Below are 57671 nucleotides of genomic sequence, written 5' to 3'. Positions count from 1 at the left end.
AATCTGATCTGCGTCTGGCGCGAGTCGCCAATCTACGACGCCCGCGAGCGCGCGGTGCTCGCCTGGACCGAGGCACTGACCAACCTTGCCCAGACCGGCGCGCCCGATGCGGATTTCGAGCCTCTGAAGGAGCATTTCGACGAAGCCGAGATCACCAAGATCACGATCGCCATCGGCGTCATCAATACCTGGAACCGGGTCGCCGTCGGCCTGCGTTCGCAGCATCCGGTCGACGCTCCGTCAAAGGCCGCCTGATACCTCTGAGGTAGACGGCACAGCCCCGCAGTCGATCCGCGGGGCTGTGCGCCAGTGACGTTCTAGAGTGCGATGTAACGATCGGCGCGGTGGTTGATGGCCACGAACAGGTTGAGGACGACCGCGCCGAGCACCGACCAGGCGACGACTTGAGGCGTCGTCACGCCGAAGGCAGCCACCAGTACGACCATGTCGATCGCAAGCTGCACCAGCCCGGCGCGAATGCCGAAACGCTCCTGCAGGTAGATGCCGAGAATGCCGACGCCGCCGAGGCTGGCGCGGTGGCGGTAAAGCGCCAGGAGACCGTAGCCGAGAAGCAAGCCGCCGATGAGGGCAGCCCAGGCCGGGTGGATATCGCCGATGTGGAACAGGCGCGACTGGATATCGGTGAGGAACGAGGTCACGCCGATGGCGATGAAGGTCTTGACCGTGAAGGCCGGCCCGAGCCTCTTCAGCGAGAGATAGAAGAACGGCAGGTTGAGCAGGAAGAAGGCGAGGCCGAAGTTCACGCCGGTCGCGTAATGCAGCAGGAAGGCGACGCCGGCGGTGCTGCCTGTGAGCAGGCCGGCGCTTGCGAGAAAATAAAGGCCGAGCGCGGCGATCAGGCTGCCGGAGAAGATGCCCTGCAGGTCCTCGATCGGCGTGTGCCGGGTCGGGCTGGTGTTCCAAAGACCGAAAACGCTGCTGCTCTGAGCCATGGCAAAACCTCGATTGTGATGTGCCCAGCAATGCTGCAACGCACAAAAACAATCAAGAAAATTATGTCAGCAATGCTGACGTAATTTTGCGAACCAGCCCTGCGTTTTTAAGCAGGCTTGCGCGCAAGAAACAGGATGCCCGAGACCGGCTTCCCGGCATCCATGCGGATGACGGTGCGCTCGACAGCCACCATATCAAGGCCGTGGGAAGCGAGAAGGTCGCGGATATAGGCCTCGCTATGGGCGTAGCGCAGCGATGGGCGCAGGACGAAACCGTCGTCCAGACCAGCATCCTCCACCGAGAAGGCAAACAGGCCCTGGCTCGAAAGCAATTCACCGACGATCTTGGCGACGCCATCGAGGTTGCCGAGATACATCAGCACGTCGGCGGCGCTGACGAGATCGGCGCGCGCCGCGGCAAAGTTGCCGAAGACATCAGATTGTTCAGGGGGCAGCGACAGGTCGGCCCGCGCCAGCCTGTCATAGACGGCCTTTGTCTCCGCCTTTACCAGCATGTTGGCGGAAATGTCGAAGCCTTCGAGAAAAGCCGCGCGCTCGCGGATGCGTTCGCCGAACAGGCCGGTGCCGCAACCGAGATCGACGACATGTTCGAAATGCGCCCCCGCCGTTGATCTTTCGATCAGTGCGGCGAGCTTTTCCGGGACGGTGTAATCGAGCTTCTCGACCAAGGCATGGTCGAAGCGGTCGGCGTAGTCGTCGAAAAGCCGCTCGACATAGAGGCTCGGCGGCTGTTCCGGCATCTCGGTGGCACCGAGCAGCGCCAGCTTCAGACCGGCGCCGAAAATGTCTTTCGGGTTGAGGCGCAAGGTTTTGCGCAGCGCGTCGATTGCCGCCTCTTTCCGGGCCGATTTTTCCTCATAGTCCGCCAGCCGGAACCAGCCGGCAGCCCATTCCGGAACACGTTCGAGCGCTTGCGCCATAAGATCGGCCGCGCTCGCGGGCTCGCCGGCCTCGGCAAGCATTTTTGCGTAGTCGGCGCGGCGATCGGCGATCAGGTCGCCGGAGGAGAGCTGGTTGAGCGTCATCAATGTGAGATGTTGGTTGCGATCAACGCTTCTGACGCCGGACCGGGCAAAACACAAGCGGAATCTGAAAGCCGGGCACATGCCTGCCTTTTCCGGTGACTTGCGGGCGCACGCATGGCGGCTTATGTGAAGGGAAACAGGAGTATTTCGCCGATGTCGGACGGAGTGAACAAATTCTTGGGGGATTCGCCGCTGCGCGTCCTCGTCAAGCTCGTCGTGGTGTCGATCCTCGTCGGGTTCGTCATGACCGTTTTCGGCTGGTATCCCGCCGACATCTATTTCGGCATCCGCAACTTCCTGCTCGACCTCTGGCACACGGGCTTCTCCGCTCTCGGTCGGGTCGGCGACTACTTGCTGCTCGGCGCTGCGATCGTCATTCCCGCCTTCTTGATCCTGCGTGTCATGAGCTACCGGCGTTGAGCATGACGGATCAGCTTTTCTTCATCGAGCGGCGCGGCTTTCTGCGCGCCGGCGCCGTCCTTTCGGTCGGCGTGCTCGCCGGCTGCACGACATCCAACGTGCTGACACCCGGAAGCGGCACTGGTAGCGACCAGACCGAGGCGAGCCTCGGCCATGTCAACGCCCTGCGCAAGAACAAGGGCCTGTCACCGCTGGTGGCGGACAAGGCGGCCTCTGTCGCCGCCATGAGCCAGGCGGCTAGAATGGCGAAGGTCGGCAAGATGCAGCACCTGATCGGTTGGCGCGACAGTTTCTACGACCGGATGAAGAGCCAGGGCGTCACACTGCCGGCGGCCGAAAACATCGCCATGGGCCAGGACGATGCCGAGCGTGCCTATGACGCCTGGTACAAATCGCCGAAGCACCTCGAAAACATGCTGGGCAAATATCGCGGTCTCGGCGTCGCCGTGGCGCAGAACACGGCTTCGGGGAACCGGCCCTTTTGGGCCATGGTGCTGGCGGGGTAAGCGCCCCTTTTCTCTGTCAATCGCAGTCAATGCGGCCCCTCATCCCCCTGCCGCGACCTTCTCCCCGCGAGCGGGGAGAAGGAAACCCGTGGTCATCGCTTGAGTCTACAATTGCCGTCTCGACGTCATCCTGTTCTGTGACCGCGGATACCACCTGATGTCTCCGCCGCCTGCGCACGTCCCCTCTCCCCGCAGGCGGGGAGAGGGCTAGGGTGAGGGGCTGTTGTTTCGAGACAGGCAGGAGAGGTCTGATTGCGATCTCTCAACCATTCATGGTGTCTTGCGCCCGCCTATGATCTTTCCCTAAAACGGTCGTCACGCACCCATCACGCCGGGACCGTTCGATGACCGCCGCTTCTCCCGCTTCGCCGAGCGATCCCGCCGGCCCCTTCCACGTCACGCATCGTCTGATCCTGGCGATCGCGCTTCCGATGACGCTCGGCTTTCTCACCACGCCGTTGCTCGGCCTCGTCGGTACGGCGGTCGTCGGTCGCATGGGCCAGGCGACGCTGCTGGCCGGGCTTGCGGTCGGCGCAGTGATGTTCGACCTGATCTTCACCACCTTCAATTTCTTGCGCGCCGCCACGACCGGCCTTGTCGCGCAGGCTTATGGAAGGGGGGAGCGGCGCGAACAGCAGGCCGTCTTCTGGCGCTCGCTGGTGATCGCGCTCACGGCCGGTGTCGCGCTCGTCGCCCTGTCGCCACTTCTTCTTGCCGGTGGTCTGTGGTTGATGGGCCCGCCAGCCGAAGTCGAGGCGGTCACCCGCACCTATTTTCTCTGTCGCATCCTGTCCGGTCCGGCTGCACTTGCCAATTACGCCATCCTCGGCTTCGTGCTCGGGCGTGGCGAAGGCACGATCGGTCTGATGCTGCAGACGCTGATCAACGGCATCAACATCGTGCTGTCGATCCTGCTCGGACTGGTCTTCGGCTGGGGTGTCGCCGGCGTCGCGATTGCAACCGTCACCGGCGAGGTGATCGGTGCGCTGGCCGGATTTGCCATCGTCTACGGTCGTTTCGACCGGAAAGACGCGCCAAGCTGGGCGATGATCTTCGATCGCGAACGGCTGAAGCCGCTGTTCGGGCTCAATCGCGATATCATGATCCGCTCCTTTGTACTGCTTGCGGCTTTCACGCTGATGACGCGTATCGGCACGGCCTTCGGCCCGGTGACATTGGCAGCAAACGCGGTGCTGATGACGATCTTTCTCGTGGCCGGCTACTATCTCGATGGTCTTGCCAATGCGGCCGAGCAGCTGATCGGCCGTTCGATCGGCGCGCATTACCGTCCGGCCTTCGATCGGGCGCTGAAGCTGACGGCCGCCTGGTCGTTCGGACTTGCCGCCCTGACGACCGCGGCGTTCCTGCTCTTCGGCAGCGGGCTTGTCGACCTGCTGACGACGGCGCCGGATGTCCGCACGGTGGCCTATGAGTATCTGCCCTGGGCGGCGCTGACGGCGATGACCGGCGCGCTCGCCTTCCTGATGGATGGGGTCTTCATCGGCGCCACTTGGTCGCGCGAGATGCGCAACATGATGCTGGCGGCCTTTGGCGGATATATCGCCGCGCTGGCGATCCTTGTCCCCGCCTTCGGCAATCACGGCCTATGGGCGGGGCTCAACCTGTTTCTCTTGATGCGTGGCCTGTTCCTGCTTGCCCGAATTCCGGCAAAGGCGGGTCAGACCTTCCGCTCGGCCCAGTAATCGAGGCGGCTGTCGCGCAGGTCGCGGATCGATGTCAGGCCTTCGCGATCGCAGAGCTCGGAAAGCCCGCGCACGATCCGGCCGGGCAGGGCAGGGCCCTCATAGACCATGCAGGAGTAGAGCTGCACCAGATCCGCGCCGGCACGGATCTTTTCTGCAGCCGTTTCGGCCGAGCTGACGCCGCCAACGCCGATGATCGGCAGATCTGGACCGACGCGCTTGCGCATCCGGGCAAGCACCGCCGTCGATTTCTCAAAAAGCGGTTTGCCGGAAAGGCCGCCCGCTTCCTTCGCCTGGGCCCGGTCCTTGAGGCCGTCGCGCGAAAGCGTCGTGTTTGACACGATGAGACCGTCGAGCTTATGCGCCAGAACCTCGGCCGCGATGTCGTCCATGCCTTCCTCGGTCAGATCGGGTGCGATCTTGAGGAACACGGGCACGACCCTGCCGCTACGCGATGCCTCTTCGTCGCGCGCGGCAAGCACGGCCGACAGCAGCGCGGCCAGGCTCTCGCGCGCCTGCAGGTCGCGAAGGCCGGGCGTGTTCGGCGAGGAGATGTTGGCGGTGAAGTATTTGGCGACGGCGTAGAAGGTGTGGATGCCGCTGACATAGTCGCCGATGCGGTCGGCGCTGTCCTTGTTGGCGCCGATATTGACGCCGATCAGCGCATCGCGCGCGCAGGCCTTCAGGCGCGCCAAGGCTGCGCCATGGCCCTCATTGTTGAAGCCGAGGCGGTTGATCACCGCTTCGTCTTCCACCAGGCGGAAGATGCGCGGCTTGTCGGTGCCCGATTGCGGACGCGGCGTCACGGTGCCGATTTCGGTAAAGCCGAAGCCGATCTTCAAAAGCGCTTCCGGCACTTCGGCATTCTTGTCGTAGCCGGCGGCCATGCCGAGCGGGTTGGGGAAGGCGAGGCCAGCGACGGTCTGGGCGAGCCGCTTGTCCTGCCTGGTCGGACAACTCGGCACGAGGCCGGTCTTCAAGGCCTTGATCGACAGGCCGTGGGCGGCTTCCGGATCGAAGAGGAAAAGCCCGCGGCGGGCGAGGTTGGCAAAAGGATTGTTCATGCGTCGAGTTCCGGGAAGACGTGAAGGCCATCCGCGCCAAGCGGCAGCGGCTTTTCCCACAAGACGGCCGAAAGGAACAGCGGCGCATAGAGATGCGGGAAGAGGGCACCGCCGCGTGACGGCTCATAAACCAGCTCTTCGCCGAGGGCATCGCCATCGATCGCCACCAGCAGCAGGCCTTCCTGCCCTTCGAAGTGGCGGGCGGCGGTTTCGACCGCCTGTTCGCCTGTCGAAAAATGGATGAAGCCGTCGGCAAGGTCGATGGGTGCGCCATCGAAACGGCCGGTGCGCTTGGCTTCCTGCCATAGTGCGGCCGGAACGATCTTGTATATGATTGAGCTCATGATGCCCGCTTATCCGTCGTGATGTTCTGTCGTGGCCTTGCCGCAAATATCGGCGATTGTCCATTGCTGAAGGTCGTTCACCGGCGGATTTCCGCCCGCATGTCCGCAACGGAGAGGAAATCATGAAAAGAGCAATCGCAGTTCTGCTGATCGGCGTGGGCCTTGGCCTTGCCGGAGGCGTGCGCGCCCAGGAACCGGCTCCGGGCCGCTACAGCATGCAGAAGTCCGAGACCGGCATTGCCCGGCTCGACACCCAGACCGGCGAGGTCTCGCTCTGCCAGGAGAGGGATGGCCAGCTCGTCTGCCGCATGGCCGCCGACGAGCGCACAGCCTTCGAGCTGGAGATCGATCTCCTGACCAAGCGGGTGGAAGCGCTGGAAAAGGCTGTCGAATCCGGTGGAGCCGTCGCAAAACCGGACCTTCCGACCGATGAAGAGATTGACCGGACAATGGGCATCATGGAAAGAATGATGCGCAAGTTCATGGATATCGTGAAGGATCTTGAAGGCAGCAGCGACGAAGCGTCGCCGCAGAAGACCTGAGGGGTCGGACGGACCGTGCGGCGACAACCGGCGTTTGGAGGCGTCGGTTGCGGCCGAAGCTCTTGGGAGGGAGCGACATGACGCCGGACATGACCATCATCATCGCAGACGATCACCCGCTGTTCCGTGGCGCGATGCGGCAAGCATTGAGCGGCATGGCCGGTGCGCCGGCCATCGTTGAAGCCGGCGATTTCGCCACCGCGCGCAAGGCCGCCGCCGATTATCCCGACGCCGACCTGATGCTGCTCGACCTGACCATGCCCGGTGTCAGCGGCCTGTCGGGCCTGATCGCGCTTCGTGCCGAATTTCCAAGCCTGCCGGTCATGGTGGTTTCCGCCCATGACGATCCGGCGACGATCCACCGCGCGCTCGATCTCGGCGCCTGCGGCTTCCTGTCGAAATCGGCGGGGATCGAGGAAATCCGCAACGGCATCGAAAAAGTCATGGCCGGCGAAGTCTTCGTGCCGGCCGGCTACGAACAGGGGCAGGAATACGAGCCGGAGGTCGCCGATCTCTTGCAGCGGCTGCAGACCTTGACGCCGCAGCAGTCGCGTGTGCTCAGCATGCTCGGCGAGGGCCTGCTCAACAAGCAGATCGCCTACGAGCTCGGAGTCTCCGAGGCCACCATCAAGGCGCATGTGTCGGCGATCCTGCTGAAACTCAACGTCGACAGCCGCACGCAGGCGGTGATCCAGCTATCGAAGATCGGCACGGTGGCTGCCGCCTGAAGCATGTCGCGCAAAAGTGTGCAGCGGTTTTGCGATAACGACATGCGAAAGAACAAGAGCTTAAAGTGCGGCACGCGAATCCCGGAGATCGCGACGTGCTTGAAGGCGCGGCACTGCATCAACGACTATTCCGCAGCCGTCTTTGCCACCGTCGAGAGCTGGGTAAGCCATGCCCGCATGGCGGCCGGCCGAACCGGCTTGTTCTGCAGGCCGACGCCGTCCCGCTCCGCTGCTCCGCGCACTTCCGGCGACCGGTCGGCGGTCACCAGCAATGCCGGTATGTTTTCACCAAACAGCGCCCGGATGCGCGCGATAGCGTCAATGCCGGTGCCGTCGTCGAGGTGGTAGTCGGCAATGATGGCGTGCGGCCGCTCCTGCGCGGACGTCGACATCTCGGTGCAGGCAGCCAGCGATTCCGCCGTCGTGACGATGCAGCCCCATCCCGACAGCAGCACCCGCATGCCTTCGATGATGCGCGGCTCGTTGTCGATGCACAGCACGCGCAGGCCGTTGAGCGCCTCGCTGGCCTTGGTCGTCGGCACCGGCCCTGCGGCCACGCGCGCGCCGGCATTCGCGTCGAGCGGCACCGTGACCTTGAAGCCGGTGCCCTTGCCGGGCCTCGACTGCAGGCTGACGGGATGATTGAGCACGCGGGAAATTCGATCGACGATGGAAAGCCCGAGACCGAGGCCCGACGCGGTGCGGACACCTTCGTCGAGCCGCGCGAATTCCTTGAAGACGGTGCGGAACTTCGATGCCGGGATGCCGATGCCGGAATCGAGCACCTCGATCGTCGCCATCTTGCCGCGCCGGCGCACGCCGACCAGCACCTTGCCTCTGAGCGTGTATTTGACGGCGTTCGACACAAGGTTCTGCACGACACGCCTGAGCAGGTTCGGGTCCGTGCGCACCACCAGCGACGTTGGCATGACCACAAGTTCGAGATCCTTCGCCCGTGCCATCGGTGCAAAGTCCGTCTCGACACGGCGCAGCAGGTCGTTGAGCGGCACGGACTGCAGGCGCGCCTTCATCGCCCCGGTATCGAGGCGGGAGATATCGAGCACGGCGCCGAGAATGGCTTCCACCGATTCAAGCGAGGAGTCGATGTTTTCCACCAGCGTGCTGTTGTCCGACTCCCCCAGCCGCTCGACCAGCGAGGAGGAGTAGAGGCGAGCGGCATTGAGCGGCTGCAGGATATCGTGGCCGGCGGCGGCGAAGAAGCGTGTCTTGCCGATATTGGCCTCTTCGGCGGCGGCGCGTGCCTCGGCCAGTTCGTGGTTGACGCGGGTCAGCTCGCCGGTGCGCTCGGCGACGCGCAACTCCAGCGTCTCGTTCGCTTGCTTCAGCGCCATGTCGGCGGCGACCCGCTGGGTGATGTCGGTATAGGTCGTGACGATGCCCTTGTCGGGCATGGCGTTGGTGCGCACTTCGATGATGTGCTGGCCGTTTCCAAGCTCCAGCAGGAACGGCTTGTCGAGCGTCAGGAAGTTGGCGATCAGCCGCTTCTCGTCCTCCTTGCGAATGTCGCCGCGCTTGGTCAGGATCGCAACGATATCGGCAAGCGGGAAACCCACCTGGCCGGCGGCCTCCGGCAGGTCAAGCAGTTGCCGGAAGCGCCTGTTCCAGATGATCAGGTTGTTGGCATTGTCGAAGACGGCAATGCCCTGGTCCATCTGCGAAAGCGCGGTCTGCAGCATGTCCTGATTGTATTGCAGCGCTTCGCTTGCCTGGTCGAGCAGCCAGGCGGTATCCGACGAGGTGTCGTCGACCCGCTGCAGCACCAGCGAAAAGACGAGACGGGCCGAGGACGACCCGATGGCGCTGCCGAGCAGCTGTTCGGAAAAATGCACCAGCGCCATGTCGGCCTGCGCGTTGTCGTCGAGCCAGCGGCCGGACTGGCGCTCATAGGTATGGAACGAACGCTGCATGCGCTCGTCGCCCATGTAGCGGGCGATCGTCGCCTTGAGGTCGCGAACGGTGACCTTGGTCTTGCGGCCGCGAAACGCCCTTTCGCTGCGTGATCGCCGTGTAATGAAGACACCCGCCTGGAAACGTTCCAGCGGCTTGGGCGCGCGCGTCAGCGAGGCGATCACGTACATGGTCAGGTTGACGAGCAGGCTGAGAGTGGTGGCGTTGACCAACGGGTCGGCATCGGCGCCGGAAAAGATGTCGGTGAAGGGCAACAGGAAGCTGAGGACGATCGTGGCGACATGAGAATTGTCCGGCCCACCGAGGCTCGGCAGGAACAAGAGATAGGCCCAGACGAAGAAGCCCGAGATCATGCCGCAGATTGCGCCGCGGGCATTGGCCTGCCGCCAGACAAGACCACCGAGCAGCGACGGCGCCATCTGCGATATGGCAACGAAGGAGAGAAGGCCGAGGGAGGCGAGCCCGGCGCTGATATCGGCCGAGCGGTAATAGGCGTAGCCGAGCAGCAGCACGACGAAGATTGCCGTGCGGCGAATGTTGAGCAGTGTGCCCGCGAGGTTTTCCTGCAGCCCGCCGCGCTGGCCGAGATTGCGGCGCAGGAAAACCGGCATGACGATGTCGTTGGAGATCATGATCGACAGTGCCACGGAGGCGACGATGACCATGGCGGTCGCCGCCGAAAAGCCGCCGATGAAGGTGATCAGCGTCAACAGCGGCAGGCCGTTGGCGAGCGGCAGCGTCAGCAGGTAGAGGTCGGCGTCGCCGGATCCCGAGAAGGTCAGGATGCCGGCAATCGCGATCGGCAGAACGAAGAGGTTGATGGCGACGAGATAGAGTGGGAAGAGAATGCCCGCGGTGCGCAACTCGCCTTCGGTACGGTTCTCGACGACGGTGACGTGAAACTGCCGCGGCAGCATGATGATCGCAAAGGCCGAGGTGACGATCAGCAGGATCCAGCGCGCGATCGGGGTTTCATAAGAGAGCGCCTGTTCGACCGCGGGGCTTTGCTGGGCGAGCGTCCACAGATGCGTCGGCCCGTCGAAGATCACGAAGACGATGTAGAGGCCGGCGGTGATCAGCGCTACCAGCTTGACCACCGATTCCATCGCGATCGCCAGGATCAGCCCGTCCTGGTGTTCGGTCGCGTCGGTATGGCGGGTACCGAAGACGATAGCGAAGCAGGCGAGGAACAGGGTGACGAGAAGCGGCAGGTCGATGAAGCTTTGGCCGGCACCGATGCCGTAATCGCTGGTGTTGATCATGGCCGCGACCGAGCTGGAGATCGCCTTCAGCTGCAGCGCGATATAGGGCACGGCGCCCACCAGCGAGATCAGCGCGACGATCGCCGCAACCGCCGGGTTCTTGCCGTAGCGCGCCGCGATGAAGTCGGCGACGGAGGTCAGCTTCTCGGTCTTGGCCAACCGAATGATCTTGCGGATCAAAGGCATGCCGAGCGTGAACATCAGGATCGGGCCGATGTAGATGCCGGTGAACTCGAGTCCGCGCTCGGCTGCAAGACCGATGCCGCCGAAATAGGTCCAGGACGTGCAATAGATCGCAAGGCTCAGCGCATAGACCAGCGGCCTGCCTTTGACCGCTGTACTTTTCCTCCTGGCCCGCCGGTCGCCGTAGCTTGCGACTGCGAAAAGCAGCAGCAGATAGGCAAAGGCCGAGGCGAAGATGACCGAACCCGAGAGCATGCCTCATTCCTCCGGCGGCAAGCATAAGCCAACTGCAAGAGGTTGAGAATTGCCTCGGGCATCAGTCTTAAGTCCAAGGCTGCGTTGCAGAAAGCCCGCGAGTTGTGGTTGCGGTCAGACGCCGCTCGCTGTCGGACAACTCGCTTGCATGCGATTTGATCAAAGGCAAAGAAAGGTTTCCTCGTTGCCCGCTTTGGTTTAGTTTCCGTAACGGTTGCAGCGCGGGACAGCGCCGGCGGTCGCTTTCAACGGGGATATACGGAGAGACGTATGCTGAATGAGTTCAAGGAGTTTATTGCCCGCGGGAACGTCATGGATCTCGCGGTCGGTGTGATCATCGGCGCCGCCTTCAGCAAGATCGTCACGTCGGTCGTCGAAGACCTGGTGATGCCCATCGTCGGTGCGCTGACCGGCGGCGGTTTCGATTTTTCCAACTACTTCCTGCCGCTGTCGGCGAACGTGACGGCGACGTCTCTCGCCGCTGCTCGCCAGCAGGGTGCTGTCTTTGCCTATGGCAACTTCATCACCGTGCTCATCAACTTCCTGATCCTCGCCTGGATCATCTTCCTGATGATCAAAGCGGTAAACCGCATGCGCAAATCGCTCGAAAAACAGAAGGAATCCGAACCGGCCGCGCCGCCGCCGGAAGATGTCCGGCTGCTTTCGGAAATTCGCGACCTGCTGAAGCAACGCGCCTGAGTTTTCCCTCCCGCAGGCTCCGGCGTTGGCCGGAACCTGCGAAACATCACAGAAATCAATAAACCGGTCAGATAAAGTCGCGTGATCGCCACTGCGAAAGCGGCTAGAAGCGACGGGCAATTTAGGAGCCTGTCGATGACCATCATGACCACCATCAGTCCTCGTGCACACTCGGCGCCGGAAAGCGGCATCGTCGAGGTCGTGAACTATGCCCGTGGGCGGGATGGTCTGATCCCGCTCTGGGTGGGCGAGGGCGATCTTTCGACGCCGACTTTCATTTCCGCGGCCGCCAGCGAAGCCCTTTTGGCCGGCGAGACCTTCTACACCTGGCAGCGCGGCATCCCGCCGCTGCGTGAGGCGCTGACCCGCTATTACCAGCGCCGGTTCCAGAAGGCTCTGTCGCCGGAACACTTCTATGTCACCGGCTCAGGCATGCAGGCAATCAAGCTTTCGATCGAGGCGATCACGTCGCCAGGCGACGAAATGGTGCTTTTGACCCCGGCCTGGCCGAATTTTGCCGCGGCCGCCGAATTGTCGGGCGTCAAGCCGGTCTCGGTGCAGTTGCGCTTCGAGAACGGCAAATGGCAGCTCGACCACGAGCGGCTCGAAGCGGCGATCGGGCCGAAGACCAAGGCCCTGTTCATCAACACGCCGTCGAACCCGACCGGCTGGACCGCGAGCCATGACGATCTCCGCGCGATCCTCGCGCTTGCGCGCAAGCATGGGCTCTGGATCGTCGCCGACGAGATCTATGCGCTCTATCATTATGCCGGCGGCCGGGCGCCGTCTTTCCTCGATGTGATGGACGACGACGAGCGCATCATCTTCGTCAATTCCTTCTCCAAGAACTGGTCGATGACCGGCTGGCGCGTCGGCTGGATCGTCGCTCCGCCGGCAATCGGCCAGGTGCTTGAAAACCTGGTGCAATATGCAACCTCGGGCGTGGCGCAGTTCATGCAGCGCGGCGCCGTCGTGGCGCTGGACGAGGGCGATGCTTTCGTCGACGCCAACATCGCCAAGGCGGCACAGAGCCGTGACCTCTTGTGCGACGCGCTGATTGCGACCAATCGGGTCGAAACGCTGAAGCCGGACGGCGCTCTCTACACGTTCCTCAAGATCGACGGTGTCACGGATTCGCGCGCTGCGGCCATCGACATCGTCGACAAGACAGGCGTCGGCCTTGCGCCGGGTACTGCCTTCGGCGATGGCGGCTCCCTGTTCATGCGCGCCTGCTTCCTGCGTGATCCGGCTCAGGTCGCAGAGGCGGCAAACCGCCTGCAGGGCTACATCCTCGGCCGCTGAAACACGACCGTCGCACATGTCGGCGCGCGCGAAATGCGCCGCCGGTCTTTGCCCGTGACCATTTCTTAACTCTACACCAAGGAATTGTGGTCCCGCTGCCCGCCAGACGTGTCGCCTTTACCTATTCCGAAAGCATCGGTGGGCTTTGCTGTCTCCGATGTTCCAGGGAACGGGAAGCAGCGAATGGCCGTGTTGGTAACGGGCGGTGCCGGCTATATCGGCAGCCACATGACGTGGGCGTTGCTCGACGCCCGTGAAGATGTGGTCGTGCTCGATCGGCTGTCGACCGGTTTCCGCTGGGCCGTGCCGTCCGAGGCGCGTTTCTACCGTGGTGACGTCGGCGACAAGGTTTTGCTGGCACGTATCTTCGACGAAAACAGCATCGATGCCGTCGTGCATTTCGCAGGTTCGGCGATCGTTCCTGAATCGGTTGCCAACCCGCTTGCCTATTACGAAAACAACACCGGCAATACGCGCACGCTGATCGAGGCTGGCGTCAAGGCGGGGGTCGGCCGTTTCGTTTTCTCGTCGACGGCCGCCGTCTACGGCAGCCAGGACGGCGAGGAACCGGTGCGCGAGACGGCAGCCCTCCACCCCGAAAGCCCCTATGGGCTGTCGAAGCTGATGGCCGAGTTGATCCTGCGGGATGCGGCTGCCGCCCACGATTTCAGCTATGTCGCGCTGCGCTATTTCAACGTCGCCGGGGCCGATCCGTTGGGCAGGACAGGTCAGTCGACGATGGGCGCGACGCATCTGGTCAAGGTCGCCTGCGAGGCGGCACTCGGCAAGCGGCCGAAGGTCGATATCTACGGCACCGATTATTCGACGCCTGATGGCACCGGCATTCGCGATTACATCCATGTGGCCGACCTTGTCGAAGCCCATATGCGCGCGCTTGCGTATCTCAGGGCCGGTGGGGAGCCGCTGGTCAGCAATTGCGGCTACGGCGAGGGTTTTTCCGTGTTGCAGGTCATCGACACCGTCCGGCGCGTCTCCGGTCGTGACATTGCGGTCGAGCACGGACCGCGGCGACCGGGCGATATCGCGCGCATCATCGCCGATCCCTCGATGGCGCGGCTGAAGCTGGATTGGGTGCCGACCCATGCAAGCCTTGACGAGATCGTCGAGAGCGCCTTGGCCTGGGAGCAGTATCTGGTACGCAAGAACAGCTACGACTTGCCGCGCCTGCAGATGCGGTTGGTCTGATACCAACGCAGGTTGGTATGAGGCCCTCGATCAGGGCGCATGATCGTCGTTCGTTTCGCCAAGTATCTTTTGCTCATGCGCGATCGCATGGTCGATCAGCCGCGCCCAGATTTCCTCGTAGAAATCCGGGTCCAGGTTCCGGCTTTCGGCATTCTTGCGGGCGTTCTCACGCACTTCCATGACCCGCGCCGGGATATCGGCCTTCAGCTTCAGCGGCCGTTTGATCTCCGCGGCGCGGTCGATATAGCCCCAGCGCTCGGCGAAAAGCGCCATCAGTGCCTGATCGAGCCGATCGATCTCGGCGCGCACATCGGCCATGGTCGTGCATTCGGCTGGGGTCTTTTGCATCTGTCTCGTCCGGTTGCGGCAGTGATGCCTTGCGCCCGCATGGGCACGCGGCGCTCTTGCGGCGCACTGCTAACAAACGGCGGGTGATCTGAGAAGAGGCAGCAGGGTCGCACGGTCCAGGTGCCATCCAGGGGATGGTCACCACGTGCCACCCGGCGGGTGGTCACCCGGTGCCACCGGGACGGTGGTCACCTCAGCAGGCGATCGCTTGGCGGGGGAGGAGGGTGCGGTCCTGTCTCCGTCCGCGGCGATCGCCTGCTGACGTGTTGGGAAAAGCTAACCCGCCAAGCTTGAGCGAGGCTTTTTGCCCTGTCACCGAACGATTACAGTCAAGTGCCGATCATCAGCTTGATCGCAAGCCCGACGACGGTGACGGTGGCCACTCCCGCACACCAGAGCCCAACGAACCAGAGAAGCTTTCGGCCGGTTCCCGTTTCGCTCTTCAATGGTAGCCCTCCTCCGGATCGACCTTGCCGCGGAAAACCCAATAGGCATAACCGGTATAGGCAAGGATAATCGGTATCAGCACCAGCGCGCCGGCAAGCAGGAACGACAGGCTTTCGTCGGGCGCCGCCGCATCCCAGATCGTCAGCGATGGCGGCACCATGTAGGGATAGAAGCTGATGCCGATGCCGGCATAACCGAGCACGAACAGCCCGAGCGCGGCAAGGAACGGCCGGCTGTCATGCCGGGTCCTGATGCCCGAAATCAAAAGGTAGAGGCAGGCAAGCACCAAGAGCGGCACGATGATGCTGAAGATCGCCGTCGGCCAGCCGAACCAGCGCTGCAGATAGAGTGGTTCGAGGAACGGCGTCCACAGGCTGACGATGCCCATGGCGGCGACCGTGCCGAACGAGCATTTGAGGGCAAGGTTGCGAGCGCGATCCGCCAGGTCGCCATGGGTCTTCATGACCAGCCAGGTGGCGCCGAGCAGCGCATAGCCGACAACGACGGCGATGCCGGTCATGATCGAGAACGGCGTCAGCCAGTCCCACCAGCCGCCGGTATAGGCGCGATTTTCGACCGGAATGCCCTGGACCAGTGCCCCGAGCGTGATCCCTTGCGCGAAGGCGGCGAGCATCGAGCCGCCGGCGAAAGCCCAGTTCCAGAGATACTCGGCCCGCCGTGTGCGCCAGCGATATTCGAAGGCGACGCCCCGGAAGATGAGGCCGATGACCATGGCGATGATAGGCGCGTAAAGGGCCGGCAGGATCGTGGCATAGGCCAGCGGGAACACCGCCATCAGGCCGCCGCCGCCGAGCACCAGCCAGGTCTCGTTGCCGTCCCAGACGGGTGCGACCGAGTTCATCATCACGTCGCGGTCGTGCTTCTCGGGAAAGAACGGGAAGAGGATGCCGATACCGAGGTCGAACCCGTCGAGGATGACATAGGCGAGCACCGCAAAGGCGATAATGCCGGCCCAGATCAGCGGCAGATCAATGTCCATGATGACCTCCATGGGGGTTGGCAATGGCAACACCGGCCGTGCGGATCGGTCCCTCGTCGAGATCCGGCATCGGATCGCGCGGCAGCCGCGCCATCAGCCGCAGGATGTAGAAGGTGCCAGCGCCGAAAACGAAGAAATAGACAATGATGAAGGCAAGCAGCGAAGCGCCGACGGCGGGGGCCGCAATCGGTGCGACCGAGTTTGCCGTCAGCAGATGGCCGTAGACCGTATAGGGTTGACGGCCGACCTCCGTGGTGACCCAGCCGGCGAGCACGGCGACGAAGCCGGCCGGCCCCATCACGACCGCGGCGCGATGCAGCCAGGCATTGCTGTCCAGCGTACCGCGATACCGACACCACAGGCTCCACAGCCCGATGCCGAGCATGGCGAAGCCGAGGCCGACCATGATGCGGAACGACCAGAAGACGATGCTGACGGGCGGATGCAGCTCCTCGGCAATGGTGTCGAGGCCGGCAAGCGGCGCGTTCAGATCATGCTTGAGGATGAGGCTCGACAGCTTCGGCACCTCGATGGCGTAGTCGACGCGCTTCTCGGCGGAATTGGGAATGCCGAAGAGAATGAGCGGCGCGCCGTCGGGGTGGCTCTGATAATGACCTTCCATCGCCATCACCTTCGCCGGTTGATGTTCCAGCGTGTTGAGGCCGTGCATGTCGCCGGCAAAGATCTGGATCGGTGCGACGATCGCCGCCATCCACATCGCCATCGAGAACATTTTTCGCGCGCGCCGCGGCGCCGTCTTGCGGATCAGATGCCAGGCGCCGCAGGCGCCGACGACGAAGGCCGTCGTCAGATAGGCGGCAAGCACCATATGCACCAGGCGATAGGGGAAGGACGGGTTGAAGACGATCGCCCACCAGTCGACCGGCACGAACTGCCCGACCTCGTTGATGGCAAAGCCTCTGGGTGTCTGCATCCACGAATTTGCCGAAAGGATCCAGGTGGCCGAGATCAGCGTGCCGATCGCGACCATCGCCGTTGCCAGAAAATGCAGCTTCGGGCCGACGCGGTTGAGGCCGAAGAGCATGACGCCGAGGAAGCCTGCCTCGAGGAAGAAGGCGGTCAGCACCTCGTAGCCCATCAGCGGCCCGATGATCGGCCCGGCCTTGTCGGAAAAGACGCTCCAGTTCGTGCCGAACTGATAGGACATGACGATGCCGGAGACGACGCCCATGCCGAAGGCGACGGCAAAGATCGTCTTCCAGAAATTGAAGAGCTCGAGATAGACCTCGTCCTTCTTCCAGAGCCACAGCGCTTCAAGCACCGCAAGGTAGCTGGCGAGCCCGATCGAAAAGGCCGGGAAGATGATGTGGAACGAGACGGTGAAGGCGAACTGGATGCGGGCAAGTATCGTCGCATCGAAATTTTCAAACACGGCACAATCCTTTCAGACGTGCAGCGCCGCGCGTCCGTTTGGACACGCAAAGGTCACTGCAGCTCTCCGGTCTGCTGCACACTTCGAGCCTTGCACCGTTTCCGATCTCAGGCGTTACGCAGGGTCTTTCAGGTCGGGCCAATCCTGTGGTTGCGCCCGAGTTTCAGCATGTGATTGAATCTGAGCCAAAATTGCCAAAGGTCAATGACGGGCCGGCCGCCACGTTGTCACACTGCGGCAATGTCGCGCTTGCGGCAAAAGGGAGCGGGCGCGCCGGTCATCGACGGCACGAGAAATTAGGATGCGCTTTATCCCGAGGGTCGGCCTTCAGCGCGTCGGCAGATAGGCTTCGGCAAGCTCGGTCCAGAAGGCGGCGCCGATCGGCAGCAGGTCGTCGTTGAAGTTGTAGGCGGGATGATGGAGCGGCTTCTCCTCGCCGCTGACCTTAGAGCCGAGGAAGAAATAGGTCCCGGGCCGCTCCTGCAGCATATAGGCGAAATCCTCGCTGCCCATGAACGGACGTTCGAGATCGACCACCTTGTCGGCGCCGGCAAAACGGACGGCGAGATCGCGGACGAAATCCGTCTCTGCCTTGTGGTTGATGGTCGCGTCGTAGCTGCGTTGATAGTCGACCGTTGCGCGCATGCCGAAGCTCGTCGCCTGAGCCTCTGCGATCATGCGGATGCGACGCTCCAGCTCGTCGCGCACGCCGGGATCGAAGGAGCGGATGCCGACGACGATCTCGGCCCGTTCCGGGATGATGTTGCTGGCCGAGCCCGCATGGAAGGCGCCGACGGTGACGACGGACGGGTCCATCGGGTGAATGTTGCGCGAGACGATCGACTGCAACGCCATGATGATCGAAGCGCCGCAGACGATCGGGTCGGCGGTCTCCTGTGGCTCGGCGCCATGGCCGCCGCGGCCGTGCACGGTGATGCGCGCCTCGTCGACCGCCGCCATGATCGGTCCTTCACGCAGGGCGAACTGACCGAAGGGCAGGCCCGGTTCGTTGTGAAGCGCGAAGACCGCGTCGCAGGGGAATTTTTCAAACAGCCCTTCGTCCATCATGATCTTGGCGCCGCCGAAGTTCTCCTCGGCCGGCTGAAAGATCAGATGAATGGTGCCATCGAAATTGCGGCGTTCGGCAAGCGCGCGGGCCGCGCCGAGCAGCATGGTCGTATGGCCGTCATGGCCGCAGGCATGCATCAGCCCGGATGTCTTGCTGGCGTAGTCGAGACCGGTTTCCTCCAGGATCGGCAGCGCGTCGATATCGGCGCGGATGCCGATCGAGCGTGATCCGCTGCCGTTGCGCAACGTCCCGACGACACCGGTCTTTGCAAGCCCCGTCGTCACCTCGTAGCCGAGTTCGGTGAGGTGCCGGGCGATGAAAGCCGAGGTTCGCGTCTCCTCCAGACCCAGTTCCGGATGGGCATGCAGGTCGTGGCGGATGGCCACGAGTTCCGGCATGGCGTTGTCGATGGAGGAGGAAAGCTTCATGTCATGCACCACGGGTTGGAATGCGATTTTCGAACGTGCGGAAGGCCACCACCAGAATGCCGGTGAGGCACATATAGATGAGCGCGAGCAAGAGCAGCGGCTCATAGGTCAGGAACGTTTCCTGGCGGACTTTTGAAATCACCGCGTAGACGTCGACGACGGTGATCGTCGCCACCAGCGGCGTCGACTTCAATTGCAGCACCGTCTCGCCGTTGAGCGTCGGCAGGGCGCGGTGGATGGCGCGCGGCAGCCAGATGCGGCGGAACATCGTCCAACGGCTCATGCCATAGGCCTTGGCCGCCTCCAGTTCGCCGGCGGGAACGCCGGCAAAGGCGCCGCGCATCACTTCGCCCTCGTAAGCTGCGAAGGATATCGTCAGCGCCGCAACGCCATAGGGCCACGCCTCACGCAGATAGGGCCAGAGGAAGGATTGGCGGATCGCCGGGAACTGCGGGAACAGCGAGCCGAGCCCGTAATAGAGCAGCCAGAGCTGCAGCAGCAGCGGCGTGCCGCGGATGACGGTGCAGAACACCTTTGCCGGCAGCTTGAAGAACCAGGGGCCCGCCACCTGCGCCAGGCCGATCGGCACGGCGAGCAGAAAACCGAGGATCGACGTGCTGAACAGCATCACCAGGCTGATGAGAATGCCCCAGCCGAGCCGCGGCAGGTAGCGCGGCAACCAGTCCCAGCGCATGAAGACTGCGACGCCGATGACGAAGCCGGCAAAGACCAGCATCATCACGATGCGATGGGGCTGGAAGAAGCTGCGCGCGGTCGGCAGGTCCTCGGGCGTGAAGGCGACGGCGTGTGTGGTTTGATCCGTCATCGCTGCTCCGCGAAACCGCGCCTCGCATGTCGTTCCAGCATGCCGATGAAGATGTTGGAGACGAGCGTCAGTGTGAGATAGAGCGCGCCGGCGGCGAGGAAGAACAAGAGATAGGCCTTGGTCGTGCCGGCCGCCTGGCGCGTGACGAGCGTCAGCTCGCTGAAGCCGACGACGGCAAGAAGGGCCGTGTCCTTGGTGGCGATCAGCCAGAGATTGGAGAGACCCGGTATGGCGTAGGGCAGCATCGCCGGCAAGGTGACGCGTCGCAGTACCTTTAAGGGCGACATGCCATAGGCGCGCGCGGCTTCGATCTGCCCGGCGGGAACCGCCTTGATCGCGCCGCGGAGCACCTCGGTGGAGTAGGCGCCCTGGACCACGCCGATGACGAAGATGCCGGCCATCAGGCCGCTGATGTCGACCGGACCGATGCTGAACAGCGCCAGCAATTGGTTCAAAAGATCAGTGCCGGCGTAATAGAGCAGGAGGATGAGCACCAGCTCGGGCACGGCTCTGACGACCGTGGTGTAGCATTCGAGCAGGTCACGCAGGATCGGGCCGCCATAGAGCTTGCCGAAGGCGCCACCGACGCCGAGCGTCAGGCCAAGTGCATAACCGCCAATGGCGATCTGGATCGAGTTGACGAAGCCCTGCAGCAGCACGCCGCCCCAGCCGGGCGAGGAAAGTGCGAGCAGGCTCCAGTTGACGATAGAATCCGATGCCATGCGTCTTCGACCTCCGAAGGCAGCGGCCGGCAGCCTGAGGACTGCCGGCCGCTTGCGCCTTATTTACCGTAGATGTCGAAGTCGAAATACTTCTTCGAGAACGTGTCGTAGGTGCCGTTGTCGCGGATCGCCTTGATCGCGGTATTGAGCTTGTCCTTGAGCTCCGTCTCGCCCTTGCGCAGGCCGACGCCGACGCCCGGGCCGATCACGGCGACGTCTTCGGCCACGTCACCCTTGTAGTCGCAGCATTCCTTACCCTGGTCGGTCGCAAGGAAGGCCTTGAGCGCGATGGCGTCGGCCTGGACGGCGTCCACGCGCCCGGCGGCCAGATCGTTGTTGGCCTCGTCCTGCGTCTGGTATTCCTTGACCTCGATGCCGGCAGAGGCGAAATGCTTGGCGGCATAGGCCTGGTGCACGGTCGAGACCTGGACGCCGATCGTCTTGCCGGCAAGGCCTTCCGGCGTCGGCTTGAAATCGACGCCCTTCGTGCCGATGACGCCGGTCGGCGTGTTGTAGTACTTGTCGGAGAAGTCGATCGTCTTCAGCCGCTCGTCGGTGATCGACATCGAACTCATGATCAAGTCGATCTTCTTCGACGTCAGCGCCGGGATGATGCCGTCCCAGGCGACGGGGGTCAGCACGCATTCAAGCTTCGCCTCGGCACAGACGGCCTTCATCAGTTCGACTTCCCAGCCTTCCCAGTTGCCGCTCGCATCCGGCGCGGTGAAGGGCGGGTAAGGCTCGGCGGCGACGCCGACCTTCAATGCTTCCGCCGAGGCGGCGATGCCGCCGCTGACGGCGATGGCGGCCGCGACCGCCAGGACTTTCAATGTCTTCTTCATGCTGTTCCCCTTTTTTGGTTGTTGAGCATTCTTGAATTCAGTGAATGGAGCTGATGAACTTCTTGAGCCTTTCGGATCTGGGCGCGCCGAAGATGGCCTCAGGCGGGCCCTGTTCCTCGATGACGCCGTTGTGCAGAAAGATGATGTGATTGGCGACGTCGCGCGCGAACTTCATCTCGTGGGTGACGAGGATCATCGTGCGCTTCTCGCGGGCGAGATCGCCGATCACCGAAAGCACTTCGCCGACCAGCTCAGGATCGAGCGCCGAGGTCGGCTCATCGAAGAGCATGACCAGCGGCTGGATGGCAAGTGCGCGGGCAATGGCCGCACGCTGCTGCTGGCCGCCTGAGAGGAAGGCCGGGTAGGCATCGCGCTTTTCAAAGAGCCCGACGCGCTTGAGCAGCGTTTCGGCCGTGGCGATGGCTTCAGCCTTCTGTTTGCCGAGCACATGGATCGGCGCCTCGATGACGTTTTCGAGGATCGTCATGTGCTGCCAGAGGTTGAAGCTTTGGAACACCATGCCGAGCTGACTGCGGATGCGCTGCACTTGGCGGCGATCTTCGGGCACGAGGCCGCCGCGGCCGTCCGGCTTCATCCGGATCTTTTCGCCATGCACGCTGACAGTGCCGGCGGACGGCAGCTCCAGCATGTTGATACAGCGCAGGAAGGTGGATTTGCCGGAGCCGCTGCCGCCGATGATGGCGATGACGTCGCCCTGTTTCGCGGTGAGCGAAACCCCCTTCAGCACTTCCAATGGCCCGAAACGCTTGTGCAGGTCAGTGACCGCGATTGCCTGGGCCGCATCCGTCATCGACGCGCCGCTCCGATGGCTCTGCGAGCTTTTTCTGAAGGCATGAAACAGTTCCCCTGTCGTCTTTCCGTGCAGCATCTTTGGCTTGTCACGGTCTTTGTTGGTAGGCATGGTTGCACTTGTGCCGCTATTGTTCAAGCGTATAATAATGCGTATCGTCGTTTTTTTATCGCAGCCCGCCGACCGAATTTTCCCTGAAGGAGCCACCCATGCGCCCGTTCCGCTCGAAGGATTTGACGAACTTGTTCGGCTGCCCTCGTGCGCGGATGCCGGCATGAATCGCCGCACGTTTCATCGGGCCCCAGAAGGAGAGCGCCGGCAGGAACTGATCGAAGCGACGCTCGATTGCATAGCGGAATTCGGCCTGAAGGGCGCGACGGTCCGCCAGATCGCCATCCGCGCCGGGGTGACGGCCGGGCTGGTTCGGCATTATTTCGAATCGAAGGATCAGATGGTCGCCGAGGCCTACCGCGCGGTGATCGCTTCCCTGACCGACAAGGCGGCTCATGTCGAAGGCGATCCGGAAACGCGGCTGAGGGACTTCATCGCCATCAACCTGACCGAGCCGGTCGCCGACAGCCGCAGTATCTCGCTCTGGGCGGCTTTCATCAGCCAGGTGCGTGTCGACCCGATCCTCGCTGAAATCCACCGGGACGGCTACGTGACCTTTCGCAATACGCTGCAGGACCTGCTGGCCGATTTCCTGGCGGTGAAGAACAAACCGGCCGACGCAGAAACCTGCCGCGCCTACGCGATCGCCATCAACGGTCTTGTCGATGGCCTCTGGATCGAAGGGTGCCTGGCGGGAGACCTGTTCCGCGAAGGCGAACTGGTCGCCATCGCCATGGCCTCGGTCGAGGCGCTGCTCGGCACGTCGATCGGCAGTGAAAAACAATGAAAACGGGAGAAAACACCATGCGCTATGCGTCGATCACCGAACGTCTCGCAGATCTCGGTTCGGGAAAATGGTCGCTGCACATCCGTGCGCGCCAGTTGAAAGCGGGTGGTGCCGATATCATCGAGTTGACCATCGGCGAGCCCGACGTGCCGCCAGACCGCGCTCTGCTCGACGAATGCCAGCGCGCCATGAACGCCGGCCGTTATCGTTATTCCAACGGTCGCGGTGAGCATGCGGTCGTGGCAGCGCTCGTCGAGAAGTACCGCCGTCGCCGCGCCGACGTGACCACCGAAAATGTCATGTGCTTTCCCGGCACACAGACGGCGCTTTTCGGCGTCATGCTGGGCCTTGTCGAGGCCGGCGATGCCGTTCTCGTCGGCGATCCGCTCTACGCCACCTATGAGGGCGTCATCCAGTCGACAGGTGCCCATCACGTGCTGGTGCCGCTGAAGCCGGAGTTCGGTTTTCATATGCAGGCCGCTGATATCGAAAAGGCGATCACGCCGGAATGCCGGGTGCTGCTGCTGAATACGCCGCACAATCCGACCGGCGCCGTACTCACGGCGGCCGAGATCGCCGAGATCGGCGAGGTTGCACGCCGCCACGACCTCTGGATCATTTGCGACGAGGTCTATGAAGAACTGGTGTTCGACGCCGTGTTCGCCTCGCCGTTCGACAATCCGGATCTGGCCGAGCGCACCATCGTCGTCTCGTCGATCTCCAAGTCGCATGCCGCACCGGGTTTCCGCAGCGGCTGGGCCGTCGGGCCGGCGGAATTCACCAGCCGGCTGCTGCCGGTGTCTGAAACCATGCTTTTCGGCGTACAGCCGTTCATCGCCGACATGACGGCTTACGCGCTGACGCACGAGATCGATACGGCGCGGCGGATGCGTGAGAGCTATAAGTCCCGCTCGCGCCGCGTCGTCGATGGCCTCGCCGATGCGCCCGGCATTTTGGTCTTGCCGCCGGAGGCGGGCATGTTCACGCTGATCGACGTGTCGGCAACGGGCATGAGCGGCGAAGCCTTCGCCTGGGCCTTGCTGGAAGAGGAAGGGGTTGCGGTGATGCCCGGATCTTCCTTCGGCGGTGAGGCGCAGAACTTCCTGCGCGTCAGCCTGACCGTGCCCGACAAGGACATCGATGAGGCTTGCCGTCGCATTACCGCCCTTGCCGAGCGCGCCACACTGCGTCAGGAGCGCCGCGCATGACGACGACGAAAACGGTAGGCGAAGCCCTGGTCGATCTGCTCGAGGCCAATGGCGTCGAGGTGGTCTTCGGTATTCCGGGCGTTCATACGGTCGAGCTCTATCGCGGCCTGGCCGCGTCGAAGATCCGCCACGTCACCCCCCGGCATGAACAGGGCGCCGGCTTCATGGCCGATGGCTATGCCCGCGTCAGCGGCAAGCCAGGCGTCGCCCTTGTCATTACCGGACCGGGTTTGACCAACACCATCACCGCTATGGCGCAAGCCCGGCAGGATTCGATCCCGATGCTGGTGATTTCGGGCGTCAATCGTCGCGATTCGCTCGGCCACGGCCGCGGGCTGCTGCATGAGCTTCCCGACCAGCACGGCATGATTAAAACGCTGGCGCTTTATTCGCATACCTTGCTCAATCCGGACGATCTGCCCTTTGTCGTCGACCGGGCCTTCTCGGTGCTGTTGTCCGGTCGGCCGGGGCCGGTGCATATCGAAATCCCGACGGATGTCATGGCGGCGCGGATCGAGCCGAAGACGATTCGCTCGGCCGCCGCGACGCGTCCGCGCTCCGACAGCGAGACGCTACAACGCGCAGCCATCCTGTGCGCCGATGCGACCCGTCCCGTCATCATCTGCGGTGGCGGCGCGCTCACCGCCGAGGCGGAGGTCAGGGCGCTTGCCGAACAGATCGGCGCACCTGTTGTCACCACGGTCAATGCGCGCGGCATGCTGGCCGGCAGTCCGCTGCGCGTTCCCGCAAGCCCGAGCCTCAAGGCGGTGCGATCGTTGCTCAAGGAGGCGGACCTCGTGCTGGCGCTCGGCACGGAGATGGGGCAGACCGACTACGACATGTATGCCGATGGCGGGTTTCCGGCGCTGCGCAACCTGATCCGTACCGATATCGATGCGGCGCAGCTGGCCCGCGGTCCGCATGCGTCGCTTTCGATCCTGTCCGGTGCCAAGACGGCAACAGCTGGCATTCTGGCTTTCCTGCCGGGACATGCGCCAAAGGATGGGGCAGCCCGCGCCGAGGTGGCACGGAAAGCGGCGCTGAAGGAACTGACGGCCAAGATCCGGGCCGAGATTGCCGTGGTCGATGCGGTCTACAAGGCGCTGCCGGACTGCACGATCGTCGGCGATTCCACCCAGGCCGTCTATGCCGGCAACCTCTATTGCGACGCGCCGCGCCAGCGCAGCTGGTTCAATTCGGCGACCGGCTATGGGGCGTTGGGTTACGCGCCGCCGGCCGCCGTCGGTGCTGCCGTGGCCGACCCGTCGCGACCCGTCGTCTGCCTTGTCGGCGACGGTGGCTTCCAGTTCTCGCTTGCCGAAATCGGTTCGGCCGTCGACGTTCAGGCTCGGGTGATTTTTCTCGTGTGGAACAATGACGGCTACCAGGAAATCGAGTCCTACATGATCGATTCCGGTGTGACGCCCGAGGGTGTCAGACCCTCGGCGCCGGACTTCATCCTCGCCGCCAAGGCCTATGGCATCGAGGCGGAAAGGCTGGCGTCGGTCGCAGACCTCCCGCGGGCGCTGGCGGATGCCGGTGCGCGGAACGGACCGTCTTTGATCGAGATTCACCAGATCAGAACCAACGGCGCAACCGCGTAGACTACAGACCATGACACCCTTCGAGCGGCGCGGAATTTGACATTTCGCGCCCGCAATGGTGTTAAGAGCGCCTCGTGCTCGATTCCGGCCATGTTCTTCGGCTAGATTTGTTGCATTCCGGCTGAATTGAACTTTCAGGCGCCAAGCGCCGAGGAAGGGGCGGCGTCCCGAATGGACCCAGTGTGTGGTGGCAACAGAGGCAGGTTTGCCGGCCGGCTATTCGCCGTGCTGTGGCTGTTCTGTGCCTCCCTGGCCATGCAGCTGATCGTCGTCGGGCAGGGCTTTTCCTCGCGTCTTTCAGCCGAACAGCAGGCGGGCAACTTCTCCTCGACCGATACCGCTCCTTCAGACCACCCCGCCGCGCGCCAGATATCGCGTGCCACGCCGGTGTCGGATCTGCGCTTCACCGCCGAACGCAAGGATGCCAAATCCGCGACCGGTGACGGCGCGGCGCCGATGCTGCTTTCGTCAGCCCTATTGCTGCCCTTCGAGCCATCCGGCGAAGACCTTGCTTCCGGCCATACCCCCTTCGCCGTCGGTTTGTCGAACCGCGGCCTGCAAATCCGCGCACCCCCGCGCGCCTGAGCGATTGCCGATATTCGGGCATGATGATCGCTGCAATCGCGTTCATGCCCTTGATGAAACAAAGTCCTGACGACGCGCCTTGCGCCCGCACAGGCTCTCTTGGAACCACAACATGCGTACATCAAAATGGGCGATTTTCGCCTATGTCGCCGTCATCCTCTTCGGATGCATAGCGGCGCTACCAAACGCGCTCTCGCCGGCGCAACGCGAACAAATCGGGGCCTGGCTGCCGGTTAAGCCCGTCACCCTCGGTCTCGACCTGCGCGGCGGCTCGCATCTCGTCCTGGAAGTCGACGGGGATGGGCTGCGCAAGGCCAGACTGAACTCGCTCCTCGACGACGTCCGCCGGGTCCTTCGCACCGAACGCGTATCTGCCTCATCGGCGCGCGTCAGCGGCGACGCCATCACCGTGACGCTTACGGATCCGGCCGATCGGGAAAAGGCCCAGCCGAAACTGCAGGAGCTGGCAACGCCGGTCAGCGCGATCGGTTTCGGCGGTTCCGCTCCTGAGATCGAGGTCGCGACGAACGGCGATGTCATCACGGTCGCACTGACGGAGGCAGGCATCGCCGACCGCATGACCAAGGCGGTCGAGCAGAGCCTCGAGATCATCCGCCGGCGCGTCGATACCGTCGGCGTTGCCGAACCGTTGATCCAGCGCATCGGCGCAAACCGCATCCTCGTCCAGCTCCCGGGTCTCCAGGATCCGACACATCTGCGCCAACTTCTCGGCTCGACGGCCCAGATGAGCTTCCACATGCTCGATCAGACCGTGGACGTGACCCAGCCCCCGCCGCGCGGCGTTGATATCCTGCCTGGCGCCAACGACAACAACCGCTATCCGGTGGAAAGCCGTGTCGCGCTTTCCGGCGAACGACTTCAGGACGCCAAGGTTGGTTTCGACCAACGGACGAACCAGCCAATCGTGGATTTTACCTTCGATTCGCTCGGCGCCCGACAGTTTGCCGAGATTACCCGCGACAACGTCGGCCGACCCTTCGCCATCGTGCTCGACGGCAAGGTGTTGACTGCCCCAGTCATCAACGAACCGATCATTGGCGGCCGCGGCCAGATCAGTGGCAACTTCACGGCCGAATCGGCAACCGTCCTTTCGGCACTGCTTCGCTCGGGCGCTCTGCCGGCCCCGCTGACCGTGATCGAAGAACGCTCGGTTGGCCCGAATCTCGGTAGCGATTCGATCCGCATGGGCATCTTCACCGGCCTTGCCGGCTTCGGCCTCGTCGTCGCCCTCATGGTCGTGCTCTACGGCGCCTGGGGTATGATCGCCAATGTCGGCCTTGTGCTGCACACGATCATGACGATCGGTGTGCTTGGCATGATCGGCTCCACGCTGACGCTTCCCGGCATCGCCGGTATCATTCTCGGCATCGGCATGGCGGTGGACGCCAACATTCTGATCAATGCCCGTATTCGTGAAGAAACCGAGGGCGGTGCCGGCGCCATGAAGGCGCTCGATATCGGCTTCAACAAAGCCTATGCGACGATCATCGACTCCAACGTCACCACGCTCTCGGGCACCGTGCTCCTGTTCGCGTTCGGCTCCGGACCGGTCAAGGGCTTCGCGGTCACGATGATGCTCGGCATCATCATCTCGATGTTCACGTCGGTTACCGTCGTGCGCCTGATCATGCGCGAAGTCGTCATCCGCCGGAAGATGAAGAAGCTCGAGATACCCTCGCTCTTCGGACGTGTCCCGCACCTGCCGTCCTTCTCCTTCATGAAGGGGCGTTTCGTTGCCATCGGCATGTCTGCCTTCCTGTCGATCGGCTCGGTCGTGTTGTTCTTCACGCCCGGCCTCAACTACGGCATCGACTTCGTCGGCGGTATCCAGGTGGAAGCGACGTCCAAGCAGACGCTCGATCTGCCGGCTCTGCGCCATGGCCTGGAGTCGCTCAATATCGGTGAAGTGGCCCTGCAGGAATTCGGCCAGGACAAGTCGGTCCTGATCCGCGTTCAGCGCCAGCCCGGCGGTGAACAGGAGCAGACGGTTGCCCTGAACAAGATCAAGGATGCAGCCGTTCAGACCATTCCTGACGTGACCTTCGAGCGGACGGAAGTCGTCGGCCCGACGATCAGCACGGAACTGGCGCGTTCGGGCTTCCTCGCTGTCGGCCTCGCGATGGTGGCGATCCTGCTCTACATCTGGTTCCGCTTCGAATGGCACTTCGCCGTCGGTGCGATCGCGGTCCTGCTGCTCGACATCACCAAGACGATCGGCTTCTTCGCGCTCACCGGCATCGACTTCAACTTGACGGCCATCGCCGCGCTGCTGACGATGATCGGTTATTCGGTCAACGACAAGGTCGTGGTCTACGACCGCATGCGAGAGAACCTGCGCAAGTACAAGTCGATGCCGTTCTCCGATCTCATCGACATGAGCATCAACCAGGTGATCGCGCGATGCATCTTCACCTCGATGGCCACCGCGCTGTCGCTGGTGCCGATGGCGATCTGGGGCGGCGATGCCGTCAAGAGCTTCGCCTGGCCGATGATCTTCGGCGTTATCGTCGCGACGACGTCGTCGATCTACATCGGCGGCCCGATCCTGCTGTTCCTCAATCGCTGGTGGAAGGATCGCGAGGCGACCCGCACCGGCACCACGCAGCCGGGCGCGCCCGCTGCCTGACATCCGGGCCCGATCACGATAATTCTGGGTCGAACCGACCCAGAATTATACAAGTGATCGATCCTTAAAAGTTAAAGCGGGATGTGGGCGGAAAACGCGCACACTTTCCTCATCCCGCTCAGAGGATACAAAACGTGAAGGGGCGGTCCGGCGGGCCGCCCCTTTTTTGTCCGAAAGTGCTGTCTTTATCTCACCCGTACCTTGCAGGTTGATTCTTCGCTTCCTAGATAGTGAGGGCCTCCGGTTTCGGATCGGGAAAACGGATTTTGCATTCGGACCCCTAAAATTTGGTGGGTGAAGAAATATTTTTCGCCTCATCATCTTTTTAATTGACGGAATTGGTAGATTATTCTAGTTTGCAGCTCTGTGACGCGGACGAGTCCGCCTCACGGTTGTTCATGAACCGCTCCGGCATTGCGATGCCGGACCTAGCCAAAGGAGTGTGACATGTCCGAAACCGTCTCGACCGCCGCCTTCTTCGGCACGCGTTCCCATTGTCGTGCAACAGTGAAGAAACGTCTCATTCGCCTCTGCCGAATGTGATCCTCGAACTCTCGAAATTCATCCTTTGCCGAAATTGAAATGTCCGCGCCTCCGGGTGTGGAAGGAGCGTTATTTGCATGAGCAAGCAGGTTATCGAATATGGCGGCGAAGCCGTCGGGGTCGTCGTCCCGGACGAAGGCCGTTTCAAGTTCCTGGCAGTCAAGTACCATGTCTGGGATCTGGACGCGCAGCGGTTCCGGTCGGCTGACGAAGCGCGCGCGGCAATTCGCCATCTGCTCGCGCGCCAGGCAGTGCCCGCGGAACGCCATGGTGGTGCGGCCGCGGCATAATGCCGAGCGCGGCCGTCCCCCGCATTCAGAGCATACCCAAAGACCAAGTTTTGCGCTGATTCCGCGCGACAATTGTGTATTGGCCGCACGTTTCTTGTGCTATGCCAAACTAAGATTGCGTTTGCGCGGATGATTCCCGTTCTTCAAGGGAACCGCAGGGAAAGCTTGCCGGGATGCTGACGAAGAAGGGAAAGTACGGATTGAAGGCTCTCGTCGACCTCGCTCGACTGGAGCCGGGAGAGACGGCTTTCATCACCGAGATCGCGCAGCGCAACAATATCCCGAAAAAATTCCTGGACACGATCCTGCTCGAATTGCGCAATGCCGGCATGCTGCGCTCGAAAAAGGGACCGGGCGGCGGCTACTCGCTGTCGCGCCCGGCAGCCGAGATCCGCATCGGCCATGTCATCCGCACGCTTGACGGTCCGCTCGCGCCGATCCGCTGCGCCAGCCGCACGGCCTACGAGGTCTGTGAGGACTGCAATGATCCCGAGACCTGTCAGGTCCGCGTGTCGATGACCACCGTGCGCGATGCGGTTGCCTCGATACTGGACTCCATGACGCTCGAAGAGTTTGCGGCCGACAAGTCGATGCCGCTCGAAGCGCCGGAAGAAAAGCGCGTCGGCTGACGAAAACGTCGTCTTTGCGGGATTTCCTGCCGAAACTCGATGGCTTTGGCTTGGTTTGCCAACAAAAAGCGCCTATCTGCCTGCAATGGGTCAGAGCAACGCCGCTTCTAGCCGGCGCAAACGTCTTCGCGGGAATGGAAACACTATGGGTTTGAGACACGCATCAGCAGATGAGCGTCGCGGTTTTGCCGCATTGGAGTCGGTCGGCAGAACGCTGACGACGGCGATGGCAGGCATCAAGGCTCTGGCCGATCATCTCGGTGCCGATGCGGCGTTTGCGCAAAGCATGGTCGAGGCGATCGAACTCATCGGTGACAGCCAGGGACGCGTTGTCGTTTCCGGTATCGGCAAGAGCGGCCATATCGGTCGCAAGATGGCCGCGACGATGGCATCGACAGGGACGTCGGCCTATTTTGTCCATCCGACCGAGGCGAGCCACGGCGATCTCGGCATGGTCACGTCGCAGGATGTGCTGATCCTCTTGTCCTGGTCGGGCGAGACGGCGGAACTCGCCAACATGCTCACCTATGCCAAGCGCTTCAAGGTGCCGGTCGTTTCGATCTCGTCCAACCGCGACAGCGTGCTTGCGCGCAACTCAGAAGTGCCGATCGTTCTGCCGAAGGTTCAGGAAGCCTGTCCGCATGGGTTGGCACCAACGACGTCGGCGATGCTGCAGCTTGCGGTCGGCGACGCGCTTGCCATTGCCCTGCTCGAGCGCCGCGGCTTCTCCGCCGAAGATTTCAAGACGTTCCACCCCGGCGGCAAGCTCGGCGCACAGTTGCGTCTCGTGCGAGAGCTGGCGCATGCCGGCGAACAGGTTCCGCTCTTGAGCGTCGGTCGCCCGATGAGCGAAGCTGTCATCGAAATGTCCTCCAAGGGGTTTGGCGTCGTCGGCATCGTCGATGGGGACGGCAAGCTTGCCGGCGTCATCACCGACGGCGACCTTCGTCGTCACATGTCGGGCGACCTGCTTGCGCAGACGGTCGAGGCGGTGATGTCATGCAATCCCCGCGTTATCAGAGGCGATGTCTTGGCAAGCGGTGCGATGGAGTTCATGCAGGATCACAAGGTGACAGTGCTGTTCCTCGTCGACGACGACGGGCTTCCCGTCGGCATCCTGCACATTCACGACCTGCTTCGCGCCGGTGTCGCCTGATCCCTGTGTACTTCCCGCACTCCGACGGCCGGCTTAAGCGGATAGCGAGGCTGGCCGTTGTCTTTTCTGCGGCTTCCGGCGTGGCGGTGGATCGACGAAGCCGCCGGGCTGATTGACGGTGTTTTCGTGCAGACGCTCGGCGATTGCGAGCGCGCCTGCATCGGTCCCCGCTTTTGAATAGAGATTGCCGCGCACCTGGATCGAAGCGGCAAGCAGCCGGAACATGGCGGTGCTCACCTCGGCGTCGGGCGCTGTTGGCCTTTGCCAGAAATCCTCCAGCGGCTGTGGGTCCGTCAAACCGGCTATATCGAACACAGCCGTACCGAGCACCTTGACTGGCCGCCCCTGTTTCAGCGCATGCAGACCGGCGGTCGAGTTGACTGTGACCATGCCCGCGCTGGCATCTGCCAGCACATCCAGATTACCGCCATCGAGATAAAAGACGCGCCCGGTCAGCCCAAGCGCCGTCGCCTTCTCATCGATGAACTTGCGCCAGGCGATGAGGTCGTTGTCGAGCGGGTGAACCTTGAAAACCAGTCTGTGGTCCTCAGCCGCATGGGCTGCAAACGAGCGCATGACCTCGTCGATTGCGTCCTTCTGGCTGTGGAACGGCGAGTGGGCCCGCAACTGGAAATCGGTTTCGAGCTGCAGCGGATAGACGAAATAGGGCGTGTGCTCCGAAAGCAGAGCACGCACAGTTTTCTCGGCTTCGGCACTGCGCCGCTTGTCGGTGAGAAGGCGGCGGATCCAGCCGGCATATTCGGCAAGCGGATGAAAGATCGCGTGACGGCGATAGTGCGGAAAGAGGAACCACAGAAAGACGTTGGGTAGGTTGTAGAGAAGATCGTAGCTGGCGTCGGCCAGAAAGGTCTGGCTGTAATGCTTGCGCCAATCCGGTTCCGGCAAGTTCCTTGCTGCTTCGACGATGTGGACGGCATTGGCGGGAAAGTGCGAATTCGACGACATGCCGTCGCGCTCCAGCGTCAACCAGTCGGGTCTGAGATAGCCCATCTCGACGATGGCGATTGCGACGCCGGCGCGCCGTGCGGCAGCGGTGGCGGCCTGGTGATAGGGGCGCTCTTCTCCAAGCAGGATCATATCGGTGACCTGGTGGACGCCGATAAAGCGTTCCAGGTATACCGACCAATCTTCCGATTTTCCGCGGTAGTTGTAGGCACCCTTGCGTCGCCAGAAGATCTGGTCGCCGACGTTGAGGTTTATCCGCAGGCAGGCGTGGCCGTAGCCTTCGAGCAGATCGGCGATCTTGCGGAAGATCGGCGATGAGGGGCCTTGCAGGAACAGGAATACCCGCCGGCTTGGCCGATCGGCTGACACGCGAGTGTTAAACGCAGCGTTCTCCATCGTCTCGCCGCCGCTAACGCAGCGTGTCCTTCTTGAGGTTGGCGTGGTTGAGCAGCGCCTCGATCAGATCCCACGCCGCCACGTCCCGTGGTTCGGTCGGTCGATGATGCGTCGATTTCGCCTTGGCGAGCGGCACGATGAGATAGTCCGTGCGCGGATCCGGGAAGGGGTCGGCGAACGATTTCAAAAGCGGCGCATGATCACCATAAAAGACGAACCAGACGGGCCGGTCGAGCTTGTCGAGCCGGTCGGTCAGTTGCTTCAGCGCCGCATCCGATTGCTCCAGGATCGCCAGATAGATGTCCACCGGATTGGTGAGGTCGCCAACGCGGCCCGGTTCCCAGGGGCCGTGGTTTGCCATCGAAGCGACGAAAACGAAACCGCTCTTGTCTTCCGGCAGTTGCTCGCAGGCGTCGATGACCTTGGTGGCGAGCTTCTCGTCGGAGACGTATGGCCCGTCGCGAGCAGGCACATGGTCGAAGCCATCGAGCATCGTGAGCTCGGCGAAGCCGAGCTGCGGCATGGCCTTGTGGCGCAGGAAGAACGTGCGGTCATAGGGATGCATGAAATGGGTGTGCCAGCCGGCGCGCTTCATCTTGCCCGGCCAGACCACGTCGGAATAGTGTGATGCGCGCAAATAGGGGTAGCTCGCATCCACGTGGATATCGTCGGGCACAAGGCCGCTGATGACGGCAAATTCCGTGCGCAGCGTATAGCCGCCTTCGAAGACACTGCTGAGACGCCCCCATTGGGCAGCCTGGCGCCGCAATCGGTCGAGTGTCGGCATCTTCAGCGTGTCGACGCCGAAATGCCGCATGTCGATGAAGGACTCCGATTGCCAGACGACGATCAGTGGCGAGCCGTCGTCACCGATCAGGTCCTGGACGGCGGCCCTGACGATTTCCGACAGTTCGGCGACGATCTTCTCCCGCTTGACGCCGAGCCAGATGATGAAGCGGAAGATCACCGATCCGAAGGTACCGAAGCGCACCGTGTTCATCTTGACGTCGAGCACCTTGACGAGCCTCTGGACGAGCGCCGCCGTCGGTCGGTTCACCGGGCCGTAGAACAAGAGAAGCCACGGTCCGGCAGCGACTGCCACCATCACCAGGATCCAGAAAGCCTTGCCGCTGTTGGGCAAAACCGTTGGCTCGAAATAGAGGTAGAGCCCGGAAACGCCGAAGACATAGAGAAAGGCGACGGTCCAGAACACGATGTTCAGCGAGCTGGCGTAGAAGATCGTCTTGTATTTGAAGACGTCGACGACGAGGGCGATGTCGGAGAAAATCAGCGGTTCGCGGATGAACTTGAACTTGGCCCGGGAAATCCCGGTGAAGATGATGAAGAAGCTCATCGTGCCGGCGGCGGCATAGAGCGGCCGCCAGGAGCCTGCGAAGAAGCCGGCAAACACCAGCGCGATGACCGGCAGGCGGGCGATCACGTCGATCATGTCCTGCCTGCGCCCAAAAGGAGAGGGGTTTGCCCGGCGCTCACGCTTTGGCAGTGCGAAGCGGTCGGTGAAGAAGATCACCGCGCAGGACAAGATGAAACAACAGACCGTCAGCGTTATCGGATAGTCGTGCAATTGAAAGGGGAGCAACGCCAAGCGGAAACCTTCATGCTTTCTTGCACGCCAACGCCGCCTCATGCAGCACGGCGTCCGCCTGACACTTAGATCCTATCGTTGGCGCGCACAAGCGCTGTCACCGACCGCCCTTTGATACTCCACCGCTACTGCGGCCGATTGCTCGATCGAACCACCAATTGAGAAGCGGTCTGACAGCCGGGCCGAACCGGCCGAGAAGAAAAAGTGTCGGGCCGAAATAGACTTCGAACCGCCCGCGCTCGATGCCGGCAACGACCTTTCGGGCAACCGCTTCTGCGGGCCAGGGGCTGACCGTGCCCATGACGGCCGCAGCCTCGGGGGGCCTAAAGGCAAGCTCACGCTGGAACTGCGGTGTCTGAGTGTCGGGCGGAAAGCAGATGGAGACATCTATCCCATGCGCGCGCGCCTCGGAGCGAAGCGCCTGGGCAAAGCCGTGGAGTGCGAACTTCGAGGCGCAATAGGCCGAGTAGCCATAGACGCCGAGAAGGCCGGCGCCTGAAGAGATCATCATGATCTTTCCGCGCTGGCGCTGTTTCATGCCGGCGTAGACGGCGCGAACCGCATGAACGGTACCGGAGAAATTCGTCTCCATCTGGCGCTGGAAGGCGGCGCTGGGAAGGTCCTCGAACCGGCCCGGCTCGACGACGCCGGCTGAGGTCACCAGGATGTCGCAGGGTCCGAATTCGGCTTCGCAGCGATGGATGGCCGCGGTGACTTCGTCTTCCTTCGCAACATCCGCAGTCTCAATCCGGACATCGCCGGCACTTGTCGACTTTGAGGCGAGTTCGTCCTGCGCGCGTTTCAGGATCTCGCCCGAGCGGGCGATCAGCGAAAGACGTGCGCCGCGACCGGCATAGATCGATGCGATCGCCAGCCCTATGCCGCTCGAGCCGCCAGTGATGATCACATGGGTCATTCAGGTTTCCGTCCGCGGCATCCGGCCCCAGAGGGCGCCTGCACGTCGTCCTCAGCGCGCCGAGAGCGCCTTCATCATCTGGTCGATATCGATGCCGCCGAGGCCGAAGTTGCGTTCGGTCAGATCCTTCAGGCGTTCCGCCGTCAGGGTCACCGTCTTGCGGATCTGCTCTTCGGTGTGGTCGCTGGTGATGAAGAAGCGTAAGCGCGCCAGTCCTTCGGGAACGGCCGGGTGGATGATCGGCAGCGCATTGACGCCAGCCGCAAGCAGATCGTTGGACAACTGCACCGCGCGCAGGGAATCCCCGACCAGCACCGGCACCACCGAAAAGCCGCTGCTGAGGCCCGTATCCAGACCCGCCTCCTTGGCAAGCTTCAGGAAGAGCGCGCCATTGCGTCTGAGGGCGGCAGTGCGCGACGGTTCTCGTGTTAGCACGTCGAGGCTGGCGGTTGCCGAGGCGGCCAGAACGGGTGCGAGGCCGACGCTGTAGACGAAGCCTCCGGCAGACGCCTTGAGCACGGCAACGAGCGCTTCGCTTCCGGCGATGTATCCGCCGCAACTGGATGTCGTTTTCGACAGCGTTCCCATCCAGATGTCGATCTCATTCGGATCGACGCCGAAGTGCTCGGCAAGGCCACGGCCATGTTTGCCGACGACCCCCAGCGAATGGGCCTCGTCGACCATCAGCCAAAAGCCATACTCGGCCTTGAGCTTCAAAAGCGCCGGCAGGTCGGCGATGTCGCCGTCCATCGAGTAGATGCCCTCGACGATGACCAGGATGCGGCGATAATCGCCCGAGACCGTGCGCAGCACATGTTCCAGGTCGCTCGCGTCATTGTGCTTGAACAGTCGGCGCGTGGCGCCGGAGAGCTTGATGCCGGCAAGCGCGCTGTTGTGAATGAACTCGTCGTGGACGACAAGATCCTTCGGTCCCATCAGGCAGCTGATGGCCGCGACATTGGTGAGATAGCCGCTGACGAAGCAGACGGCCGCATCGACGCCGTAGAAGCGCGCGATCTTTTCTTCCAATTCGACATGCACTGGTCGCTCGCCCGCGACGAGCCGACTGGCCGAGGCGGATATACCGAACGTCTCGACGGTTTCCCGAGCCCTCGCCAGCACTTCCGCGTGCCGGTTGAGGCCGAGATAGTCATAGGACGCGAAGTTGATCAACTTGCGGCCGTCGATGATGGTGGTGGCTCCAGCCGCGGTCTGATGGGCGCGGTAGAACGGGTTGGCGATACCGAGCTGCTCGCTTGCGAACTTCTGGGTCAGAACCTGCTTGTACTCCGGCAGATCCTCGAAACGGGCCTGTTGCCGGCGGGCCGGCGGCGGCATCTCCCGCTCAGAACGCGCCATGCGATTGCGCTCGGAGGATTGATGCGTGTTTCTCATCCGGTCCAGCAGGTTCTCCTTGAGGCTGCTGGTCATCTTGGATGAGCCGGGACCGTTTCCGTTCGTGCTCATTGGCTCTGTGCTTTTTCCTTTGCCGTGCCGACATGCCGTTGCGCCAGTTCGGTGACCAACTTGTCGTCCGCACCGTCGCTTTCTTCGCCCTGGTCGCGCTTGCTGACCTTCTCATAGAGCTTACGGGCGACGTCGCCAACCGTCGTGTTGTCTGCGACGCCACTGAGCGGCATGTCGAAGCCGGTGTTCTGCTGGAAGCTCATTCCAAGCTCTACGGCCATCAGGCTGTCGAGGCCGATTTCCTTGAGCACCTTGCTGCGCGTGACCGTATCCTTCGAGACGCGAAGGATGGCGGCAATTTCGCCTGCGACCAGATCGAAGAGAATATCCTCGGCTTCCTGCGCAGACTTGCCCTCGATCATCGCGACGAGGTCCATCTTGGTGCCTTCGCCGCCGGACGAATGCTGATCGGCGCTGCGCAGGATGACTTCGAAGAGCGCATTGCGGGCGACCGGCAGGTTGCGGGCCGCCGACCAGTCGATCTCCGATATCATCACGACGGCAGCGTCGACCGTGCCGGGATCGCCGGCGAGGTGGCTCTCGACCATGTCGAGCGCCGTCTGCGCCTTCAGTGCCGTCTTGCCGATACGCTTGGCCAGCAGATCGTTGACGTCGGTGTTCTGTACCAGATAGCCCTTGTCGGCGATGGCGCCGAACCCGACCGCAAGGCCGGCCAGTCCTTCCGCGCGCCGGGCACGGGCAAGACCCTCGAGATAACCGTTTGCCGCAACATAGTTTGCCTGGCCGGGATTGCCGACCAGCGTCGTTGCCGACGAGAACAGGATGAAGTTGTCGAGCGCGTCGCCGCGGGTCAACTGATCAAGAACGGCCGCACCCTTTGCCTTCGTGTCGATGACGGGCCGGTTGCGCTCGCGATTGAGATTGCTGATCAGCGCGTCGTCGAGCACCATCGCTGCGTGAACGATGGAGCGCAGCGGTGCAATGGTGCGCAATTCCTTGAGCAGGCGATCCGCAGCCGTCGCATCGGTGATGTCGCAGGCATGAACCGTCGCCGAGATGCCGGCCTTGGCCCAAAGCTCGATCATCGCCGTCGTTTCGGCGTCGGCAAGACCGCGGCGCGAGCAGAGCGCGATGTTTGTCGCACCCTTTTCGGCAAGCCAGTTGGCGGCAGCCAGACCAAAACCGCCGATGCCGCCGACGACGAGGTGCATGCCGTCGGGATCGACCTTGACGCCGCCGTGCGGCCGGGTTGCGACATGGTGGTTGCCGGCGATCGGCGGCAGCACGACGATCTTGCCGATATGACCGGCGTTCTGCATCAGGCGGAAGGCATTGCCGATCTCGTCGAAGTCGAAGGCGCGGTATGGCAGCGGCGTCAGCTTGCCGTCCTCGAACAGGGCGCCGATCTCCGTGAAGATCCGCTTGGTCAGGGATGGAGCATTGACCAACAACTGGTCCGCATCAATGCCGAAATAGCTGATATTGCGGCGGAACGGCCTGAGGCCGATCTTGCTGTCGGCGTAGTAGTCGCGCTTGCCGAGTTCGAGGAAGCGGCCGAACGGTTTGACGAGCGCCAGGCTCTGCTCCATCGCCTCGGCGAAGAGCGAGTTCAGCACGAGATCGACGCCTTCGCCGTTCGTCACGGCGCGCACATCGTTGACGAAACCGAGCGAGCGCGAATCGAACACATGGTCGGCGCCGAGCATCGAAAGGAAGCGGCGCTTCTCGCGGGTGCCGGCCGTGGCGATGACTTTCGCGCCCTTCAGCTTGGCAACCTGCAGCGCTGCAAGGCCGACGCCGCCGGCCGCGCCATGGATGAGGATCGTTTCGCCGGCCTGGATGCGGCCGAGTTCGACCATCGCGTAATAGGCCGTGAGGAATGCAACCGGCACGGTGGCAGCGGCAACCGGACTGACCGATTGCGGCAGCCTGGCGACGCCCGCCCGCGAAACGACGGCATGGGTGGAGAAAGCCGCCGAGGCGATCGCCATGACGGCATCGCCGATCGAAAGATCGTCCACGCCTGCACCGACGGCAACGACGTGACCCGACAGTTCCATGCCGATCGTTGCACCGGCAAAACCGTCTTCGAGCGCTTCTTCAGGCAGAAGACCCATGGCCCACATGACGTCGCGGAAGTTGAGGCCGGTGGCAGCAACCTTGACGACGACGTCGCCGGGTCCCGCGGACGGCACATTGCTTTCTTCCCAAACGATACTGCCGACCTGCGAGCTGACACGCTGGCGGATGGTGGCCGCCTCGAAGGACGCCGTCGAGCCATGGACATTGTCGGTCGGACCGGGAACGGCGCGGATTTCCGAAAGTGATCCGTTCTGACCCTCCAGCAGCCATTCGCGATTGCTGCCGGAAACGGCGAGCAATGGCAGCGACGCGGCAATCTTCTGCTCGGCGGACATCAGGTCTGCGTCAAGATCCAGAGTATGCACGTCGAGGAATTCGTACTCGTTCTGCAGCACGCGGGCAAAAGCCCAAAGGCCGGCATTGGTACCGGAGCTTGCCGCCGTCGCACCCGAGACACGGCTTGCAACCGGTGCCCCGCCCGGCGCGACAAGCACGAGCCTGGGGCGTGCGTCGTCACTTGGATCGGTGTCGCCGATATGCTGCCTCAACACCTCGGCAACGGCACTGAGCGCCAGAACCTGGGTCTGCAACAAGGCGGAATCGTCTGTCCGGCTCTTCGATGCAGGCGACGATAGGAAGACGGCCCGAACGGGGCGATCGCGGAAGGCCTCAAGCGCATTGCGAAGCAAGGCCGTATCCGTTGCCGTATCACCGGTCAGGTCGACTGGGATGGCGCCGGCCGACGGTTGCTTTGCCTTGGACGCGCCGGCCTGCAACAGAAGGTAGGAACCTGCCGCTGAGGCAGCAGCATTGGCGCCGACTTCGGCAGCCGCCGGCGCTTCCACGCCGCGTGCTTCAAGGACGATGACATTGCCGGATGCGCATTCGCGGTCGGTGACGTCGATCTCGCGAAGATCGAGGTCATCAAGACATTTCTGCCAGTGAGGAACGGCGGCGAGGTTGCCGATCGGGAATTCGGCTGTCTGGCTGCGGGCGAACCAACCGTCTGACAGCCCGAGCGCGAAATCGTTGAAGAGTGAGGGGGCGCCGACGGCGGCCACCAGACCGCCGCTCCGGCGCAGCGCCGAGCGAAGCGCGGCGCGAACATCGATGTCGTCTTCGATCAGGCCATACAGCCTGTCAGATGCACTGATGGCGAGGTCGAACGAAACCTGTGTCGCAAGATCGCCCTTTTTGAGGACGCGCACATGAGCATCGTTTTCAAAGGCGAGTTCAAGGCCGCGTTGAGTATTGTCGCGCGGCTCGACCACGCTGAGGCTTGCACCGTATTTGGCAGCAAGCGCCGCTATGCGGCGCGTGAATCCGGCAGAAACGCTGCCAAGCTCGAGAATGCGCAGGCGCGTTCCTGCCGGCTGCGCGCGCAGCGCGGTTTCGACCGCATCGAGAACGAGCGCCATGCGCTGGCGGCTTGCCTCCGAATGCACGGCCTGATGATCGAGCGTCGCATCGCTGATGAAACCGACATTGGCGACGGCCTCTGTATCACCACCGACAGGCGCCGCCAGAAGGAGGTCGAGGCGTGCCAGCGCTTCCGCATAGGCGTTGTTGATCAGAACCGCTTCCACGGCGCGGTCGGGGCGTTCGCCATAGAGTTCGCGCAGGATTTCGGGAACGCTCGGCAGGCTGAATTCCTGGGCGACGACCCAGACGCCATCCTTGTGTTCGCAAAGGCCGGCATCTTCAAGGACGTAGAGGCAGCTCGCCAGGAAGCACTGGAAGGCGAAATCGCCAGGCAGGCCGTCGCTGCGCACGATCGACCGTCCCTTGCCGAGCTTCAGCGCAATTTCCTGGCAGGCACGATAGATGGCGGCGTTGAACAGCAACGTCGTGTTGTCGATACCGGTATCGGTCGCCGATATCACGCTGAGGGTCACTGGCGTCCGAGCGACAGCCTCAGTTGTCGCCAGAAGCGCGTCGGAAAGAACCGTCTCATAGTGGAAGGAGAGAGCGTCAAGCGTCTTGTGCTTGCGCAGATAGGTGCGCCGGAAGCGGCAATCCTCGAAATAGGCGATCGGCTCGCCCGACTTGTCGAAGAAATGGAATTTGGCCTTGATCGAATTGGCACTGACACGTTCGATCTCGATCGTGGCTCGCGCGATCGGCTTGCCGGCATTGACGACGCGCACGGAACCGAAGCGCACCGGAATATAGGGTGCGCCGCTCTTGTCGCCGGTAAATCGGTCAAAAAGCGCGACCAAGCCGTGGAATGTGGCGTCGACGGAGATCGGATTGAGGGCATAGGTGACGAGCGGATGTCCGGATTTATCCGGGTTCTTCAGCTCGACGTCGACGATCCGGTCGTCATAGGCAACGGCTTTCGCGAGCAGCTGGAAACGCGGGCCATAGTCGAGACCGAACTGTCGTGCCGTGTCATAGGCCTTCGCCGGAGCAACCGTTGCCGTCTTCTGCATGCCGGCAAAGGATGGCGGCTGGCGCTCATCGCTCGGCAAGGGCTTGCGGGACCGGGCAACGGCGTGAACGGCCCAGTCGTCTTCGGACAGGCGTTCGCGCGAGCGGATCTCGATGTCGCCGGTTTCCGGCGACAGGATGGTCGACAGCTCCATGATGCGGCTGTCGCTCAGCTCCAGCGGGCGGACGATCTCCAGATTGGTGATCTCGACTTCGTCGGTTCCATAAAACTGCTGCGCGGCTGCGACGGCAATCTCGATGAAGCCGCTGCCCGGCAGGATGGCCTTGCCGTCGACGACATGCTCCGCCAGATCCGGGAAGAGGGGCGCATCGATGTGGTTCTTCCAGCTGCCGCTGTTCGGATCGCTGCGCCAGCCGGTCAGGCGATAGGGTTTGGCGGTACGACCGAAGAGATCCGTGGCGTCGGTCGTGGCGGCCGGCCGCAGTTCAACCGGCTCGAACGGCAGGCTCGGCAGCGAGATCGCCGCATTTCGCTTGCCGAAAACACGTGCGGTGTCGACGATCGCGCCGTGCGCGACGGCACGCGCCATGGCGGCCGAGATCGGATCCTGGCCCGTCTCTCCGACGTCTCTCAGCAGCGTCGGCACGACCATGCCCGGTGCGGCCGCCTGCTTGATCGTTTCCTTGACGTAGGAAGAGAGGATCGGACGCGGGGAAATCTCGACGAAGAGCCGGCAACCGAGTTCGATCGCGGCTTCTGCCGCCGCCTGGAAGCGAACCGGCTCGCGGACATTCTTCCACCAATAGTCCGGGTCGAGCTGCGTCCCGTCAAGGGCCGCACCCGTTACCGTCGACAGATAGGTTACCTCCGCGCGGCGGGGCGCGATGTCGGGAATGTCCGACAGGAATGCGTCTTTTGCCCGGTCGATGATCGGGTGGTGGAAGGGATAGTTGATGTCGAGGATCTGAACCGGGATTTTCGCCTTGCGTGCCGCGTCGCGGAAGGCGGAAATTTCATGGGCCGGGCCCGAGATCGTCACCGAATTGTGGGCGTTGACGGCGGCGACGCAAAGTTCATTGAGGCCGCGTGCCTCGGCAAAGGCGCGCGCGGCGTCTTCGCCCAGCATCACGGCGGCCATCGTGCCGTGGCCCGCGAGCAGGTCCTGATGCAGCGACCGTTTCGCGACGATCGAAACGGCATCGACCATCGAAAGCGCGCCGGCCGCATAGGCGGCCGCGATCTCGCCGACGGAATGACCGAAGACGGCGACCGGCTTGATGCCCATGGCAACAAGCGAATCGGAAAGGGCGGCCTGGACGGCGAACAGCAACGGCTGGGCTATCTTCGTGTCGGACAGCTTCTTGTCGAGATCGGGATCGGTCAGAAGCTCGGTCAGGGAGATGTCCGAATGGAACTTGAAGAGCGCGCTGACGGAGGTGAAACACTGCCGGAAATGAAGGTTCTCACGGAACGCTTCGACGCCCATGCCTGCCCATTGCGAGCCGTTGCCCGAAAAGACGAAGGCAACCTTGGCATCTCTGGTGACGGCTTCGCCGACTTCGCCGATATCCGAGCCCGGCTTTTCCACATGGTTTGCGATCGCGCGGACAATATCTTCGGGATGATCGCTGCGGGCTGCGAACCGATAGCGCATATGGGTGCGGTTGGCACCGGATGCTGCGACCATCGAGCGGATTTCACCCTTGGAAGCGTTGGCAAAACGCGTCTTGTAGTCCTTGAGCAAGGCTTCGAGGCTGGACGCGGTGTGGGCGCTTGCAAGGAAGACGTGCCCTGACGACGGCGGATTGTTGATCTTGTCTTCGGAAACCGGCTCGGGATCGCTGATGACCACGTGGGCGTTGGCACCGCCGAAACCGAACGAGTTGATGCCGGCGAGGCGCGCTCGCTTGCCGCGCAGCAGTTCGATCGGGCTTGCCGTGACGCGCACATTCAGGCCGTCGAAATCGATATGTTCGTTCGGCGTGTCGAAGTGCAGCGATGCCGGCAGGTAATTGTTCTCAAGCGCCATGATCGCCTTCATCATGCCGAAGAGGCCGGAGGCGGGCTCCGTGTGGCCGATGTTCGACTTGATCGAGCCGATCGGAACCGGTGCCCGGCGATTGGCGCCGATGACCGTGCCGATGGACCAGACTTCCGCCGGGTCACCGACCTTGGTGCCGGTGCCGTGACCTTCGACGAAGGCGACCTGGTTGGCATCGATGCCGTTGCCTTCGTAGATCGCCCGCAGCAGGTTTGCCTGGGCTTCGCGCGAAGGCAGGGAGATGCCGTTGGTCCGGCCGGCCGAGTTGACGCCGGTCGCAACGATGCGCGCATAGCTCCGGTCTTTTTCCCGCCGTGCGCGGTCCGAGCGGCGCAACACGAACACGACGCCGCCTTCGGCGCGCACATAGCCTGCGCCATCGTTGTCGTAGGCGCGGCAGAGCCCTTCGGGCGACAGCATGCGCGCCTGCGCAAAGCCGACGAACGGCAGGGGGTGGGCGAGAATATTGACGCCGCCGACGATCGCCGTATCGATCTCGCCGGCGTTCAGTGCCCGCATCGCCTGATCAAGCGCGACCAGCGAGGAGGAACAGGCGGTATCGACCGTCATGCTCGGGCCGCTCAGCCCGAAGATGTGCGAAATGCGGTTGGAGACGATCGACAGGGTATTGCCGGTCATGAAGTACGGGCCGGCTGCCGCAGGATCCTCGACCGTCAGGTTGGCATGGTCGAGGCTCGACGCGCCGATATAGACGCCGACATTCTCGCCGTGCAGCGAGGTTGTCGAGATATTGGCGTCTTCAAGGGCGCGCCAGGCGAGCTGTAGAAGCACACGCTGCTGCGGATCCATATACATGGCTTCGCGCTGCGACATGCCGAACACGGCCGGATCGAAATCATAGAGCTGATCCAGCACACCGGCGGCGAAGGAATAGGTCTTGCCCTGCGTGCCCATGACCGGGTGCCAGAAACGTGCAACGTCCCAGCGATCGGATGGGATGCTGGTGACTGTGCACTTGCCCTGACGAAGAAGTTTGAACAACGCCGAAGGCGATTCAGCTCCAGGGGCGAGGCATGCACGCCCAATAATTTCAACAGCCATATATGATCGAACGCTCTAAACTGACGTTAAAGTTGCATCTGCGATTGCGGTTCCGAGCGGAAAACGCAATCGCCAATCATCCCGCCCAAGGGTTATCCCCACGTATATTCGTTCCGCCTCATTAGTCAGCTTTTAACTTAAAGTACCTAGCTTTCAAGTCCAAAGGCCTAACATATACATGCCTAGAACCTTCATCCAAGACAAATCGGGCTCGAAACCCGTCAAGGTGTAGGAGGTATGACCGGAAAGGCGCAGGGCCAATTATTTTGCTTGTCTTCGTCTGCAAGTGACTTGTTGTGAGACGGCTATTGTGCTTTTCAGAGTCCGGCGGATTCCCGACCGGGAGATCATGCGGTGCAGAACTGTGAATAGAATCATGGCTGTGCCGAATTCGGAGTGTCGTAGTTGAAACGTGTAGCTGCCCTTGTGCTTTCTACCGCGCTTGCGGGATGTCAGGCTGTTCCGGGCGAGGGGCCGCTGGCCGGGGCCATTGTTGCGGATGCTGGTCAGTCCGGCGCCGAAATCGGTCGGAAGAACGCCACCGTATTTGATATCGTCGATGTGAACGGCCAGTCCGCGCGCCTTGTGTCCGACTATGTGTCGTCGACGCTCAACCGTCGGTTCGGTATCGGCGGCGGCGTCGGCCGTGTGGTCATCGGTGTCGGCGACGCGCTGAAGGTATCAATCTTCGAGGCCGGCAGCGACGGTCTCTTCTCCACGCAGGATTCCAAGCAGACCAGCATCGATCTCGTCGTCCAGCCGGACGGCAAGGCGGCCATTCCCTATGTCGGCTCGGTTCGATTTGCCGGCCTGACGCTGGAGCAGGCACGTCAGGAGATCCTGGAGGCGCTGAAGCAGAAGGCGGTCGAGCCCGACGTCATCGTCACGAGCATGAGCACCGCTTCGCGCAATGTCACCGTTTCGGGCGCCGTCGGCAAATCCGCGGTCGTCCCGCTCAGCCTGGTCGACGAGACGATCAACGAGGTCATCGCCAAGGCGGGTGGCCCCGTGGCGCAGCCCTATGAGACCTATGTCACGCTGGTGCGCGGCAAGAAGACCGGCACGGTTCTGCTGAAGTCGATCATCGAGAACCCGTCTGAAAACATCCATGTGAAGCCGGGCGACCAGATCTTCGTTGCGCGCGATCCGCGCCGCTTCACGATCCTCGGCGCCGTCAAGGCCAACCAGCGCGTCGAGTTCGGCGCCAATGATCTCAATCTGCTGGAAGCCATGGGGCTGGCCGGCGGCGGTTCCGACTACGCGCTGGATATGAAGGGCTACTTCATCTTCCGTTATGAAGAGCCGGATGTGGTCATGAGCCTTCTCGGCCAGCAGCGCTTCAACGAGATGTTGCGCAAGGGCATGAAGACCGACAGCCAGGGGCGTTACCCGATTGTCTATCGCTTCGACATGAGCAAGCCGGACAGCCTGATCGTCGGCCAGACCTTCCCGGTCAAGAATCGCGACGTGATCTACGCATCGCGTCATCCGTCCGTCGATTTCGGGAAGTTCCTCAACTTCGTCGCCCAGCCGGTTGGTATCGCCAATTCCGGCTTCTCGATTGCCGACAACATCAACAGCCTCGGCAACTGATCCGTTCCAAGGTGCAGTCCAAAAAGGGCGTCGACCGTGGTCGGCGCCCTTTTTCTATGGGCGGCGAGGATCTGCCGGGGAGTGTTCGAAGCGGGTTGCCGCCGCTCAAATTCTGTGATTGATCTTGGACTTAAATCGATTTTTGTGATCGATAGGGATTGGTCCGGTCGAGGGGAGAGCGATGGCTGCTGAGGCGTTGATCGTCGTCGACGTGCAAAACGATTTCTGCCCGGGCGGAGCGCTTGCCGTTTCCGGAGGCGATGAGATCGTGCCTGTGGTCAACGATCTGATCCGGAAGTTCGAGCATGTGATCCTGACGCAGGATTGGCACCCGGCCGGCCATTCCAGCTTCGCATCCGTCCATCCGGGCAAAGCGCCTTTCGAAACGGTAGCGATGTCCTATGGCGAGCAGACACTTTGGCCGGACCATTGTGTGCAGGGCAGCACAGGCGCAGATTTTCACCCGTCGCTGGAATGGACACGCGCCGAACTGGTGATCCGCAAGGGCTTCCGCACCGGCATCGACAGCTATTCCGCCTTCTTCGAGAATGATCGCCGGACGCCGACCGGGCTTGCCGGCTACCTCAGGGATCGCGGCATCGAGAGCGTTATCTTGTGTGGTCTGGCCACGGATTTCTGCGTTGCCTTTTCAGCGCTCGACGCCGTCGCGAGAGGGTTTTCCACCTCGGTCGTGCTGGATGCCTGTCGGGGTATCGATCTCAACGGCTCGCTCTCCGCCATGATCACGCGCATGCGGCAAGCCGGCGTGCGGATGGTTTAGCCCTGCGCCTTTAGGAGGAGCATTTCGCGAAATGACCAAGACCGATATCGCCAGGCGCGTCTACAACCACGCCTGGAAGCTCGACCCGATCGTGCGCAGCCTGCTCGACACGGATTTCTACAAGCTCTTGATGCTGCAGATGATCTGGCAGCTCTATCCGGATGTGGATGCGACCTTCTCGCTGATCAACCGCACCAAGACCGTGCGCCTGGCCGACGAGATCGACGAGCATGAACTGCGCGAGCAGCTCGATCATGCCCGCGAGCTGCGGTTCTCCAAGAAGGAAATGATCTGGCTTGCCGGTAACTCGTTCTACGGCCGCAAGCAGATCTTCTCGCCGGAGTTTCTGGCCTGGCTCGCGAAATTCCGCTTGCCGGACTACGAGCTGTCTCGACGCGACGGCCAGTTCGAGCTGACCTTTCGCGGACGCTGGGCCGAGACCACCATGTGGGAGATCCCTGCACTTGCGATCATCAACGAGCTGCGCTCTCGTTCGGCCATGAAGGGGCTCGGCCCCTTCACGCTCGATGTGCTCTATGCCCGTGCCAAGGCGAAGATGTGGTCGAAGGTCGAGCGTCTTCGGCAGTATCCCAACCTGCGGATCTCTGACTTCGGCACCCGAAGGCGCCACAGCTTCCTGTGGCAGCGCTGGTGCGTCGAGGCGTTGAAGGAAGGAATCGGCGCATCCTTCTCCGGTTCCAGCAATGTGCTTCTGGCGATGGATACGGACCTGGAAGCGCTCGGCACCAATGCGCATGAACTGCCGATGGTGGCAGCAGCGCTCGCCCGCAACGACGCCGAGCTTGCGGCGGCGCCCTACAAGGTGCTGCAGGACTGGAACCAGCTCTACGGTGGCAATCTGTTGATCGTGCTTCCCGATTCTTTCGGCACGGCGGCCTTCCTGCGCAATGCGCCGGCCTGGGTGGCGGACTGGACCGGGTTCCGCCCGGACAGCGCTCCACCGATCGAAGGCGGCGAGAAGATTATCGCCTGGTGGAAGAAGATGGCGCGCGACCCGCGTGAAAAGCTGCTCATCTTCTCCGATGGCCTCGATGTCGAAACGATCATCGAAACCTACCGGCATTTCGAAGGGCGCGTGCGCATGAGCTTTGGTTGGGGAACGAACCTCACCAACGACTTCGCCGATTGCGCGCCGACGGAAATCAAGGGCCTCAATCCGATATCGATCGTCTGCAAGGTCAGCGACGCGGATGGCCGGCCGGCGGTCAAACTGTCGGATAACCCGCGCAAGGCGACGGGCGATGCCGCCGAGGTCCAACGTTATCTGAAGTTCTTCGGCAGCGAGGATTTCGTCGAGCAGGCCGTCAAGGTCTGACGGCAGACAACTGGACAAAAAGAAACCGGCGTGAGCCGGTTTCAAAAGGGGATTTAAGCGTTGCGATTGTCCATCATCGCGATGTCAAATCTAGGGGCTGAATCTTAAGGTTGCGTTAAGGCGCATCCTTCGGCGCTTGCAACCACAAATTAAATCTTCTGCTCGAACGTTTTGATCGACCGATCTCCTCAGCTTTCGTGAGCGACCCGTCAGAACACGAACATGTAAAGCAGAATGATGACGATCAGGGGCACGCCCATGAGCCAGAGAACGATGCCTTTCATTTCAGAACCTCCACGTCGTTGCCGTTGAATTGGTAACGCGGGCTGTCGGGAAACGTTCCCTGCATCGGATGGAGGGTCAGTCAGATCGGGCGTGCTAAGGGCGCCGTAATATTTTGAGATTGCTGCGTAATGTCTTCCAAGGATCGGTTTCGATCCAGGGAGAAATTAGCCAGTTGTCGCTGACCGAAGAGCAACAAAAAAGGTCGGGCGAGCCCGACCTTCCCATTCGCTGCGCTGCCGCCCACAAACCTGCGTTCGGCGACGTCGGGCGAAAATTACTTGGCCTGCAGGTTGTCTGCAGAAGACTTGCCGGTCTTGCGGTCGCGCGTCAGCTCGTAGCTGATCTGTTGACCTTCGTTGAGGCCGGAAAGGCCTGCGCGCTGAACGGCCGAGATGTGAACGAACACGTCCGGGCTGCCGTCGTCAGGCTGAATGAAGCCGAAGCCCTTGGTGCTGTTGAACCACTTTACTGTGCCTGTAGCCATGACGATTCCCTTTCAATCGCTTGTAATAGACATTTCCGGAAACAAACCTCCGGATCAGGATAACCGATTTTGAAGAGGGAAGTCCGTCTCTCACGCGCTTAGGGCGCCGACACAAAGTTCGTCAGCAATATCGATTTCCGCCACATAGGAGCTGAATGTGACGATTGCAAGGCTTTGTTCGGGATCTCTCGACGAGTTGCGCGGGTATGCACATGCGAGCGCTCGTCGCGGCATTACGGCGCCGAATGGCGTTTAGACGCTGGCTCACAACTTCCCGAACGCCACGCTTCTCCAACCCCAGCCAGCCCGATGAGCGGCGTCAATTAGGGGCGTCTTTATTTCGGCGGTATTGAAGCGATATTCGTAAACCTTGCCGTAGGACAAATCTTCCTTGAAGGCGAAGGCCATGCCGAAGCTTTTTTCCCACTTTCGACCGCGAAACGCATCAGCGCTTAACGCGAGCATGGGCACGCCGGCGCGCCATTCGACAGACCATGCCTGATCGACGGCGCGGACTTCGCAATCGGCGGCATCGAATTTCATCAACACCTTGAACACCCTTTGCAGCCCGGCTTTGGCAAATAGTTCGTACCAGCGGGCATCAACAATCTTCCATTCCGCGACGAGATCGACGCCTTCCGGCTTGCCGTCACGAATGATGAACGGCGCAGTCTTTCTATTGATGGCGAGAAGATTAGTGCGAAGCGCTGCCGTCGATTGGCGGTCCACGCCCTTCGGCGCCGGTTTATATCCTATCAGCCAGTCGAACAATTTCACGGCAGGTTTCCTCAATCAGGGGCACTGTGGGCAATCTCTACAGTGAAGCACATTAAAAATTGAGATCGTGTCCCATCAGGTTCCTGTTTGCCAGGTTCGCTACGAGAACAGATGAGAACAAAGTGCACGGCTTTTGCACGGTTCAACCGTGCAATTCATGGAATGCCCCGCGCATTCATGTCGTCTCATGCGGGTTGGCTTCTTCGCTGGTTCCGCATAACGTATTGATAAATTAAGAGAAAACTGGTGCTGCTAGAGAGATTTGAACTCTCGGCCTCTCCCTTACCAAGGGAGTGCTCTACCCCTGAGCTATAGCAGCATCTCGCGGCCGGTTCAGTGACAAGCCGCATCAAGCGAGGCGCCTATTGCCATAGCTGGACGGGGAGCGCAAGCAGCATTTCGAAGTTTTCGGTGTTGAGCTGTGAGAAAATCCGTTTCGGCTTCCGAAGTCCCTGGTTTTGCGCTAATGCAGCCTTATGCAAACAGACGATAAGAAAAGCGCTGAGGGCGAACCGCCGCTGGCCGAACCGCAGAATGCGACGGCAAAGCGCAAGCAAAAGGATACGACCGAGCAGGACCTGAGAAAGGCGCGCCTTGCCAAGACGCTGCGCGACAATCTGCAGCGCCGCAAACAGCAGATGCGCGCGCGCCGTTCCGGTGCCGCCGACGAGACGATCGGCGTGCCTGCCGCAAAAACGGACGAATCCGAAGATTAGTACGAGGAGGGGAGGGCTGCCGTTCGGCATTCCTTCACGCATGCAGGTGGCCGTGGCCGTCTTGCGTTCAAGGCACTTCTAATTTCGCGGCGTCTCCACTAAAGAGGCGCCTTCAGACACACTTCATTTTTTTGGAAAGGCGGGCCAAGCCCGTTCGAGAGGCCTCATGGATCGCATCAGGATTGTAGGCGGGAATGAACTTCACGGGGTCATTCCGATCTCCGGCGCGAAGAATGCGGCCCTGCCGTTGATGATCGCATCGCTTTTGACCGACGACACGCTGACGCTGGAAAACGTTCCGCATCTGGCCGACGTCGAGCAACTGAGCCGCATTCTGGGCAACCACGGCGTCGATATCTCGGTCAACGGCCGACGCGAGCGCCAGGGTGAGAGCTACGCCCGCACGATCCATTTCACCTGCCGCAACATCGTCGACACTACGGCGCCCTATGAACTCGTTTCGAAGATGCGCGCGAGCTTCTGGGTCATCGGTCCGCTTCTGGCGCGCGAAGGCAAGGCCCGCGTGTCGCTGCCGGGCGGCTGCGCCATCGGCACACGTCCGGTCGATCTGTTCATCGAGGGTCTGCAGGCGCTCAGCGCCAACATCGAGATCGACGGCGGGTACGTCAACGCGACGGCACCGGCAGGCGGCCTGATCGGCGCGCGCTACACCTTCCCGAAGGTTTCCGTCGGCGCCACGCACGTGTTGATGATGGCGGCCACACTTGCCAATGGCACCACCGTGCTCGGCAATGCGGCGCGCGAGCCCGAGGTGGCTGACCTTGCCAATTGCCTGAATGCCATGGGCGCCAAGATCACCGGCCAGGGCACGGCGACGATCACCATCGAAGGCGTGCGCTCGCTGTCCGGTGCGCGCCACCGCGTCCTGCCTGACCGTATCGAGACCGGTACCTACGCCATGGCCGTTGCCATGACCGGCGGCGACGTCATCCTCGAAGACACGGATATGGCGCTGCTTGACACCGCACTCGAGGCGATCCGCCGGGCCGGCGCCGAGATCACGCCGACCAACAGCGGCATCCGCGTCGTGCGCAACGGCGCCGGCATCAAGCCGGTCGATATCGTCACCGATCCGTTCCCCGGATTCCCGACCGATCTGCAGGCCCAGTTCATGGGGCTGATGACCAAGTCGAACGGCGTTTCGCACATCACCGAGACGATCTTCGAAAACCGCTTCATGCACGTCCAGGAGCTGGCGCGCCTTGGCGCCAAGATCTCGCTGTCAGGCCAGACTGCCAAGATCGAAGGTGTCAGCCGGCTGAAGGGCGCGCCTGTGATGGCGACAGACTTGCGTGCCTCGGTCTCGCTCGTCATCGCCGGTCTTGCGGCGGAAGGCGAAACCATGGTGTCGCGCGTCTACCATCTCGACCGCGGCTTCGAGCGGCTGGAAGAAAAGCTCACCCGTTGCGGCGCCCACGTCGAGCGCGTCAGCGACTGATTTTGCCCGTCGCGCCTGATGCCGTTGCGGTTTCAGGCGCGACGTCCTATGTCCATTTCACTTGTGGCACGCAAAATGTGCGACGAAAGCGAAAGGAATGGATCGCATGGATGGCCTGAAGCTGCTGGCGCTTGACGAGGAGGACCTAGCGGTTGTCTCCGCCCACGTCCAGGATGCCGTTTTCAAGGTTTCCGGACTGGAATACGACGCGCGTCGCAAGCAGTTTTCGCTCACCGTCAACCGGTTCGTCTGGGAGATGGCCGACGGCAAGCGGCGTTCCTTCGAGCGTCGTCGCGCCGTGCTCCTGTTCAAGCGGGTCAGCGCCGTGCGCTCGCTCGGCTTTGACCGTCGCAACGGCGAAGCCGTGCTCGATCTGCTGGCGGTGCGGTTCGCCGTTGCAGGTGAGGGGCCGGAAGGCACCGTCGAACTGGTGCTTGCCGGCGAAGCTTCCATTGCCCTTGATGTGGAATGCATCGAGGCACAGCTTGCAGATACCGGCGGAGCATGGGAAACCGCCTTCAAGCCCCGGCATCCCGAAGGCGTTTGAACCCGCGACACAGGCATACCACAAGGACATTTTGCGTTGGCAATCAGGCTGAACTATCTCGACGGTAACTTCGAACAGCAGTTCGCGGCATTCCTGACCACCAAGCGTGAAGTTTCCGAGGACGTGAACGCGACGGTCAAGGCGATCATTGACGATGTTCGCCTGCGCGGCGATCAGGCGGTGGCGGAATATTCCGCCCGCTTCGACGGCATCGACTTCGCAACGACGCCGATGGCCGTCAGTGCCGAGGAAATCGATGCCGCGATCCAGAGCGTCGAGCCGGAAGTGCTGGGCGCGCTCAAGGTTGCCGCCGTCCGTATCGAGGCGCACCACGCCCGCCAGCGGCCGAAGGACGATATCTACGAGGATACGATGGGCGTCGGCCTCGGCTCGCGCTGGACGGCGGTCGACGCCGTCGGGCTGTACGTTCCGGGCGGTACGGCGAGCTATCCGAGTTCGGTGCTGATGAATGCGCTGCCGGCCAAGGTCGCCGGCGTTGAGCGCATCGTCATGGTCGTGCCGGCCAGTGGCGGCAAGATCAACCCCGCCGTGCTGGCAGCGGCGCGGCTTGCCGGTGTCGAGGAAATCTACCGCATCGGCGGCGCGCAGGCGATCGCCGCCCTTGCCTATGGCACCGCGACCATCGCGCCTGTCGCCAAGGTCGTCGGCCCGGGCAATGCCTATGTCGCTGCCGCCAAGCGCCAGGTCTTCGGCACCGTCGGCATCGACATGATTGCCGGCCCGTCCGAGGTGCTCGTCATCGCCGACCGCGAAAACGACCCGGACTGGATCGCCGCCGACTTGCTTGCGCAGGCCGAACACGATGTCGGCGCCCAGTCGATCCTGATCACCGACGACGCGGCCTTCGGCCAGGCGGTCGAAGCAGCGGTCGAGCGCCAGTTGAAGACCCTGCCGCGGGCCGAAACGGCATCGGCGAGCTGGCGCGATTTCGGCGCGATCATCCTCGTGCCGGATCTGGAAAAGGCGATACCGCTTGCAAACCGCATAGCCGCCGAGCATCTGGAACTGGCGCTTGCCGATCCCGAGCCGATGGTTACCAGGATCCGCAATGCCGGCGCCATCTTTGTCGGACGCCACACGCCCGAAGTCATCGGCGACTATGTCGGCGGTTCAAACCACGTGCTGCCGACGGCACGCTCGGCGCGGTTCTCCTCCGGCCTCGGCGTTCTCGATTACATGAAGCGCACCTCCATCCTGCGCCTCGACGCGGAGCAGCTCCGTATCCTCGGCCCGGCCGCGATCGCGCTGGCGCGGTCCGAAGGGCTTGAGGCCCATGCGCGCTCGGTCGCCATTCGCCTCAATCTCGGGGATGCGGGATGAAGGCTGACCGCAACCAGCGCCTCTGCGATGTCGTATTGGACGAGACGATCGGCCGTTCGACGCCCGACGTGGAGCATGAGCGTGCGGTTGCGATCTTCGATCTTCTCGAAGAAAACCTGTTCGAACCGGTCGGCCACCCGGGCGGCCCCTACAAGCTCAACCTCTCTCTGATGGATGCCAAGCTGGTCTTTGCGATCTCGACCGAGAAGGGATCTGACGTCGCCACACATATTCTCTCGCTGACGCCGTTTCGCCGGATCGTGAAGGACTACTTCATGATCTGCGAGAGCTACTACGAGGCGATCCGCTCGGCGACGCCGAGCCAGATCGAGGCGATCGACATGGGACGTCGCGGCATTCACAACGAGGGATCGCAGACGCTGATGGACCGCCTGTCGGGCAAGATCCGGCTCGATTTCGACACCGCCCGCCGCCTGTTCACGCTCGTCTGCGTGCTCTATTGGCGCGGGTGACGGCGGAGACCGGGATGACGGGAACCGCGACGCGCCAGCCGACAACGCCCCGTTCCGTTCTCTTCATGTGCGGCATGAACGCAATCCGCTCGCCGATGGCAGAGGCACTCGCCAAGGCTGCGCTGCCGGCGGGCACCTATGTCGCTTCCGCCGGCGTGCGTCACGGCGAGCGCGATCCCTTCGTCGATGTCGTGCTGGATGAGATCGGCCTGTCGATCGGGCGGCATCAGCCGCGCACCCTGGACGAACTCGAGGACGACTATTTCGACCTCATCGTCACGCTGGCGCCGGAGGCCCATCATATGGCGCTGGATTTGACTCGCTCGATGGCCGTCGACGTGGTCTATTGGCCGACGCCGGACCCGACCGTTGCTACCGGCACGCGCGAGCAGATTGTCGATGCCTATCGTGCCGTTCGCGATCACCTTGCCACTCTGATTAATCGCCGTCTGGTAGTGGCGCCCGCGGGCGAAAAAGCTTAATACCAACCTGCGCTGATATTGATCTATTGCGTGGGACCGTGTGCGGTCATCCGGGAAGGAGCATACCGTAGAGCGATGCCTTGGCATCGGTCGAGGATTGCGACGCTGCCGGTGGCCGACAGACGGTCCACCCGAAGGGCCGGGCGCTTTTGGCCTCCGGACGGCGTCGACAATCCTCACCGGACCGCTTGGGTCCGGTTGCGGTTGTCTCCTTGCCGGAAACCAAAATCGCTCCGGCGCAATCGATCAATATCAGCGCAGGTTGGTATAAGGCAGTACAAAAGCTGAAAAGCCGGCGCAAAGCGGTTCACAAATCCTCGTCGATTGTGTAGTTTCCGGCGAATTTTTCGGGATGCGTGTCGTATCCCCGAACAAACACAGAAAGAACAGTCCTACATGGCGAAAGAAGAAGTCCTCGAATTTCCGGGCGTGGTCACGGAATTGCTTCCCAATGCGACCTTCCGCGTGAAGCTCGAAAATGAACATGAAATTATTGCCCATACCGCAGGCCGCATGCGCAAGAACCGTATCCGCGTTCTGGCCGGCGACAAGGTGCTCGTCGAAATGACGCCCTATGACCTGACCAAGGGTCGCATCACCTATCGTTTCAAGTAAACCACCGACAGGTGGCTTCATCATATCTCTGGGGTGACGGCGCGTTCCGATGACAGCGGCTCAAAAACTGATACTGGCGTCCGGTTCGCCGCGTCGCATCGAGCTTTTGGCCCAGGCAGGCATCGAGCCTGCGCGCCTGATGCCGATGGATCTCGACGAGACGCCGAAGCGCTCCGAGCATCCGCGGTCGCTGGCGCGTCGCCTCTCGGCGGAAAAGGCGAAGGCGGCGCTTGCGGCGATCAAGGGCGAAGCCGGTTGGGATGGCAGCTATATCCTGGCAGCCGACACGGTCGTCTGTGTCGGCCGGCGCATCCTGCCGAAGCCGGAACTCGTCAGCGAAGCCTCGAGCGCCCTGCATCTGCTGTCGGGCCGCAGCCACCGCGTCTATACCGGCATCTGCCTGATCACGCCCGACAAGACGCTGCGCCAGAAGGTGGTCGACACCAAGGTTCGCTTCAAGCGCCTTTCCGGTTTTGACATCGAGAGCTATCTTGCCTCCGGCCAATGGCGCGGCAAGGCAGGCGCCTATGGCATCCAGGGGATCGCCGGCAGCTTCGTGGTCAAGCTCGTCGGCTCCTACAGCAATGTCGTCGGCCTGCCGCTCTACGAGACGGTCGGGCTGTTGGTCGGCGAAGGCTACGACGTTCACAATCGTTGGCTGGAAGGCTGAAGGCAGTGACTGACGAAGACAAGAAGAGCGGCTCGAACGTAGCACCTCTGCGCGCACCGCGTCCGTGCCCCGAATGCGGGCGTCCCTCGCACCGCGAGCACTATCCCTTCTGCTCGGACCGCTGCCGCAATGTCGACCTCAATCGCTGGCTCTCGGGCTCCTACGCCATTCCCGTCGCAGACGACGAGACGAAAGCGGACGACGATGATCGCTGACCGCGATCTGCCTGAATATCTTCGGTTTTTTGGCCTTTTCCACTATCTTTGAAATTCCTGCCAAAAAACTTTCATTTGGTGCTGGACACCGCCGAACAAGATGTTATAACCCCGCTCGCTTCCGGGGCACAGACAACGCCCCGAGGGTTCCGAGAGGAGCCGCTGCCCGAAACGGCAGGATGCCCGGATAGCTCAGTTGGTAGAGCAGCGGATTGAAAATCCGCGTGTCGGTGGTTCAAATCCGCCTCCGGGCACCATCTCTAAGATCAGCCTTTGGTTTTAGTTCGTTTTGTTGTCCAAACGCCCAGAAAAAGTACACCACCTCAAAATTCCGGACACTTTTGTTCCCACCTCGCCGACTACCTCTTTGATCAAATCAAGAAAGGGGAGCAGATCTTCGCCGACGAAACCACCTTGCCGACGCTGGCTCCCGGTGTCGGATCGACAAAGACAGCCTGGCTTTGGGCCTATGCCAGGGATGACCGGCCCTTTAGATACTTGATCCCAGGTTTTGATCGGGCGTCCTTGTCTTCCGAATCAAGGGACGCGCTCTGGGCCAGGTTCTTCATGGACGTGCCACGACGACAGAGGCAGTCCGTCGAGCGATACAACATAGTCAAGAGAGCCTGAGGACGCTTTCGAAGCGCTACGGGATCAATCAGAAGACCTCCGCCAAGTGGCGGAAGCGGACCTCAGTCGCAGACCTTCCGCCGCTACCGAATGCCAAATTTGCTGTGGGCGCCGATTATGTCTCCCCCTCACTCCTCGCGGAAGGCGCGCAGCATCTGGTCGGTGAATGGTTTTGTCAGGTATGAGATTGCGGTTCGCTCGTCGGTCTGGACGAAGACCTCGACGGGCATGCCGGGCATGAGCTTGCGGCTGCCGAGTTTGTCGAGCGGCTCGGTGATCTCGACGGTTGCGAGATAGAACGGCTGTCCGGTGTTGCGGTCGAGCGTGGTGGCGGCGGCGACGACGTCGATGCGGCCGTCGAGTTCGGGGGTGGTGCGCTGGTTGAAGACGGTAAAGCGCATGCGGCTTTGCTGGCCGGGGGCGATGCGGTCGATGTCGGCCGGCGGGATGCGGATCTCGACCGTCAGGTCCTCGCCCTCGGGCACGATCGACATGGCGGTGGCGCCGGGGGCGATGATGCCGCCGATGGTGTGGATCTGCAGGTCGTAGACGAGACCGTCGACGGGGGCGCGCACGTCCATGCGCGACAGCCGGTCCTTGGCCGCCACCGCACGTTCGCTCAGTTCGGCGATCTTGGCCTCGATGCCGACGATCTGGCCTTGGGTTTCCTTGCGGTTGTTCTGGTCGATCGACATCAGCTTGATGCGCAACTCGCTGATCTGCCCGAGCGCCTCGGCGATGCGGGCCAAGAGTTCGCCCTTGGAGCCGTCGATGCGGGCCATCTGCCGCA

50 protein-coding genes, 2 tRNA genes and 2 pseudogenes (1 of these 54 running past the window's edge) are annotated in these 57671 nt (G+C 62.3%); 32 read left to right on the top strand and 22 right to left on the bottom strand.

Translation table 11 applies throughout. The features are described from left to right. A protein-coding gene (locus AC244_RS10445) for a carboxymuconolactone decarboxylase family protein (RefSeq protein WP_053248761.1) crosses the window boundary here: on the top strand, window positions 1-255 show its 3' portion. Its footprint begins 210 nt before the window's first position; the window shows 255 of its 465 coding nt (coding positions 211-465); its start codon lies off the left edge, out of view; it ends in the stop codon at window positions 253-255. Between the two features lie 62 nt (window positions 256-317). On the opposite strand, the gene AC244_RS10440 is transcribed toward AC244_RS10445, so the two are convergent. After that, entirely contained in the window at window positions 318-953 is a 636-nt protein-coding gene (locus AC244_RS10440; protein WP_053248760.1) for a YitT family protein, read from the bottom strand. Between the two features lie 107 nt (window positions 954-1060). Next, entirely contained in the window at window positions 1061-1999 is a 939-nt protein-coding gene (locus AC244_RS10435; protein WP_053248937.1) for a methyltransferase, read from the bottom strand. A 153-nt stretch (window positions 2000-2152) separates the two neighbouring features. Between AC244_RS10435 and AC244_RS10430 the strand changes: the two genes are divergently transcribed. The 3 genes from AC244_RS10430 to AC244_RS10420 all read left to right on the top strand — a co-directional run bounded on the left by AC244_RS10430 (window position 2153) and on the right by AC244_RS10420 (window position 4628). After that, window positions 2153-2419, top strand: a complete 267-nt coding sequence (locus AC244_RS10430) for a DUF6460 domain-containing protein (protein ID WP_053248759.1) — start codon at window positions 2153-2155, stop codon at window positions 2417-2419. A 2-nt stretch (window positions 2420-2421) separates the two neighbouring features. Beyond that, window positions 2422-2925 (top strand): CAP domain-containing protein, encoded by a 504-nt coding sequence (locus tag AC244_RS10425; RefSeq protein WP_053248758.1) that lies wholly within the window; start codon window positions 2422-2424, stop codon window positions 2923-2925. 344 nt (window positions 2926-3269) lie between these two features. Next, window positions 3270-4628, top strand: coding sequence for an MATE family efflux transporter (locus AC244_RS10420; RefSeq protein WP_053248757.1), 1359 nt, complete (start codon window positions 3270-3272; stop codon window positions 4626-4628). On the opposite strand, the gene AC244_RS10415 is transcribed toward AC244_RS10420, so the two are convergent. Next, entirely contained in the window at window positions 4604-5692 is a 1089-nt protein-coding gene (locus AC244_RS10415; protein ID WP_053248756.1) for a quinone-dependent dihydroorotate dehydrogenase, read from the bottom strand. The two genes, AC244_RS10420 and AC244_RS10415, sit on opposite strands and share 25 nt — an antisense overlap. After that, window positions 5689-6036 carry a DUF952 domain-containing protein gene (locus AC244_RS10410; RefSeq protein WP_053248755.1) on the bottom strand — a complete coding sequence of 116 codons (348 nt, stop codon included), beginning with the start codon at window positions 6034-6036 and terminating at the stop codon, window positions 5689-5691. The genes AC244_RS10415 and AC244_RS10410 overlap by 4 nt, the downstream gene beginning before the upstream one ends. 122 nt (window positions 6037-6158) lie before the next feature. Here AC244_RS10410 and AC244_RS10405 point away from each other — a divergent pair, with 122 nt between their 5' ends. Together AC244_RS10405 and AC244_RS10400 are read left to right on the top strand one after the other, a co-directional pair. Beyond that, window positions 6159-6578, top strand: coding sequence for a hypothetical protein (locus AC244_RS10405; RefSeq protein WP_053248754.1), 420 nt, complete (start codon window positions 6159-6161; stop codon window positions 6576-6578). Window positions 6579-6655: 77 nt separating this feature from the next. Then, window positions 6656-7306: a response regulator transcription factor gene (locus tag AC244_RS10400; RefSeq protein ID WP_053248753.1), complete on the top strand. Its 651-nt coding sequence runs from the start codon at window positions 6656-6658 to the stop codon at window positions 7304-7306. 125 nt (window positions 7307-7431) lie between these two features. On the opposite strand, the gene AC244_RS10395 is transcribed toward AC244_RS10400, so the two are convergent. Then, on the bottom strand, window positions 7432-10935 hold the full coding sequence (locus AC244_RS10395) for a PAS domain-containing hybrid sensor histidine kinase/response regulator (protein WP_053248752.1): 3504 nt from the start codon (window positions 10933-10935) through the stop codon (window positions 7432-7434). A gap of 270 nt (window positions 10936-11205) precedes the next feature. Between AC244_RS10395 and mscL the strand changes: the two genes are divergently transcribed. From mscL to galE, 3 genes are all read left to right on the top strand, one after another. Then, entirely contained in the window at window positions 11206-11634 is a 429-nt protein-coding gene (mscL, locus tag AC244_RS10390) for a large conductance mechanosensitive channel protein MscL (RefSeq protein ID WP_053248751.1), read from the top strand. Between the two features lie 135 nt (window positions 11635-11769). Continuing rightward, window positions 11770-12936 (top strand): pyridoxal phosphate-dependent aminotransferase, encoded by a 1167-nt coding sequence (locus AC244_RS10385; protein WP_053248750.1) that lies wholly within the window; start codon window positions 11770-11772, stop codon window positions 12934-12936. A gap of 183 nt (window positions 12937-13119) precedes the next feature. Then, window positions 13120-14142, top strand: a complete 1023-nt coding sequence (galE, locus tag AC244_RS10380) for a UDP-glucose 4-epimerase GalE (protein WP_053248749.1) — start codon at window positions 13120-13122, stop codon at window positions 14140-14142. A gap of 30 nt (window positions 14143-14172) precedes the next feature. On the opposite strand, the gene AC244_RS10375 is transcribed toward galE, so the two are convergent. The 8 genes from AC244_RS10375 to AC244_RS10340 all read right to left on the bottom strand — a co-directional run bounded on the left by AC244_RS10375 (window position 14173) and on the right by AC244_RS10340 (window position 22028). Further along, window positions 14173-14490: a chorismate mutase family protein gene (locus tag AC244_RS10375; protein ID WP_053248748.1), complete on the bottom strand. Its 318-nt coding sequence runs from the start codon at window positions 14488-14490 to the stop codon at window positions 14173-14175. Between the two features lie 442 nt (window positions 14491-14932). Continuing rightward, window positions 14933-15937, bottom strand: a complete 1005-nt coding sequence (gene cydB / locus AC244_RS10370; RefSeq protein WP_053248747.1) for a cytochrome d ubiquinol oxidase subunit II — start codon at window positions 15935-15937, stop codon at window positions 14933-14935. Beyond that, entirely contained in the window at window positions 15927-17330 is a 1404-nt protein-coding gene (locus AC244_RS10365) for a cytochrome ubiquinol oxidase subunit I (protein WP_053248746.1), read from the bottom strand. Before AC244_RS10365 ends, cydB begins: the two co-directional genes overlap by 11 nt. 327 nt (window positions 17331-17657) lie before the next feature. After that, entirely contained in the window at window positions 17658-18827 is a 1170-nt protein-coding gene (locus AC244_RS10360; RefSeq protein ID WP_053248745.1) for a M20 aminoacylase family protein, read from the bottom strand. Window position 18828: 1 nt separating this feature from the next. Continuing rightward, entirely contained in the window at window positions 18829-19653 is an 825-nt protein-coding gene (locus AC244_RS10355) for an ABC transporter permease (RefSeq protein ID WP_053248744.1), read from the bottom strand. Then, window positions 19650-20375, bottom strand: coding sequence for an ABC transporter permease (locus tag AC244_RS10350; RefSeq protein ID WP_053248743.1), 726 nt, complete (start codon window positions 20373-20375; stop codon window positions 19650-19652). The genes AC244_RS10355 and AC244_RS10350 overlap by 4 nt, the downstream gene beginning before the upstream one ends. Window positions 20376-20434: 59 nt before the next feature. Continuing rightward, on the bottom strand, window positions 20435-21217 hold the full coding sequence (locus AC244_RS10345; RefSeq protein ID WP_053248742.1) for a transporter substrate-binding domain-containing protein: 783 nt from the start codon (window positions 21215-21217) through the stop codon (window positions 20435-20437). A 37-nt stretch (window positions 21218-21254) separates the two neighbouring features. Beyond that, window positions 21255-22028, bottom strand: coding sequence for an ABC transporter ATP-binding protein (locus tag AC244_RS10340; protein WP_053248936.1), 774 nt, complete (start codon window positions 22026-22028; stop codon window positions 21255-21257). Window positions 22029-22302: 274 nt separating this feature from the next. On the opposite strand from AC244_RS10340, the gene AC244_RS10335 reads away from it, so the two are divergent. The 8 genes from AC244_RS10335 to AC244_RS10300 all read left to right on the top strand — a co-directional run bounded on the left by AC244_RS10335 (window position 22303) and on the right by AC244_RS10300 (window position 31588). Next, a complete protein-coding gene (locus tag AC244_RS10335) occupies window positions 22303-22926 on the top strand; it encodes a TetR family transcriptional regulator C-terminal domain-containing protein (RefSeq protein ID WP_053248935.1) in 624 nt (207 codons plus the stop codon). A gap of 17 nt (window positions 22927-22943) precedes the next feature. Continuing rightward, window positions 22944-24134 carry a pyridoxal phosphate-dependent aminotransferase gene (locus tag AC244_RS10330; protein WP_053248934.1) on the top strand — a complete coding sequence of 397 codons (1191 nt, stop codon included), beginning with the start codon at window positions 22944-22946 and terminating at the stop codon, window positions 24132-24134. After that, window positions 24131-25738 carry a 5-guanidino-2-oxopentanoate decarboxylase gene (locus AC244_RS10325; RefSeq protein ID WP_053248741.1) on the top strand — a complete coding sequence of 536 codons (1608 nt, stop codon included), beginning with the start codon at window positions 24131-24133 and terminating at the stop codon, window positions 25736-25738. The genes AC244_RS10330 and AC244_RS10325 overlap by 4 nt, the downstream gene beginning before the upstream one ends. A gap of 225 nt (window positions 25739-25963) precedes the next feature. Further along, the gene (locus tag AC244_RS10320) at window positions 25964-26323 is read left to right on the top strand and encodes a hypothetical protein (protein WP_152975908.1); all 360 of its coding nucleotides are present in this window, start codon (window positions 25964-25966) and stop codon (window positions 26321-26323) included. A 112-nt stretch (window positions 26324-26435) separates the two neighbouring features. After that, a complete protein-coding gene (gene secD / locus AC244_RS10315) occupies window positions 26436-28970 on the top strand; it encodes a protein translocase subunit SecD (RefSeq protein WP_053248739.1) in 2535 nt (844 codons plus the stop codon). 620 nt (window positions 28971-29590) lie between these two features. Further along, complete coding sequence (locus tag AC244_RS10310; protein ID WP_053248738.1) at window positions 29591-29803, top strand: hypothetical protein; 213 nt, start codon at window positions 29591-29593, stop codon at window positions 29801-29803. A gap of 173 nt (window positions 29804-29976) precedes the next feature. Continuing rightward, entirely contained in the window at window positions 29977-30432 is a 456-nt protein-coding gene (locus AC244_RS10305; protein ID WP_053248737.1) for an RrF2 family transcriptional regulator, read from the top strand. A gap of 145 nt (window positions 30433-30577) precedes the next feature. After that, window positions 30578-31588: a KpsF/GutQ family sugar-phosphate isomerase gene (locus AC244_RS10300; RefSeq protein WP_053248736.1), complete on the top strand. Its 1011-nt coding sequence runs from the start codon at window positions 30578-30580 to the stop codon at window positions 31586-31588. A 33-nt stretch (window positions 31589-31621) separates the two neighbouring features. On the opposite strand, the gene AC244_RS10295 is transcribed toward AC244_RS10300, so the two are convergent. The 5 genes from AC244_RS10295 to AC244_RS10275 are packed head-to-tail and all read right to left on the bottom strand — an operon-like array spanning window position 31622 to window position 44477. Beyond that, window positions 31622-32950 carry a capsule biosynthesis protein gene (locus AC244_RS10295; protein ID WP_053248735.1) on the bottom strand — a complete coding sequence of 443 codons (1329 nt, stop codon included), beginning with the start codon at window positions 32948-32950 and terminating at the stop codon, window positions 31622-31624. Between the two features lie 13 nt (window positions 32951-32963). Continuing rightward, window positions 32964-34598, bottom strand: a complete 1635-nt coding sequence (locus AC244_RS10290; RefSeq protein ID WP_053248734.1) for an LTA synthase family protein — start codon at window positions 34596-34598, stop codon at window positions 32964-32966. Window positions 34599-34653: 55 nt separating this feature from the next. Then, the gene (locus AC244_RS10285; protein WP_053248733.1) at window positions 34654-35472 is read right to left on the bottom strand and encodes an SDR family oxidoreductase; all 819 of its coding nucleotides are present in this window, start codon (window positions 35470-35472) and stop codon (window positions 34654-34656) included. A 51-nt stretch (window positions 35473-35523) separates the two neighbouring features. Continuing rightward, complete coding sequence (locus tag AC244_RS10280) at window positions 35524-36939, bottom strand: aminotransferase class I/II-fold pyridoxal phosphate-dependent enzyme (RefSeq protein WP_053248732.1); 1416 nt, start codon at window positions 36937-36939, stop codon at window positions 35524-35526. Continuing rightward, window positions 36936-44477 carry a type I polyketide synthase gene (locus tag AC244_RS10275; protein ID WP_053248731.1) on the bottom strand — a complete coding sequence of 2514 codons (7542 nt, stop codon included), beginning with the start codon at window positions 44475-44477 and terminating at the stop codon, window positions 36936-36938. The genes AC244_RS10280 and AC244_RS10275 overlap by 4 nt, the downstream gene beginning before the upstream one ends. 405 nt (window positions 44478-44882) lie before the next feature. Here AC244_RS10275 and AC244_RS10270 point away from each other — a divergent pair, with 405 nt between their 5' ends. The 3 genes from AC244_RS10270 to pncB all read left to right on the top strand — a co-directional run bounded on the left by AC244_RS10270 (window position 44883) and on the right by pncB (window position 48187). Continuing rightward, window positions 44883-46070: a polysaccharide biosynthesis/export family protein gene (locus AC244_RS10270; protein ID WP_053248730.1), complete on the top strand. Its 1188-nt coding sequence runs from the start codon at window positions 44883-44885 to the stop codon at window positions 46068-46070. A gap of 181 nt (window positions 46071-46251) precedes the next feature. Further along, window positions 46252-46851 carry a bifunctional nicotinamidase/pyrazinamidase gene (gene pncA, locus AC244_RS10265; RefSeq protein ID WP_053248729.1) on the top strand — a complete coding sequence of 200 codons (600 nt, stop codon included), beginning with the start codon at window positions 46252-46254 and terminating at the stop codon, window positions 46849-46851. Window positions 46852-46882: 31 nt separating this feature from the next. Beyond that, complete coding sequence (gene pncB, locus AC244_RS10260; RefSeq protein WP_053248728.1) at window positions 46883-48187, top strand: nicotinate phosphoribosyltransferase; 1305 nt, start codon at window positions 46883-46885, stop codon at window positions 48185-48187. Window positions 48188-48746: 559 nt separating this feature from the next. Here the strand turns inward: pncB and AC244_RS10255 are convergent. The 3 genes from AC244_RS10255 to AC244_RS10245 all read right to left on the bottom strand — a co-directional run bounded on the left by AC244_RS10255 (window position 48747) and on the right by AC244_RS10245 (window position 50052). Next, window positions 48747-48956 (bottom strand): cold-shock protein, encoded by a 210-nt coding sequence (locus AC244_RS10255; RefSeq protein WP_025425871.1) that lies wholly within the window; start codon window positions 48954-48956, stop codon window positions 48747-48749. A gap of 264 nt (window positions 48957-49220) precedes the next feature. Then, on the bottom strand, window positions 49221-49733 hold the full coding sequence (locus AC244_RS10250; RefSeq protein ID WP_053248727.1) for a hypothetical protein: 513 nt from the start codon (window positions 49731-49733) through the stop codon (window positions 49221-49223). Between the two features lie 244 nt (window positions 49734-49977). Continuing rightward, window positions 49978-50052: transfer RNA gene (locus AC244_RS10245), tRNA-Thr, on the bottom strand. A 157-nt stretch (window positions 50053-50209) separates the two neighbouring features. Here AC244_RS10245 and AC244_RS10240 point away from each other — a divergent pair. The 12 genes and pseudogenes from AC244_RS10240 to AC244_RS36345 form a co-directional block, all read left to right on the top strand. Next, window positions 50210-50449, top strand: a complete 240-nt coding sequence (locus tag AC244_RS10240) for a hypothetical protein (protein ID WP_152975907.1) — start codon at window positions 50210-50212, stop codon at window positions 50447-50449. 166 nt (window positions 50450-50615) lie between these two features. Then, window positions 50616-51908, top strand: a complete 1293-nt coding sequence (murA, locus tag AC244_RS10235; RefSeq protein ID WP_053248726.1) for a UDP-N-acetylglucosamine 1-carboxyvinyltransferase — start codon at window positions 50616-50618, stop codon at window positions 51906-51908. 106 nt (window positions 51909-52014) lie between these two features. Next, window positions 52015-52455, top strand: a complete 441-nt coding sequence (locus tag AC244_RS10230) for a DUF2948 family protein (protein ID WP_053248932.1) — start codon at window positions 52015-52017, stop codon at window positions 52453-52455. Between the two features lie 36 nt (window positions 52456-52491). Further along, window positions 52492-53796, top strand: coding sequence for a histidinol dehydrogenase (gene hisD, locus AC244_RS10225; RefSeq protein WP_053248725.1), 1305 nt, complete (start codon window positions 52492-52494; stop codon window positions 53794-53796). Continuing rightward, the gene (locus AC244_RS10220; RefSeq protein ID WP_025425876.1) at window positions 53793-54269 is read left to right on the top strand and encodes a UPF0262 family protein; all 477 of its coding nucleotides are present in this window, start codon (window positions 53793-53795) and stop codon (window positions 54267-54269) included. The genes hisD and AC244_RS10220 overlap by 4 nt, the downstream gene beginning before the upstream one ends. A gap of 14 nt (window positions 54270-54283) precedes the next feature. Beyond that, window positions 54284-54751, top strand: a complete 468-nt coding sequence (locus AC244_RS10215) for a low molecular weight phosphatase family protein (RefSeq protein WP_053248724.1) — start codon at window positions 54284-54286, stop codon at window positions 54749-54751. Window positions 54752-55147: 396 nt separating this feature from the next. Next, window positions 55148-55366, top strand: coding sequence for a translation initiation factor IF-1 (gene infA, locus AC244_RS10210; protein ID WP_004435948.1), 219 nt, complete (start codon window positions 55148-55150; stop codon window positions 55364-55366). A 49-nt stretch (window positions 55367-55415) separates the two neighbouring features. Further along, on the top strand, window positions 55416-56036 hold the full coding sequence (locus tag AC244_RS10205; RefSeq protein WP_053248723.1) for a Maf-like protein: 621 nt from the start codon (window positions 55416-55418) through the stop codon (window positions 56034-56036). 5 nt (window positions 56037-56041) lie between these two features. Then, window positions 56042-56251, top strand: coding sequence for a DNA gyrase inhibitor YacG (gene yacG / locus AC244_RS10200; RefSeq protein ID WP_053248722.1), 210 nt, complete (start codon window positions 56042-56044; stop codon window positions 56249-56251). Between the two features lie 181 nt (window positions 56252-56432). Next, window positions 56433-56508: transfer RNA gene (locus AC244_RS10195), tRNA-Phe, on the top strand. Window positions 56509-56602: 94 nt separating this feature from the next. Continuing rightward, a pseudogene (locus AC244_RS35100) lies at window positions 56603-56743 on the top strand (IS66 family transposase); the annotation flags it as partial. Between the two features lie 59 nt (window positions 56744-56802). Then, window positions 56803-56970: pseudogene (locus tag AC244_RS36345) on the top strand (IS481 family transposase); the annotation flags it as partial. Between the two features lie 39 nt (window positions 56971-57009). Here AC244_RS36345 and AC244_RS10190 read toward each other — a convergent pair. Next, window positions 57010-57671, bottom strand: a 662-nt coding sequence (locus AC244_RS10190) for an HlyD family efflux transporter periplasmic adaptor subunit (RefSeq protein WP_152975906.1), incomplete at its 5' end; no start/stop codon positions are given.

This window comes from Ensifer adhaerens (genome assembly GCF_001270265.1).
Classification (GTDB): Bacteria; Pseudomonadota; Alphaproteobacteria; order Rhizobiales; family Rhizobiaceae; genus Ensifer; species Ensifer adhaerens_B.
This window is presented reverse-complemented; position numbering and strand designations above follow the sequence as displayed.

Excerpts from the sequence above, each read along its gene's own strand:
- AC244_RS10255 (WP_025425871.1), bottom strand. The coding sequence starts at position 48,956 with ATGGCTACAGGCACAGTAAAGTGGTTCAACAGCACCAAGGGCTTCGGC.
- AC244_RS10410 (WP_053248755.1), bottom strand. The coding sequence starts at position 6,036 with ATGAGCTCAATCATATACAAGATCGTTCCGGCCGCACTATGGCAGGAA.
- galE (WP_053248749.1), top strand. The coding sequence starts at position 13,120 with ATGGCCGTGTTGGTAACGGGCGGTGCCGGCTATATCGGCAGCCACATG.
- AC244_RS10400 (WP_053248753.1), top strand. The coding sequence starts at position 6,656 with ATGACGCCGGACATGACCATCATCATCGCAGACGATCACCCGCTGTTC.
- AC244_RS10375 (WP_053248748.1), bottom strand. The coding sequence starts at position 14,490 with ATGCAAAAGACCCCAGCCGAATGCACGACCATGGCCGATGTGCGCGCC.
- AC244_RS10360 (WP_053248745.1), bottom strand. The coding sequence starts at position 18,827 with ATGAAGCTTTCCTCCTCCATCGACAACGCCATGCCGGAACTCGTGGCC.
- AC244_RS10280 (WP_053248732.1), bottom strand. The coding sequence starts at position 36,939 with ATGAGCACGAACGGAAACGGTCCCGGCTCATCCAAGATGACCAGCAGC.
- AC244_RS10330 (WP_053248934.1), top strand. The coding sequence starts at position 22,944 with ATGCGCTATGCGTCGATCACCGAACGTCTCGCAGATCTCGGTTCGGGA.
- AC244_RS10345 (WP_053248742.1), bottom strand. The coding sequence starts at position 21,217 with ATGAAGAAGACATTGAAAGTCCTGGCGGTCGCGGCCGCCATCGCCGTC.
- AC244_RS10325 (WP_053248741.1), top strand. The coding sequence starts at position 24,131 with ATGACGACGACGAAAACGGTAGGCGAAGCCCTGGTCGATCTGCTCGAG.
- AC244_RS10205 (WP_053248723.1), top strand. The coding sequence starts at position 55,416 with ATGACAGCGGCTCAAAAACTGATACTGGCGTCCGGTTCGCCGCGTCGC.
- AC244_RS10405 (WP_053248754.1), top strand. The coding sequence starts at position 6,159 with ATGAAAAGAGCAATCGCAGTTCTGCTGATCGGCGTGGGCCTTGGCCTT.
- AC244_RS10350 (WP_053248743.1), bottom strand. The coding sequence starts at position 20,375 with ATGGCATCGGATTCTATCGTCAACTGGAGCCTGCTCGCACTTTCCTCG.
- AC244_RS10420 (WP_053248757.1), top strand. The coding sequence starts at position 3,270 with ATGACCGCCGCTTCTCCCGCTTCGCCGAGCGATCCCGCCGGCCCCTTC.
- AC244_RS10240 (WP_152975907.1), top strand. The coding sequence starts at position 50,210 with ATGCAAACAGACGATAAGAAAAGCGCTGAGGGCGAACCGCCGCTGGCC.
- secD (WP_053248739.1), top strand. The coding sequence starts at position 26,436 with ATGCGTACATCAAAATGGGCGATTTTCGCCTATGTCGCCGTCATCCTC.
- AC244_RS10220 (WP_025425876.1), top strand. The coding sequence starts at position 53,793 with ATGAAGGCTGACCGCAACCAGCGCCTCTGCGATGTCGTATTGGACGAG.
- AC244_RS10435 (WP_053248937.1), bottom strand. The coding sequence starts at position 1,999 with ATGACGCTCAACCAGCTCTCCTCCGGCGACCTGATCGCCGATCGCCGC.
- AC244_RS10425 (WP_053248758.1), top strand. The coding sequence starts at position 2,422 with ATGACGGATCAGCTTTTCTTCATCGAGCGGCGCGGCTTTCTGCGCGCC.
- AC244_RS10215 (WP_053248724.1), top strand. The coding sequence starts at position 54,284 with ATGACGGGAACCGCGACGCGCCAGCCGACAACGCCCCGTTCCGTTCTC.
- AC244_RS10285 (WP_053248733.1), bottom strand. The coding sequence starts at position 35,472 with ATGACCCATGTGATCATCACTGGCGGCTCGAGCGGCATAGGGCTGGCG.
- AC244_RS10355 (WP_053248744.1), bottom strand. The coding sequence starts at position 19,653 with ATGACGGATCAAACCACACACGCCGTCGCCTTCACGCCCGAGGACCTG.
- AC244_RS10230 (WP_053248932.1), top strand. The coding sequence starts at position 52,015 with ATGGATGGCCTGAAGCTGCTGGCGCTTGACGAGGAGGACCTAGCGGTT.
- infA (WP_004435948.1), top strand. The coding sequence starts at position 55,148 with ATGGCGAAAGAAGAAGTCCTCGAATTTCCGGGCGTGGTCACGGAATTG.
- AC244_RS10290 (WP_053248734.1), bottom strand. The coding sequence starts at position 34,598 with ATGAGGCGGCGTTGGCGTGCAAGAAAGCATGAAGGTTTCCGCTTGGCG.
- pncB (WP_053248728.1), top strand. The coding sequence starts at position 46,883 with ATGACCAAGACCGATATCGCCAGGCGCGTCTACAACCACGCCTGGAAG.
- AC244_RS10335 (WP_053248935.1), top strand. The coding sequence starts at position 22,303 with ATGAATCGCCGCACGTTTCATCGGGCCCCAGAAGGAGAGCGCCGGCAG.
- AC244_RS10310 (WP_053248738.1), top strand. The coding sequence starts at position 29,591 with ATGAGCAAGCAGGTTATCGAATATGGCGGCGAAGCCGTCGGGGTCGTC.
- mscL (WP_053248751.1), top strand. The coding sequence starts at position 11,206 with ATGCTGAATGAGTTCAAGGAGTTTATTGCCCGCGGGAACGTCATGGAT.
- pncA (WP_053248729.1), top strand. The coding sequence starts at position 46,252 with ATGGCTGCTGAGGCGTTGATCGTCGTCGACGTGCAAAACGATTTCTGC.
- AC244_RS10430 (WP_053248759.1), top strand. The coding sequence starts at position 2,153 with ATGTCGGACGGAGTGAACAAATTCTTGGGGGATTCGCCGCTGCGCGTC.
- AC244_RS10340 (WP_053248936.1), bottom strand. The coding sequence starts at position 22,028 with ATGACGGATGCGGCCCAGGCAATCGCGGTCACTGACCTGCACAAGCGT.
- AC244_RS10295 (WP_053248735.1), bottom strand. The coding sequence starts at position 32,950 with ATGGAGAACGCTGCGTTTAACACTCGCGTGTCAGCCGATCGGCCAAGC.
- AC244_RS10300 (WP_053248736.1), top strand. The coding sequence starts at position 30,578 with ATGGGTTTGAGACACGCATCAGCAGATGAGCGTCGCGGTTTTGCCGCA.
- AC244_RS10415 (WP_053248756.1), bottom strand. The coding sequence starts at position 5,692 with ATGAACAATCCTTTTGCCAACCTCGCCCGCCGCGGGCTTTTCCTCTTC.
- AC244_RS10395 (WP_053248752.1), bottom strand. The coding sequence starts at position 10,935 with ATGCTCTCGGGTTCGGTCATCTTCGCCTCGGCCTTTGCCTATCTGCTG.
- AC244_RS10385 (WP_053248750.1), top strand. The coding sequence starts at position 11,770 with ATGACCATCATGACCACCATCAGTCCTCGTGCACACTCGGCGCCGGAA.
- AC244_RS10275 (WP_053248731.1), bottom strand. The coding sequence starts at position 44,477 with ATGGCTGTTGAAATTATTGGGCGTGCATGCCTCGCCCCTGGAGCTGAA.
- AC244_RS10440 (WP_053248760.1), bottom strand. The coding sequence starts at position 953 with ATGGCTCAGAGCAGCAGCGTTTTCGGTCTTTGGAACACCAGCCCGACC.
- murA (WP_053248726.1), top strand. The coding sequence starts at position 50,616 with ATGGATCGCATCAGGATTGTAGGCGGGAATGAACTTCACGGGGTCATT.
- cydB (WP_053248747.1), bottom strand. The coding sequence starts at position 15,937 with ATGGACATTGATCTGCCGCTGATCTGGGCCGGCATTATCGCCTTTGCG.
- AC244_RS10305 (WP_053248737.1), top strand. The coding sequence starts at position 29,977 with ATGCTGACGAAGAAGGGAAAGTACGGATTGAAGGCTCTCGTCGACCTC.